The sequence below is a fragment of the Parvibaculum sp. genome (assembly GCF_046297875.1).
Taxonomy (GTDB): Bacteria; Pseudomonadota; Alphaproteobacteria; order Parvibaculales; family Parvibaculaceae; genus Parvibaculum.
In genome coordinates, this window is the sequence record NZ_JBKBHD010000001.1 from 1962156 (window position 1) to 2017621 (window position 55466).

At 63.3% G+C, this 55466-nt stretch carries 52 protein-coding genes and 1 tRNA gene (2 of these 53 cut by a window edge); 26 read left to right on the forward strand and 27 right to left on the reverse strand.

The annotated features are described in order from the left end of the window. The 10 genes from ACK4FH_RS09585 to ACK4FH_RS09630 form a co-directional block, all read left to right on the forward strand. A protein-coding gene (locus ACK4FH_RS09585) for a cation diffusion facilitator family transporter (RefSeq protein WP_409813012.1) crosses the window boundary here: on the forward strand, positions 1 to 858 show its 3' portion. 105 nt of this gene lie to the left of the window's left edge; only the last 858 of its 963 coding nucleotides appear in the window; its start codon lies beyond the left edge, outside the window; its stop codon occupies positions 856 to 858. Continuing rightward, positions 810 to 1502: a hypothetical protein gene (locus ACK4FH_RS09590; RefSeq protein ID WP_409813014.1), complete on the forward strand. Its 693-nt coding sequence runs from the start codon at positions 810 to 812 to the stop codon at positions 1500 to 1502. The genes ACK4FH_RS09585 and ACK4FH_RS09590 overlap by 49 nt, the downstream gene beginning before the upstream one ends. Before the next feature lie 145 nt (positions 1503 to 1647). After that, complete coding sequence (locus tag ACK4FH_RS09595; protein ID WP_409813016.1) at positions 1648 to 2598, forward strand: calcium/sodium antiporter; 951 nt, start codon at positions 1648 to 1650, stop codon at positions 2596 to 2598. A 110-nt stretch (positions 2599 to 2708) separates the two neighbouring features. Beyond that, complete coding sequence (locus tag ACK4FH_RS09600; protein ID WP_409813018.1) at positions 2709 to 3668, forward strand: LysR family transcriptional regulator; 960 nt, start codon at positions 2709 to 2711, stop codon at positions 3666 to 3668. A gap of 547 nt (positions 3669 to 4215) precedes the next feature. Beyond that, the gene (locus ACK4FH_RS09605; RefSeq protein WP_407948184.1) at positions 4216 to 5256 is read left to right on the forward strand and encodes a rod shape-determining protein; all 1041 of its coding nucleotides are present in this window, start codon (positions 4216 to 4218) and stop codon (positions 5254 to 5256) included. 82 nt (positions 5257 to 5338) lie between these two features. Next, the gene (mreC, locus tag ACK4FH_RS09610) at positions 5339 to 6265 is read left to right on the forward strand and encodes a rod shape-determining protein MreC (protein ID WP_409813020.1); all 927 of its coding nucleotides are present in this window, start codon (positions 5339 to 5341) and stop codon (positions 6263 to 6265) included. A 3-nt stretch (positions 6266 to 6268) separates the two neighbouring features. Next, the gene (mreD, locus tag ACK4FH_RS09615; protein ID WP_409813022.1) at positions 6269 to 6802 is read left to right on the forward strand and encodes a rod shape-determining protein MreD; all 534 of its coding nucleotides are present in this window, start codon (positions 6269 to 6271) and stop codon (positions 6800 to 6802) included. Positions 6803 to 6814: 12 nt separating this feature from the next. Further along, positions 6815 to 8704 carry a penicillin-binding protein 2 gene (gene mrdA, locus ACK4FH_RS09620; RefSeq protein WP_409813024.1) on the forward strand — a complete coding sequence of 630 codons (1890 nt, stop codon included), beginning with the start codon at positions 6815 to 6817 and terminating at the stop codon, positions 8702 to 8704. Beyond that, a complete protein-coding gene (rodA, locus tag ACK4FH_RS09625; RefSeq protein WP_409813026.1) occupies positions 8704 to 9852 on the forward strand; it encodes a rod shape-determining protein RodA in 1149 nt (382 codons plus the stop codon). The genes mrdA and rodA overlap by 1 nt, the downstream gene beginning before the upstream one ends. 133 nt (positions 9853 to 9985) lie before the next feature. After that, positions 9986 to 10061 (forward strand) — tRNA-Lys (locus ACK4FH_RS09630). A gap of 459 nt (positions 10062 to 10520) precedes the next feature. Here ACK4FH_RS09630 and ACK4FH_RS09635 read toward each other — a convergent pair. From ACK4FH_RS09635 to ACK4FH_RS09685, 11 genes are all read right to left on the reverse strand, one after another. After that, positions 10521 to 12461, reverse strand: a complete 1941-nt coding sequence (locus ACK4FH_RS09635) for a phage tail length tape measure family protein (RefSeq protein ID WP_409813028.1) — start codon at positions 12459 to 12461, stop codon at positions 10521 to 10523. 40 nt (positions 12462 to 12501) lie between these two features. Continuing rightward, the gene (locus ACK4FH_RS09640; RefSeq protein WP_409813030.1) at positions 12502 to 12816 is read right to left on the reverse strand and encodes a hypothetical protein; all 315 of its coding nucleotides are present in this window, start codon (positions 12814 to 12816) and stop codon (positions 12502 to 12504) included. 144 nt (positions 12817 to 12960) lie between these two features. Further along, positions 12961 to 14331, reverse strand: a complete 1371-nt coding sequence (locus ACK4FH_RS09645; protein WP_409813032.1) for a phage major capsid protein — start codon at positions 14329 to 14331, stop codon at positions 12961 to 12963. Between the two features lie 235 nt (positions 14332 to 14566). After that, positions 14567 to 14914 (reverse strand): hypothetical protein, encoded by a 348-nt coding sequence (locus tag ACK4FH_RS09650; RefSeq protein ID WP_409813034.1) that lies wholly within the window; start codon positions 14912 to 14914, stop codon positions 14567 to 14569. Positions 14915 to 15408: 494 nt separating this feature from the next. After that, positions 15409 to 15978: a hypothetical protein gene (locus ACK4FH_RS09655; RefSeq protein WP_409813036.1), complete on the reverse strand. Its 570-nt coding sequence runs from the start codon at positions 15976 to 15978 to the stop codon at positions 15409 to 15411. Positions 15979 to 15981: 3 nt separating this feature from the next. Next, positions 15982 to 16218: a hypothetical protein gene (locus ACK4FH_RS09660; RefSeq protein WP_409813038.1), complete on the reverse strand. Its 237-nt coding sequence runs from the start codon at positions 16216 to 16218 to the stop codon at positions 15982 to 15984. A gap of 172 nt (positions 16219 to 16390) precedes the next feature. Continuing rightward, positions 16391 to 17161 carry a hypothetical protein gene (locus tag ACK4FH_RS09665; RefSeq protein ID WP_409813040.1) on the reverse strand — a complete coding sequence of 257 codons (771 nt, stop codon included), beginning with the start codon at positions 17159 to 17161 and terminating at the stop codon, positions 16391 to 16393. A gap of 73 nt (positions 17162 to 17234) precedes the next feature. Continuing rightward, the gene (locus ACK4FH_RS09670) at positions 17235 to 17729 is read right to left on the reverse strand and encodes a hypothetical protein (protein ID WP_409813042.1); all 495 of its coding nucleotides are present in this window, start codon (positions 17727 to 17729) and stop codon (positions 17235 to 17237) included. Positions 17730 to 17743: 14 nt separating this feature from the next. After that, positions 17744 to 19012 (reverse strand): tyrosine-type recombinase/integrase, encoded by a 1269-nt coding sequence (locus tag ACK4FH_RS09675; protein WP_409813044.1) that lies wholly within the window; start codon positions 19010 to 19012, stop codon positions 17744 to 17746. 234 nt (positions 19013 to 19246) lie between these two features. Next, a complete protein-coding gene (locus ACK4FH_RS09680; RefSeq protein WP_409813046.1) occupies positions 19247 to 20083 on the reverse strand; it encodes an alpha/beta hydrolase family protein in 837 nt (278 codons plus the stop codon). Positions 20084 to 20174: 91 nt separating this feature from the next. Further along, positions 20175 to 21560 (reverse strand): DEAD/DEAH box helicase, encoded by a 1386-nt coding sequence (locus ACK4FH_RS09685; protein ID WP_409813048.1) that lies wholly within the window; start codon positions 21558 to 21560, stop codon positions 20175 to 20177. A gap of 306 nt (positions 21561 to 21866) precedes the next feature. Here ACK4FH_RS09685 and ACK4FH_RS09690 point away from each other — a divergent pair, with 306 nt between their 5' ends. Both ACK4FH_RS09690 and ACK4FH_RS09695 read left to right on the forward strand, forming a co-directional pair. Continuing rightward, positions 21867 to 22835, forward strand: a complete 969-nt coding sequence (locus ACK4FH_RS09690) for a magnesium transporter CorA family protein (RefSeq protein WP_409813050.1) — start codon at positions 21867 to 21869, stop codon at positions 22833 to 22835. After that, on the forward strand, positions 22832 to 23428 hold the full coding sequence (locus ACK4FH_RS09695) for a histidine phosphatase family protein (RefSeq protein WP_409813052.1): 597 nt from the start codon (positions 22832 to 22834) through the stop codon (positions 23426 to 23428). The genes ACK4FH_RS09690 and ACK4FH_RS09695 overlap by 4 nt, the downstream gene beginning before the upstream one ends. Before the next feature lie 134 nt (positions 23429 to 23562). Here ACK4FH_RS09695 and ACK4FH_RS09700 read toward each other — a convergent pair whose 3' ends face one another. Continuing rightward, a complete protein-coding gene (locus ACK4FH_RS09700; protein WP_409813054.1) occupies positions 23563 to 24147 on the reverse strand; it encodes a hypothetical protein in 585 nt (194 codons plus the stop codon). A 131-nt stretch (positions 24148 to 24278) separates the two neighbouring features. On the opposite strand from ACK4FH_RS09700, the gene ACK4FH_RS09705 reads away from it, so the two are divergent. Then, positions 24279 to 24893, forward strand: a complete 615-nt coding sequence (locus ACK4FH_RS09705) for a class I SAM-dependent methyltransferase (protein WP_409813056.1) — start codon at positions 24279 to 24281, stop codon at positions 24891 to 24893. Here ACK4FH_RS09705 and ACK4FH_RS09710 read toward each other — a convergent pair. The 9 genes from ACK4FH_RS09710 to ACK4FH_RS09750 form a co-directional block, all read right to left on the reverse strand. Then, the gene (locus ACK4FH_RS09710; protein WP_409813058.1) at positions 24873 to 25958 is read right to left on the reverse strand and encodes a prenyltransferase; all 1086 of its coding nucleotides are present in this window, start codon (positions 25956 to 25958) and stop codon (positions 24873 to 24875) included. The two genes, ACK4FH_RS09705 and ACK4FH_RS09710, sit on opposite strands and share 21 nt — an antisense overlap. 4 nt (positions 25959 to 25962) lie before the next feature. Next, positions 25963 to 26679, reverse strand: coding sequence for a methyltransferase domain-containing protein (locus ACK4FH_RS09715; protein ID WP_409813060.1), 717 nt, complete (start codon positions 26677 to 26679; stop codon positions 25963 to 25965). Continuing rightward, the gene (locus ACK4FH_RS09720) at positions 26645 to 28009 is read right to left on the reverse strand and encodes a glycosyltransferase family 4 protein (protein ID WP_409813062.1); all 1365 of its coding nucleotides are present in this window, start codon (positions 28007 to 28009) and stop codon (positions 26645 to 26647) included. Before ACK4FH_RS09720 ends, ACK4FH_RS09715 begins: the two co-directional genes overlap by 35 nt. 241 nt (positions 28010 to 28250) lie before the next feature. Next, complete coding sequence (locus tag ACK4FH_RS09725) at positions 28251 to 28700, reverse strand: nuclear transport factor 2 family protein (RefSeq protein ID WP_409813064.1); 450 nt, start codon at positions 28698 to 28700, stop codon at positions 28251 to 28253. Positions 28701 to 28748: 48 nt separating this feature from the next. Beyond that, a complete protein-coding gene (locus tag ACK4FH_RS09730) occupies positions 28749 to 29114 on the reverse strand; it encodes a hypothetical protein (RefSeq protein WP_409813066.1) in 366 nt (121 codons plus the stop codon). Positions 29115 to 29215: 101 nt separating this feature from the next. Then, the gene (locus ACK4FH_RS09735) at positions 29216 to 30187 is read right to left on the reverse strand and encodes an alpha/beta fold hydrolase (protein WP_409813067.1); all 972 of its coding nucleotides are present in this window, start codon (positions 30185 to 30187) and stop codon (positions 29216 to 29218) included. 43 nt (positions 30188 to 30230) lie between these two features. Then, positions 30231 to 31733, reverse strand: coding sequence for an FAD-dependent oxidoreductase (locus ACK4FH_RS09740; RefSeq protein WP_409813069.1), 1503 nt, complete (start codon positions 31731 to 31733; stop codon positions 30231 to 30233). Between the two features lie 105 nt (positions 31734 to 31838). Then, on the reverse strand, positions 31839 to 32213 hold the full coding sequence (locus tag ACK4FH_RS09745) for a DUF423 domain-containing protein (protein ID WP_409813071.1): 375 nt from the start codon (positions 32211 to 32213) through the stop codon (positions 31839 to 31841). A gap of 155 nt (positions 32214 to 32368) precedes the next feature. Further along, positions 32369 to 34534, reverse strand: a complete 2166-nt coding sequence (locus ACK4FH_RS09750) for a methyl-accepting chemotaxis protein (protein ID WP_409813073.1) — start codon at positions 34532 to 34534, stop codon at positions 32369 to 32371. Positions 34535 to 34857: 323 nt separating this feature from the next. Here ACK4FH_RS09750 and ACK4FH_RS09755 point away from each other — a divergent pair, with 323 nt between their 5' ends. From ACK4FH_RS09755 to ACK4FH_RS09790, 8 genes are all read left to right on the forward strand, one after another. Then, positions 34858 to 36129 (forward strand): cytochrome P450, encoded by a 1272-nt coding sequence (locus ACK4FH_RS09755; RefSeq protein ID WP_409813075.1) that lies wholly within the window; start codon positions 34858 to 34860, stop codon positions 36127 to 36129. 18 nt (positions 36130 to 36147) lie between these two features. Then, positions 36148 to 36321, forward strand: a complete 174-nt coding sequence (locus tag ACK4FH_RS09760) for a rubredoxin (RefSeq protein WP_409813077.1) — start codon at positions 36148 to 36150, stop codon at positions 36319 to 36321. Positions 36322 to 36459: 138 nt separating this feature from the next. Beyond that, positions 36460 to 37569, forward strand: coding sequence for a hypothetical protein (locus ACK4FH_RS09765; protein WP_409813079.1), 1110 nt, complete (start codon positions 36460 to 36462; stop codon positions 37567 to 37569). A 9-nt stretch (positions 37570 to 37578) separates the two neighbouring features. Further along, on the forward strand, positions 37579 to 38619 hold the full coding sequence (locus ACK4FH_RS09770; protein ID WP_409813081.1) for a phosphotransferase family protein: 1041 nt from the start codon (positions 37579 to 37581) through the stop codon (positions 38617 to 38619). Then, positions 38616 to 39065 carry a hypothetical protein gene (locus tag ACK4FH_RS09775; RefSeq protein ID WP_409813083.1) on the forward strand — a complete coding sequence of 150 codons (450 nt, stop codon included), beginning with the start codon at positions 38616 to 38618 and terminating at the stop codon, positions 39063 to 39065. Before ACK4FH_RS09770 ends, ACK4FH_RS09775 begins: the two co-directional genes overlap by 4 nt. Before the next feature lie 78 nt (positions 39066 to 39143). Then, positions 39144 to 40394 carry an MFS transporter gene (locus tag ACK4FH_RS09780; RefSeq protein ID WP_409813085.1) on the forward strand — a complete coding sequence of 417 codons (1251 nt, stop codon included), beginning with the start codon at positions 39144 to 39146 and terminating at the stop codon, positions 40392 to 40394. Then, positions 40351 to 41208 carry a TauD/TfdA dioxygenase family protein gene (locus ACK4FH_RS09785; protein ID WP_409813087.1) on the forward strand — a complete coding sequence of 286 codons (858 nt, stop codon included), beginning with the start codon at positions 40351 to 40353 and terminating at the stop codon, positions 41206 to 41208. The genes ACK4FH_RS09780 and ACK4FH_RS09785 overlap by 44 nt, the downstream gene beginning before the upstream one ends. 97 nt (positions 41209 to 41305) lie before the next feature. Continuing rightward, the gene (locus tag ACK4FH_RS09790; protein WP_409813089.1) at positions 41306 to 42316 is read left to right on the forward strand and encodes a zinc-dependent alcohol dehydrogenase family protein; all 1011 of its coding nucleotides are present in this window, start codon (positions 41306 to 41308) and stop codon (positions 42314 to 42316) included. A 29-nt stretch (positions 42317 to 42345) separates the two neighbouring features. Here ACK4FH_RS09790 and dgcA read toward each other — a convergent pair whose 3' ends face one another. From dgcA to ACK4FH_RS09805, 3 genes are all read right to left on the reverse strand, one after another. Further along, the gene (gene dgcA, locus ACK4FH_RS09795; protein ID WP_409815233.1) at positions 42346 to 43332 is read right to left on the reverse strand and encodes an N-acetyl-D-Glu racemase DgcA; all 987 of its coding nucleotides are present in this window, start codon (positions 43330 to 43332) and stop codon (positions 42346 to 42348) included. Positions 43333 to 43437: 105 nt separating this feature from the next. Further along, a complete protein-coding gene (locus tag ACK4FH_RS09800) occupies positions 43438 to 45699 on the reverse strand; it encodes a CHASE2 domain-containing protein (protein ID WP_409813091.1) in 2262 nt (753 codons plus the stop codon). A gap of 225 nt (positions 45700 to 45924) precedes the next feature. Then, positions 45925 to 46326 carry a c-type cytochrome gene (locus ACK4FH_RS09805; protein ID WP_409813093.1) on the reverse strand — a complete coding sequence of 134 codons (402 nt, stop codon included), beginning with the start codon at positions 46324 to 46326 and terminating at the stop codon, positions 45925 to 45927. 270 nt (positions 46327 to 46596) lie between these two features. Here ACK4FH_RS09805 and ACK4FH_RS09810 point away from each other — a divergent pair, with 270 nt between their 5' ends. Genes ACK4FH_RS09810 through ACK4FH_RS09825 form a run of 4 tightly spaced genes read left to right on the forward strand, consistent with a single transcriptional unit; the run spans position 46597 to position 50052 of the window. Beyond that, positions 46597 to 47691: an ABC transporter permease gene (locus ACK4FH_RS09810; RefSeq protein WP_409813095.1), complete on the forward strand. Its 1095-nt coding sequence runs from the start codon at positions 46597 to 46599 to the stop codon at positions 47689 to 47691. An 11-nt stretch (positions 47692 to 47702) separates the two neighbouring features. After that, positions 47703 to 48467: an ABC transporter ATP-binding protein gene (locus ACK4FH_RS09815; protein ID WP_409813097.1), complete on the forward strand. Its 765-nt coding sequence runs from the start codon at positions 47703 to 47705 to the stop codon at positions 48465 to 48467. Between the two features lie 5 nt (positions 48468 to 48472). Further along, positions 48473 to 49381 (forward strand): MlaD family protein, encoded by a 909-nt coding sequence (locus ACK4FH_RS09820; protein ID WP_409813099.1) that lies wholly within the window; start codon positions 48473 to 48475, stop codon positions 49379 to 49381. Between the two features lie 14 nt (positions 49382 to 49395). Beyond that, complete coding sequence (locus ACK4FH_RS09825) at positions 49396 to 50052, forward strand: ABC-type transport auxiliary lipoprotein family protein (protein WP_409813101.1); 657 nt, start codon at positions 49396 to 49398, stop codon at positions 50050 to 50052. Between the two features lie 135 nt (positions 50053 to 50187). On the opposite strand, the gene ACK4FH_RS09830 is transcribed toward ACK4FH_RS09825, so the two are convergent. Next, a complete protein-coding gene (locus ACK4FH_RS09830) occupies positions 50188 to 52383 on the reverse strand; it encodes a hypothetical protein (RefSeq protein ID WP_409813102.1) in 2196 nt (731 codons plus the stop codon). Positions 52384 to 52567: 184 nt separating this feature from the next. Between ACK4FH_RS09830 and ACK4FH_RS09835 the strand changes: the two genes are divergently transcribed. After that, the gene (locus ACK4FH_RS09835; protein ID WP_409813104.1) at positions 52568 to 52954 is read left to right on the forward strand and encodes an Hpt domain-containing protein; all 387 of its coding nucleotides are present in this window, start codon (positions 52568 to 52570) and stop codon (positions 52952 to 52954) included. A 179-nt stretch (positions 52955 to 53133) separates the two neighbouring features. Here ACK4FH_RS09835 and ACK4FH_RS09840 read toward each other — a convergent pair whose 3' ends face one another. Both ACK4FH_RS09840 and ACK4FH_RS09845 read right to left on the reverse strand, forming a co-directional pair. After that, positions 53134 to 54267: an NAD(P)/FAD-dependent oxidoreductase gene (locus tag ACK4FH_RS09840; protein WP_409813105.1), complete on the reverse strand. Its 1134-nt coding sequence runs from the start codon at positions 54265 to 54267 to the stop codon at positions 53134 to 53136. An 8-nt stretch (positions 54268 to 54275) separates the two neighbouring features. After that, a protein-coding gene (locus tag ACK4FH_RS09845; RefSeq protein ID WP_409813107.1) for an alkaline phosphatase family protein crosses the window boundary here: on the reverse strand, positions 54276 to 55466 show its 3' portion. It continues 333 nt past the right edge of the window; only the last 1191 of its 1524 coding nucleotides appear in the window; its start codon lies beyond the right edge, outside the window — the gene reads right to left on this strand; the stop codon is at positions 54276 to 54278.

Sequence of the window (55466 nt, forward strand, 5' to 3'; positions counted from 1 at the left end):
AGCGCGGCGCTCACGGCGGTCAAATTCTTCATCGGCATTCTGTCGGGCTCGCTCGCGCTCATCGCCGACGCGCTGCAGGGATTTGTCGATGTCGTCATCGGCATCGTCACCTATCACGCCGTCACCTCTTCGGAGAAATCGGCAGACGCACAGAACACCTATGGGCGCGAGAAAGTGGAGGCCATGGCCGCCTTCTTCGAATGCCTGCTGCTGAGCGCAATCTCCCTGTTCATCTGGATTACCGCTTTCAAGAAGATGCTGGTCGGCGGACCGCAGGTTCAGGTCGAGTTCTGGTTCATTGCCGTGATTGCCAGCGCGATCTGCGCGGATTTCGGGCGGAGTGTCTATCTGCGTCATACGGCGAGGGAGACGGGCAGCCTCGCGCTTTCCGCGAGTTCCTATCACTTCCTTGCGGATTCACTGTCGTCTGCCGTGGTTCTCGCCGGCCTTATGTTCGTGTGGCTCGGCTTCGAGACGGCAGACCTTGTCGCCACGATCTCGGTTGCAGCCTTCCTTACCTATTCGGCCTACAAGGTTGGCTCGCCTGCCGTGGACGCACTGCTCGACCGGTCGCATCCCGCGCTTTCATGGGCGGTCTATGGCCTCATTGCCGATGAATCAAGCGTCGCCGAGGTGCGCCAGCTCCGCCTCCGCAAGGCATCGCACAAATATTTCGTGGAGGCGGTCGTAGCGCTAGACGCAAATCTCACTTTCGCCGAAGCGGCGAAAGAGAAAGAACGGCTCGCACGGCTTGTCGAGGACAGGCTTGGCCATGCCGAGGTGATCGTCAGCGCCGTCCCGGACAGCCGGTGTGGCGAGGCGGCCTCGAATCCGAATTTCTCCACAACCGTGCAATAGCCGATCGGCCGGTTGCCGTATTTGCCGCTGGCGGACCCTACGCGGTAGACGATGCAGCCGTGCTCGATGCCGGTACATGTCAGGCCGATGCGTTCGCCTCGTTCGGCAGTGAGTCGCGTGAGACCTATGTGGTGGCGCCAGCTTGCGTATTCGGCTTCGCGCCATGGTTCGAGGTAGGCGTGGCGGTCGAGCGTTCGCTCGACGGCGGTGCCTGGGGCACGGCGATTGAACCGGGCTTAAAGGCCGTGCTTGGCGGGATCGAGGAAGCGGGTTTGAGCTTCGGTATTGCCTCGGGACTTACCTATGATCGTACTGCCCGCAGTGTCGCAGGCTATTCGCTGGTCGGTCTTGTCTCGCTGGAACTGTCCGAACCCATCACCGTAAATCTCAACGCCGGTTATGAGCGCGATCGTGCGGCCGCCAGCGATCATTTCGTCTGGGGGGCCGGGGTAGCGTTTCAGGCGAGCGAAAACCTCGCCTTCATCGCCGAAGCCTTCGGGCAGGACGAGGGCAGGACCGGCTTCCAGGCAGGGTTCCGCCCGACCATCTTCAACGGCCATGTCGATCTCGATTTCGTCTATGGCCGCAACGTCACGGGCGAGAGCGGCAACTGGTTCTCGGCCGGAACGTCGGTGCGCTTCTGATCGCCGAGGCGGTCACGGATGGCAGCATGGCAAGCCCCGGCGCAAATAAATCTTGCGCCGGGGCTTCTTCCCTCTCGCAAACCATCTTGCCATCCGCCATGTTTCTGACAGGCGCCGCTTCGCGCGCGCTTGTCTGGAGTCGCAATTGACCCTCATCTATCTCGTGCTTGGCCTTGCGCTGCTGCTCGGCGGCGCCGAGTTTCTGGTCAAGGGTGCGGCGGGCCTTGCCACCCGGCTCGGCGTTTCGCCCTTTCTCATCGGTTTGACGCTGGTCGGCTTCGGCACATCCTCGCCGGAACTGGTGGCGAGCCTCGAAGGCGCCTTTCAGGGCTATCCGGGCATCGCCATCGGCAATGTCGTCGGCTCGAACATTGCCAATATCCTGCTGATCCTCGGCATTTCCGGCCTTGTCTTCCCGCTCGTTTGCGACCGCGATGCGCTCAAGCGCGACGGCACCATGATGCTGATCGCGGCGGCGGCAATGGCTGCGGTCTGTGTCTACGGCTTTCTGTCGCGCGAAGCCGGTCTCGCCTTTCTCGCCGCGCTTGCCGTCTATCTCGTCTACACCTATCGCGCGGACAAGAAGGGCAATGACGGGGCAGGGGCGCTCCACGCCGCCGAGGCCGAATTCGTGACGTCGGGGCGTGCGCCCGGCATCGTGCTGGAGCTTGGCATGGCTGCGGGCGGCCTCATTGCCCTTGTCGTCGGCGCATCGCTTCTCGTCGACGCGGCTGTCGAGATTGCGACGAAGTTCGGCGTCTCCGAGTCGGTGATCGGGCTGACGCTTGTTGCCGTCGGCACCTCGCTGCCGGAGCTGGCGACCTCCGTTCTTGCCGCCTTCCGCCGCAAGGCCGACATTGCCATCGGCAATGTGATCGGCTCCAACATTTTCAACGTGCTCGGCATTGCCGGCGTCGTTGCGGTGGTGAAGCCGATTTCCATTCCGGGCGATATCGCTTCATTCGACATCTGGGTCATGGCAGTGGCGTCATTGCTCTTCATGGTCTTTGCCTGGACCGGCGCGCGGATCAGGAGGGTGGAGGCGGCGCTCCTGCTTGTCGGATACGGCGCCTACACAACCTTCCTGCTCAGGTAAGGTTCGGCGGGCGGGCGTTTTCGCAAAAGAACTTTTGCATTTTCGCATTTACGGGCGAAATCCCGCCGCTATCCTGCTCTCGTGATGCCATTTCGCGGAGCCGGACTTCAATGAACTGGGACGATCTGCGCTTTTTCCTCGCTGTCGCGGGTGCAGGCAGCCTTTCAGGCGCGGGGCAGCAGCTTGGCGTCAATACGACGACAGTCCTGCGGCGGGTCGCATCGCTGGAAGATGATCTGGGTGCCCGGCTCTTCGAGCGCGAGCGTACAGGCTACCGGCTGACGGCGGCGGGTGAGAAGCTGGTCGAGGCGCTGGAGCCGGTGGACCGGCGTCTATCCGCTCTGCCGCGAGATTTCGCGGCGGCAGGCGAGGGGGCGGAGGGAGGTGTCCGGCTGGCGGCGAGTGAAGTCATTGCGGCGAACCTCCTCGCGCTCGAATTTCCGTCCTTCCGGCGCGAACATCCGGGGCTCGAACTCGAAATCGTCACCGATCCGCGCCTTGCATCGGCCGGCCAGGCACCGAAAATCGGCAATCCTCTCAAGGATGTAGATGTTGCGCTCCGGCTTGCCCGGCCGACGCAGGGCGACATGCTGATGCGCAAGGTCGGCGATATGGCTTATGCGCTTTATGCCTCGCCCGCCTATATCGAGGCGCGCGGCCAGCCGTCCCAGATGCCGGATATTGCCGGGCACGATCTCATCGGCTTTCCACGCTCTGAAACGCCGCTTGGCCCGGTATGGTGGTTCTCGCGGGCGGAGAAGTCGGCCCGGATCGCGCTGCGCTCGTCCAGCGTGTCGGCCCGTGCTGCCGCGGCGCGCGAAGGGCTCGGCCTGGCTGCGTTGCCCTGCATTATGGGCGATATCGAATCAGATCTTGTTCGCGTCTTCGGTCCTGGCGTGCTCGGCAGCCTCGAACTGTGGCTTATGGCGCGTAACGATCTGGCGCAGCTCGCGCATGTTCGCGCCGTAATGGAATTCGTTGTGGACGCGGTCAAGCGCCACAGGGCGCGGCTTGAAGGGCGCGATCATGAGGTGCGCGAGCTGCCGCCCCGGCAAGGTCCAAACCATTGAAAAGCCGTCGAAATTCAGACCAGCCCATTGCTATTGCGCGAGGTTTCAGCGTAAAAATCTTGTGCTGATGCGGGTTTGGACAGCCTTAACGCGCCTTTAGTTTCCCGGCCGATATGGTTAGCGCCGCGTTAGCTCCGGAAGTGCCTCGACGGGCTTTCGGAGCGGCGATCAGCGATATTCGGATGCGAGACCGGCAGACGGGACACAAGATGGCGGGTGCGGCCGAGGCGGTGACTTTTATTTGCGGAAAAGCGGGCGCCGATGCGCCGCTTTCTTACGCACCAGCCGGTTTCGCCTCAGTTTCGTCGCAGATCATTCGTAGGCTGAGAATCAATGGGGTTCCACCGGTTGCCGGTGCAGGGGAATGACTGCTTGATGCGTGTCGGGGGGAGCCAGAAGGCCATCGCATCTTCCAGCCTTTTTCGTTTTGCGGCGGTCTGCTTGCCGATGCGCCTAAACAAATTAGCCACCATGAGTGGCCCAATCTCAACTGTTGCCGCGGCGCATTGCGTGTCTGGCGACTATTTGTCAGAGGAATAAGACAAACATGCTTTCCGGACTGCTCGGCATGTTCTCCGCCGATATGGCGATCGATCTCGGTACGGCCAACACCCTGGTCTATGTGAAGGGGCGGGGGATCGTTCTCAACGAGCCGTCCGTCGTGGCCATCATCGAAAAAGGCGGCAAGAAACAGGTTCTTGCGGTCGGCGAGGAAGCCAAGATGATGCTCGGCCGCACGCCCGGCAACATTCAGGCAATCCGCCCGATGCGCGATGGTGTCATCGCCGATTTCGAGATCGCGGAAGAGATGATCAAGCATTTCATCCGCAAGGTTCACAATCGCCGTTCCTTCGCCAATCCGCAGATCATCGTCTGCGTCCCGTCGGGTTCGACGGCGGTGGAGCGCCGCGCCATTCAGGAATCGGCGCTGTCGGCAGGTGCCCGCCGCGTCTATCTCATCGAAGAGCCGATGGCTGCCGCGATCGGCGCAGGCCTGCCGGTGACGGAGCCGACGGGTTCCATGGTCGTCGATATCGGCGGCGGCACGACGGAAGTCGCGGTGCTGTCGCTTGGCGGCATTGTCTATGCCCGCTCGGTGCGCGTGGGCGGCGACAAGATGGACGAGGCGATCATCGCCTATATCCGCCGTCACCATAATCTTCTTGTCGGCGAAGCAAGCGCAGAGCGCATCAAGAAGGAAGTCGGCTCCGCGGCCATTCCGGCCGATGGCGATGGCATGACCATCGAGATCAAGGGCCGCGACCTCATGAACGGCGTGCCGAAGGAAATCGCGATCGGCCAGCGCCAGATCGCCGAAAGCCTTGCCGAGCCGGTTGGCGCCATTGTCGAGGCCGTCAAGGTTGCACTTGAAGCGACACCGCCGGAGCTTGCCGCCGACATCGTCGACAAGGGCATCGTGCTTACCGGTGGCGGCGCGCTGCTGACCAATCTCGATCAGGTGCTGCGCGACGAAACCGGCCTTCCCGTTTCGATCGCCGACGACGCGCTGTCCTGCGTGGCGCTCGGCACGGGCAAGGCGCTCGAACACATCAGGACGATGAAGCACGTGCTTTCATCGGTATATTAGGCAGGGTGTAACGGCGGCCCCGCGAGGGACGGCCGGGCGGGCAGGGACGGCCGCCATAGCAGAAGAGCAGTAGTCAGCCGACATGGAGCCGAACCGCACAGCTCTGCCGTTTCGCGAATTCTCGCACCGGGTTTCGCTGATTTTCATGCTCACGCTGGCAGCGGCGCTGCTGCTGCTGGGCCGTGCGGAAACCTATGTGTTCGATCAGGCGCGGCAGGTCGTCACCGACCTTGCCGCACCGCTTCTCGAAATTGCTTCCCGCCCTGTCGCCGCGACGCGCCGCATCATCGAACGCACCGACGAATATGCCTATGTGTTCGATGAGAACGAGCGTCTGCGCGCCGAGAATGCGCGGCTCCTCGAGTGGAAGGAAGAGGCGCTGAGGCTTCAGGCCAAGGTTGCGCGTTACGAGGCGCTGCTCAATGTGCAGGTCGACCAGTCGATCGAATATGTGAGCGGGCGGGTGGTGAGCGACTCCGGCGGGCCGTTCATCGACACGGTTCTCGTCAATGTCGGCAGCGACAAGGGCGCGCGGAGCGGGCTGGCCGTCATCGATTCCGATGGGTTCATCGGCCGCATTGTTTCCACGGGACCGAGGGCGAGCCGCGTGCTTCTGCTCACTGACCTGAACAGCCGCATTCCGGTTGTCGTCGAGCCGGCGCAATACAAGGCCATTCTCGCTGGCGACAATACAAGCTGGCCGAGGCTTGAATATCTCGCCGCGCAAAGTGCCGTCAGCGCGGGCGACCGCGTGGTGACATCCGGCGATGGCGGGCTCATTCCGGCCGGTCTTCCCGTCGGCCTTGTCATCCAGACAAACAGCGGTGAGCTTCGCGTCCAGACATTCAGCGATCGCGGCAGGCTCGATTTCGTTCGTGTGCTGCAATACGAGTTTCCTTCCGACGTGAAACTTCAAGACCCGCCATCGATGCTGCGGGACTCGGCTCCCGAAGGCGGGGCAGGAGCGGCCGCGCCGGAGAGCGGCGGCCAGAGCGCGGCGGTGGAGTAGGTCATGGCGAAACTTGAACCCTATTCGCCGACACCGGCCGCCCGTGCGGGGCGTATCGCCATGACGGTGACACCCTTCGTCATTGGAATCGTCTGTGTGCTGCTGACCTTCGTACCGTTCGGCCGAATCGTCGGCTCGCCCCTTACGCCGGCCTTTCCGCTCATGGCGATCTACTACTGGGCGATCGTGCGGCCTGAAATGTTCCCGCCGCTCGCCGTGTTCGCGGTCGGCGTTCTGTTCGATCTTCTGTCGGGCGGCGAAATCGGCCTCTGGGCCTTTGTCTATGTCGTTACCTATTCGCTGGTCGTCACGCAGCGGTTGCTGCTTGTGAATGCGCCATTTTCGGCTTTCTGGTTCGGTTTTGCCTTTTCGGCGGCATTTGCGGGCGCGCTCGCCTGGTGCATCGTTTCGGTGATCCACGGCATGTTCGTGCCGCCCGGGCCGGTGTTCTGGCACATGACGGTCACAGTGGCGGTTTTCCCCCTGTTTGCTATGGTTTTCGGACGCTTCGAAACGCGCGTCCTGCTGGGCGGGTAGCGGGGGCGGGACATGCAGATCAGCGGACGGGACAGCAACCGGTATCAGACCTTCACTCGGCGCGCGGCGCTGCTTGCGGGTATTCAGGGCATCGCGTTCGTCGCGCTGGCCGGGCGCATGTATTACCTGCAGGTGCTCAAGACCGATCAGTACAGGATGCTGGCCGAAGAGAACCGCGTCAGCATGCGTTTGCTCGCGCCGCTGCGCGGCAACATCGTCGACCGCTTCGGGCGGCCGCTTGCATCGAACAAGCAGAACTACCGCGCCATGCTCATCTCGGAGCAGACGCCGGATGTCGAGGAGACGCTCAATCGTCTGTCGCGCATTGTCGAGATCGACGAGTTTCGCAGGCGCAGGGTTCTCCGTGATATCGCCCGTTCGCCACGCTTCATGCCGGTGACGGTGGTGGAAGGCCTCACTTGGGAACAGTTTGCCAAGGTCAATATCAACGAACCCGATCTTGCCGGCATTCTTCCCGATGTCGGTGAGACGCGCGACTATCCATATGGCGAGGAGTTCGCTCACATTCTCGGCTATGTCGCTGCCGTGTCCGATCGTGATCTTGCGAATGAGCCGAGAGAAGCGCATCGCCTGTTGAAGGTTCCCGGATTCCGAGTCGGCAAGGAAGGCATCGAACGTACCTATGACCGCCAGTTGCGCGGTACGCCGGGCTCCTCCCATGTCGAGGTCAATGCCTATGGCCGTGTCGTTCGCGAGCTTGCGAAAGATCCGGGCAAACCGGGCCAGGAGCTCGTGCTCACACTCGATCTCGATGTGCAGCGATTTGCATGGGAACGCGTCAAGGGCGAGTCCGCGAGTGCGGTTGTGATGGACGTTCACAACGGCGACATCATCTCGATCGTCTCCGCGCCTGCCTATAATCCGAACCTCTTCAACATGGGCTATCCGACGGCCGAATATAAGAAGCTGCTCGAAAGCCCTTATCTGCCGCTTCTCAACAAGCCGCTCGCTGGCATGTATCCGCCCGGATCGACCTTCAAGATGGTCGTGGCGATGGCGGCGATAGAGGCGGGGGTCGAGCCGTCGCAGCGCGTTCATTGTCCCGGCCACTTCTCGCTCGGAAGTCACGACTTCCACTGCTGGAAGCGTGGCGGGCATGGTGCAATGAACATGCACGAAGCGATCAAATATTCCTGCGACGTCTATTTCTACGATGTCGCACGACGTATCGGCATGAACGCAATCGCCGATATGGCGCGAAAATGTGGTCTCGGTCAGACCTATGATTTCGAGATACCGGGCGAGAAGGGCGGGCTTGTGCCGACGCCGGAATGGAAGCGCGCCGCGCGTGGAGAAGTCTGGCATCAGGGCGAAACGGTCATTGCCGGTATCGGGCAGGGTTATCTGCTGACGACGCCGCTTCAACTGGCGGTCATGACGGCGCGTATCGCCAATGGCGGATATGCCGTCGTGCCGCACATCACGCGCGCCATCGGTGGCGAGCTGCTGACTTTGCCTGCCGCCAAACCCATCGGGGTCAGCGAAAGAGCGCTGCGAGTTGCGCAGGGCGGCATGAACGGGGTGACGAACGAGCCGGGAGGCACCGCCTATCGCCATCGTATTCCCGAGCCGGGCATGGAGCTCGCCGGCAAGACGGGCACGGCGCAAGTGCGCCGCATCTCGCGCGCCGAACGTGCGACAGGCGTAATTCGCAACGAGGATCTCGAATGGCGTCAGCGCGATCACGCGCTTTACGTGGCTTATGCGCCTGTCCATGAGCCGCGCTATGCAATTTCCGTCGTTGTGGAACATGGCGGCTCCGGCTCTGCCGCTGCAGCCCCGGTTGCGCGAGACATCATGCGCGAAGTGCTTGTACGAAATCCGGGTGGGCCACAGGCGAGAAATCCTGCAGCGCCTTCGGGCAGCGAAGGGGCCGGCTGATGCTCGATCTTCGCCGGTTCACCGGCCATGAAATGCGGCTCACGGAAAAGCTTGGGGAATTCAACTGGGGCTTCCTGCTGCTGCTCACGCTGATCGCCTCGTTCGGATTTGCCATGCTCTATTCGGTCGCGGAAGGCAGCTTCTCTCCCTGGGCGATGCGTCAGGTGGCACGCTTTGGCGTGGGCGCCTGTATCCTGATCGTCGTGGCGATGATCGATCTCAGGCTCTGGATGCGTGTTGCCTATCCGCTCTATGCGGTGGCGCTCGCCATGCTGGTTGCGGTCGAGATAACCGGATTTGTCGGCATGGGCGCGCAACGCTGGCTCAGTCTCGGTTTTGTTTCCATCCAGCCATCCGAAGTCATGAAGGTGACGCTGATCATTGCTCTTGCGCGCTATTTCCACGGCCTGACGCTGGAAGAGGTGTCGCGCATCCGGAACCTGCTGGTTCCGCTGGCGATGGTGGGCGCGCCGGTTGGTCTCGTTGTGCTGCAACCGGATCTGGGTACGGCGGTCCTTCTCATCGCGAGTGGCGCCATTCTCTTTTTCGCCGCCGGTCTTCGCTGGCGCTACTTCATCATTGCGGGTGCGGGCGTGCTGGCGGTCATACCTGTCATCTGGAGCCGGCTGCACGACTATCAGCGCAATCGTGTGCTTACCTTCCTCGAACCGGAGCGCGACCCGCTCGGCACGGGCTATCACATTCTCCAATCGAAGATCGCACTTGGCTCAGGCGGTATGCTGGGCAAGGGCTTCATGGAAGGCACTCAGGCCCAGCTCAACTTCCTGCCCGAGAAGCACACCGACTTTATTTTCACCATGCTGGGCGAGGAGCTGGGCCTCGTTGGCGGCATTGTGCTGCTCGCGCTCTATTTCATCGTGCTCATGGTCTCGCTCAATATTGCGCTCCAGTGCCGCAACCAGTTCGGGCGGCTGCTCGCGATGGGCGTTTCGATGACCTTCTTCTTCTATGTGTTCATCAATACGGCGATGGTGATGGGCCTCCTGCCGGTGGTGGGTGTGCCACTGCCGCTCGTCTCCTATGGTGGCACTTCCATGCTCTCGCTTATGTTTGCCTTCGGGCTGCTGATGAGCGTCCATATCCACCGGAATCTCGAGATTTCGCGGGGGCCGAGCGCCTTCTGGTAGCCCGATTTCCGGCATTGTTCGAGCGCGGGGCAAGTCTGCTGGACAGGCCATCATTCCTTTGCTATAGGCACCGCTCCCCCACAGGATCGGTGGCCGGGATGGTGGTTTCCACCGGTCGCTCATGCGGCACGGCGGGCGCATAGCTCAGTTGGTAGAGCAGCTGACTCTTAATCAGCGGGTCCCAGGTTCGAGTCCTGGTGCGCCCACCAAAAAATACCAATAAAATCAAATACTTATTTATTGATGATTGACTGACGAAGGCGCCGAGCCGCCGCCAAGGTTACAGCCTAGGTAACATAGGGGCGCGGCATCGGGTCTTTTTCAAGGGCGCGGCCCTCAAGCGCCATCTCGGGCGGAAAAGCCTCGCTTCCGATTTTAAGGCTTACCCAGCTCGGCATTTGAATCGTGGCGCCCTTCGCCCCGCAGCGCGTGCAACGCAGCGCGCGCCGCAGCCGATTGCCGGATGCGCGCGCGCCGTACCGGATAACGAAAGGGGCGAGTGGAACGGCGCGCTTGTGTCGACAGCCGATCTTTTCGCAGTAGACCCAGACCCAGCCCGGCGCCTTGTGAATCTCGCCGAGGGTTGCAACCTGGTCATCTGATCGCCGCTGCCACATCGGAAAAATGTAGCGCGCCAGGCGTCGATTGCCAGCCTGACTAGCGGGGACCTATGCCAGGGCCCGGCCGGTACGCCCGCCGCGCTGCCGCGCCCGGCTGACCGCGCCGACAGCGCGGATCTCGACGCTGCGGTCAAGTGCGCGTAGCGCCTGCTCGATCCGCCCCACCGCGCCGGCATCGGCGCCGCGGGCGTCGATATAGACCGTGTTGCCGCCGCCCGACCCCCGGCCGCCATCGGAATCGAGCGGGATCACCTGCACGTCGCCGCGTCCCGCATAGGTCAGCTCCGGCCCGTTCTCGCCGGTCAGGCCGAACGATCCCTTGGGTATGGTTCCGCCCCTTGCGAAGCCGCCGGCAAAGATACTTTTCATTGCGCTGCCGAGCGCGCCTCCGATCATGCCGCCGATGCTGCCGCCGCCCGAAAAGCCGGTCAGGCTTTCGAGCATCGCCCGCACCGCGTCGCTAACGATGTTCTTTAGCGTTTCCATCGACACCCGGCCGTGCTCGATCAGCTCGTCGAAAATCGAGCCGACATTGTCGCCCATCTTGCTGAACCCGCTTTCGACCGCGCCGGCCGCATCGGCCGCGGGCTTGACCATCAGGCCGCCGAGCCGCGCGAATTCCTCGCCGATGCGGTCGACCATGTCGGGCACCCAGCTGTTGCCGACCACGGCCTTGTACATATCGGCAAAGAAGCCGGTGACAGCCGCCACCTTCTTGCCGACCCAATCCAGCACCGCGCCGAGCTTGTCCTTCAGCCAGGTTTTGACGCCCTCGTAAAGCGCCTTGACCTTGCCGACGACGCCGGGGATCAGCGCTTCGGCGACGGCGGCAACCGTGTCGAAGAAGTTGCGCCACAACGCCTTGAAGGTGTCGAAGGCGGCGGCGAAATCGCCGGTAAAAAGATGGATTGCCAGGGCCACCAGGCCTTTCATCCACTGATACCAGCCATGGGCGATCGCCTTCATGGCCTCGATCGGCCCGGCAAAGGCGGTAGCGACGGCGGCGATCTCATCGCTGAAATAGTACCAGGCGGCGATCAACCCACCCACCGCCGCAATCGCTATCAGCACCGGCGCCGACAAGGCCGCGAGGCCGACCATCAGGAAACCGAGCGCCGCGATCACCGGCCCGGCCACGGCCGCCAGCGCGGCCAGTCCCACCGCCCAGCGCTTGGTCTCGGGCGAAAGCTCCTTTAGCCATTTGACCGCGCTGCGCAATGCGTCGACCAGCGGCGGCAAGAATTCGGCGATGATCTCGCCGATGTCTTCCAGCAGGTCACTCCAGCTGTTGGCGAGCTGCTTTCGCATACCCTCAGACGTGTTCGCCATCGCCGCTGCCTGGCCGCCGAATTGTTTTTCGAGCTCCGACAGCATCAGCGCCTGGGCACCGGCAACGTCGCCGACCTCGACCATCGCCTTGATCTGTTCGCGCTGTTGATCGGTGAACGTGACCCCGGCGCGGGTCAGCGCCGTTATGCCGCGAACCGGATCGTTGAGCGCCTTGCCGATCATTATGGCCGAACTCTGCAAGTCCTGATCCAGGCGGGCCGACAAGTCCAGCGCGGCTTGTTGCGCGCGCTTGAAGGCATCGCCGCTCACATTGCCGAAGGTGAGAAGATTGGCGGTCACTTTCGACAGAATGTCTTCGTCGCCGAAGGTCGAAACGGCTTGCAGGTCGCCCGCCATTTTGTGCAATTCGTTGCGCGAGAATCCGGCCGTGCCGCCCATGCTTTTCAACGCGGCGTCGACGGCGGCAACCGCCTTTTCCTGTTTCTCGAAATTGGCCAGCGCCAACGCGCCGGCGCCTAAAATCGGAGCGGTGATGGCCGCCGTCATCACGCCGCCGACCTTCTGCATTTGCCGCCCGGCCGCCGCAAAACGGGCGGAAAATCCGCCCACGGATTTTGCGGCTTTGTCCATGTCGCGCTGCCATGCGGCTATTCCGGCCGTTAATTCCGCGCGCAACGCGCCGATTACTGCACCGCTCATGTCATCGTCTCCGTTTCAGCTTGTCGAAACTGTCAAATCCTTAGCTTCGGTTTTCGTTATCGGCCGGTGGGATCGCGCGCCGCCGCGCCAATGATGCTCCGACGCCGCCAATGCCGAGCGCCTCGAAAAATTCGCAAGCATCCTGCCACGTGATCTCAGGATGATGCTCTTGAAGGCTGGCCCACAAAAAATCTGCGTACCCGCGCACGGGCCCGCTTTTTAGATTGTTGATCCGTGATCTGACGGCCTCGTCGTCTTCAAGGCCCCATTTCTCCTTGAGAAGGATGATGGCGCGCTGGCCGATATGGAGCCTCAACCGCTTGCCGTCTAAATCGATTTCCCAATCGAATTTCACAGGGTCAACCTCGCTAGACGCATCTGGTTTCCAAGTCGATACCGGCCGCCAGGTTGGAGATGGGACCCCGGCGGCCGGCCTCTAGCGTCGCATGGTGGCGAGAAGCAAGAACACCGTGCGACACATTCCGATTTTGCTTCCGTCCTATTCGGTCGGCGACGTGATGCCGTCAACAACGCTGAAATGATCCGGTCGCACCGCGAACGCATCCGCCCGGAGATAGCCGCGAATCCAGACCTGCATCTTGCCGAACGAGTCGCCGCCGACGCGCGTGGCTTCGAGTGTCATTGCCGTGCGCATCGCCAGATAGTAGCTCTCCCACTGGCCGGTAAAGATTGCGCTCCCGACCTCCGCAGGCGGCGAGCCGGCCGTCAGGTTGACAGGGACCTGGTTCGTCTGGAGAAACCGCCGCTCCGCAACCGAGCGCGGCATTTGCAGCGGGTTTTCGTTGTCGTCAACCAGGCGGTCCAGCTCGCCGGCAGTGCGCGCGGCCATAATGAAATCGCCCGCTTCCGCATTTGCAGTTGCCACTTGCTCCACCGCCGACGAAAGCGGCGCGTAGCTCGTAAGCGGACCGTTCCAGTTGATCCGGCCAATGCCCGTAGTGTTGTAGATGCCGAGCACTTTGCCGATACCGTCGCCGACAAGGCACATCTTGTCCAGCTTGAGGCCGAGAGCTTCGGCGATCGACGCCATAATCAGCGCATCCGCGTTCGGCGCATCCTCGATCAACTCGATCGACGATTTGACGATAACCGCGAGCGTGTGAGGCTGAAAGAGGCGAGAGCCGAGCAACACTTGCCCCTCGGCAACGTCGGCATTTTCCGCCCTGAACTGCGGTTCCGGATCGCCGTCCACAGTGGCAAAGGAGGTCGGGCCGGTAATCGGAACCGTGAGCGCGCCCGCTTCGACAACGCGCGTTTTTGCGCGCGACAGGTCGATGATACGTGCGCCCAGGTAGCTCGGCGTAATGAAGCCGCCGGCGGCGCCTTCGGTTGTGCTCTGCTGGCTGCGAAAGTCACCCAGCTCGCCCCAGTCGCCGTTGATCGACGCTTTGAGCAAGTCCGTCAGCTTGGGTTCGCTCCCGTGCCGCGAACCGCCGACAAAATCGGCGACGCGTTCGTCGCGGCGAAGGCCGAAGACTTCCGCATCGTCGCCGCCCGCCCCGCGCCGTGAGCCGCCGCGCGCACCGCCCTTGTCGCCGATGATGTTGATGCGGTTGCGCGGTTCCCGACTGCCGGAAGCCTCGCGGTTGTCGATTTCATCCGACACGAGCCGGATACTGTTCGACAGCTTCGAACACGCGGCGACTTCGTTTTCGTTAAGGTCACGATTTTCGCCCCGCGCCCCTTCGATGATAGCGCCGTGCGCTCGTCGGGCCGCCTTCCGGTGCTCGTGCAAGTCAGACCACGATGCCCCCGTAAGCGAGAAGTGGAATTGTGTTGCGTCGAAGCCTACGGCCCCGAGCACCGCGCGGAGCTGATGCTCTTCGGCTATTTGATCCTGTTTCAGCATTTGCTTTTTCTCCATCCGGGCCGGCTGCGCGCATAGAAAAAACGCGCGGGCGCGGCCAACTATGTTGGCATTGCGTCCCTGCGCGCATTCGACGTGGTCGAGGCCGGAGGAGGGTTGCCGTCATGCGGGGGCCGTGGGCTTTCCCGATGCACTTGCAACGCGCCAAGAATACGCTTCCGGTCGCGAACGTCAAGGCGCATTCGTACCGTGTGCGGATAATCCGCCCAGCGGTGCATCAGTGCAGCCTCGGGAATGGCAGCACGTTGTCGTGACCGTCCGGGTCGTCATCGTCTTCGGGCATAACCACGGCCGCCGCGATCCCGCCGTCGCAAAAACCGAAGATCGGGGAGATGATCGCCGGCGCATCCTCGAGGCGCTTGACGATGTGCATAGCGCCCTCAAGCGCCGCGCCGGCGCGCATCTTGACGACAACAACATATTCCGTCTCGCCTGGCGCTGCCGCTGCAGCGGCGGCCATCTTCTGCCGATCGACGTCCAGGCTATCGCGACCATGATCCATCAGCTTTTGCAGAACGCCGGCCAGGTCTTCAAGCACTACGCCGATTTCAGTTTCCTTGGTCATCTCGATCCGATCCCTTCCTGTTGCCTCTACCGCCCCCCCCGCGCCCCCAAGGTAGCCGAAAAAGAACGCACGCCGCGCGAGGGTCTCTTTCCGATTTGGCTTCCGGTGCAATTAATCCGGGTGGGCTTTCCACTTCATTTTCGCTTTCACATAAACGTCGATAGGACGCCGGTTTGGGGGGCGGGAGTCCTGGACTTTTGACCCACCCCCCCATTGGGTGCCGAGTATGATCCGTACCCGGACGAAAGAGGCAGTGTGCGCGATCGGCGCAGCCCTCAGCTCGATCGTGGAAGCCGTGGAACCGCATCGTGGAAAAACCCGCTGTCTTTTTTCTATTTCTTTCCAAAGGTTTAGAGAGAAAGAGAGGGGGGTGTTCCACGCTTTCCACGCTTTCACGATGGGTTGTCTCGCGTGTGCGCGGGTGCGCGCGCATACGTGAGAGAAATTTCAAAACAGCGTGGAAAGCGTGGAAAAATCAAATTTCTCCTTTGGCGTCATCTACTTACGGTTTCACGTGAAACGGCACGTGAACGGCCACGGCGTGAAAAGAACCCGATCAAGCGTGGAAACAACGACTGTTTTGAATCCAGTTCCGGCTGCCTGGGGGGCGCGGGGGTTGCAGGTGATACAAGGTCGTCGTCCCAGCTTCGCGCGGCGAGTCCGGCGGCAAGGATCGCCAGCGGGATCAGTGTTGCGCGCGTCCGAAAGCCGTTGATTGAAATTGGGCAGTGGCGATCCGGAACGGCGCGCGCTCCCGCGATCTGTCTCAGCATGCTTGGCCAATTGATCGACGCCCAGGCGCTGCCCTGCATAAGCGCGCGTAAGCCCGGATGGTGGCGGTTCGCGACGGCCAGGTATTGCGCGCCGGTGTCCGGCGCCGCCCATATTCTGAGGCCCGCATGCGCCAGCACCCTGGACGCTTCCATTGAGAGCCGGCCGCCTTCGATCGCGCAGGCCAGATGTTGTGCGACGGTCTTTTCCTCTGGCGCCGCCATGCCGCCTGGCAGGACGCGCGAGAGGATGAATTCGAGGCACTGGCGGCCGGTTTTGTCGTAGGACTGCATGGCTCAGCCCACCTCAGCGCCGGCCGGCGCGGCGTCGACGGATTGCGGCGCCTGTTCTCTTTTCTGGCGCGCGGCCGACGCATGGAGGTCGGCAATCATTTTCTGGCGCACGTCGAACGCCTGGAGGTCGGCAAGCATCCAGTATCGGCGCCGACGGATTCGTACCGCCTCGGGAAATCCCAGCTCGGGATCGTTTTCCCAGCGCCAAAGCGTCATCTTCGTGATCTTGTAGCGGGCCATCACGTCCGCCGATAGCAGGCGTTCGTGGCTTACCGTTTCACTTTGCATTTGCTCGCCTCGCCAAGCATCAAGAGGTAACGAGACGAAAATTGCACGTGTTCGGCCGATGCGGTCACCAACCAATCTGCAATTGGGTAGTGAAAAACTTTCAGGCGAGGGGAAGGCTGGCCCTTTAAAGGTCGTCCGGCAGCTTTGCCCGAACGCGGGCGGGCACGTGCCATGTGTCGTCGGCAGACAGGATGGTCAGCGCCCCCTTGTGCTCCGAAAACTCGATCGACAGGCCGGCATCCCGAAACGCTTCGGCGCGGGCCAGGAAACGCGGCAATTCGGCAAGGTCGCAAACGAGCCAGTTCCGGCCAGTGCGAAAGCCCTGATTCTGCGTCCGAAGGTCGATCAACGCGGCCCACATATGGCAAACCGGCCGCCAGCCGTCGAACGCATTGTTGAGCGTTTTCGCGCTCCATCCGCGAGGGCTGGCGCCGCGCCCGCGCCCGGAAACTTCGGCGATTGCCGTTTTGCGATTGACCGGCTCATGGTTGGACCATTGCCGAAGAAGTTCCAGAAAAACGCTGCCGGCCCTCAGGCCCTCTCGCCAACTGGCGACGATTGCCGCCTCGACAGGCTCCGATGTTTCGTCACGCGCGCGAGCAAGCAACTCATCGAAAGCAAATTTCGTTTGTAGACTGATGATTTCCAATTTTTCGGGGGACACAGATGCAGCGTCGGGCGCCTTCAAGATGTCCTCTTCCGCTGCGCGTCGGTATCTATCGTAGCGTTCATCAGTCGATATGCGAGCTAGGCGCTCAGCCTGCTCGCGCACGTAGAACAGCAGCAACTCGCTTCTGAATTTTTCATCCTTCGGCGCCAGCATGGCGCGTGTCACTTGCTCCAAGGCAAGCGGACTCACGCCGGCGCGTCCTTCAAAAAATTCTATTTCCGGCATGCGGTCTCGCTCCGCTGTTTCAGCCGCCAGGCGCCCGGCCGCGCTGGCGGCCGGGGCTCGATCGGCATATGTCTTATGCCGCTTCGGCTGCGCGTTTTGTGCCAACCGGCGTAGTTGTCGCGCCGGTCATCTTCTCGCTTGCCTGGGCGAGGATGTAGCGCACAAGGTCGCAAGGTCCGACCTCTTCGCCGCATGTGCCTTCGAGTTCGTTCTCGAGCATAAAAATCGTGTGCAGCAGCGCCCCGGCTGTCCCCTCCAGGTTGCCCCGGAAAGGCGCCTCGAGGCGGTGGATCTTCTCCCAAAACTCGTCCGTATCGCCATGCGAGACGGCAAACGGAAGAGGCGACGGCAGGGGAACCGAATGCAGCACCATGAGCTGCGCCCGCTCGGTCAACATGCGAGCTGCCGGCGTGTCCGGATAGATCGTGGCGAACGCCGCCGCAAGAAGTGGATAATGACCATTTGCCATGACAAGAGCATGGAAATCCGGCTCGTATTTGTAAGCGGCGGCGAAATCGGCATGTGCGGATTTTCCGCCCGCTTCGACGTTTTTCGAAATCGCGTTCATTGGCTTTCTCTCCCTCATTTGCGCCGGCGAAGTGAAATCACTTTAGCCGGTCGCTGGTTGACGATACGGGCAACATGCGCGGCCCAGGCCTCCAGCGCCGCCCGCTTTTCATCGGCATAGGTGTGTCGCTGATAGACGCCGACAATGCCGCCCCTTGAGCCCGACACATGGCCCAGGACGGCTTCCGTAACCTCAAGGCGGATGCCGAGCCGCTGCATTCCCGTGGCGACGGTGCGGCGAATGTCGTGCAGCCGCCAATCGGGCAGCGGCTCAATCTTCGCGCGCGCGCTCCGCTTCGCCGCGTCGGCCTGCCGCAATTCCTCGATCTTGGCATCGAGCGCCTGGCGCGCCTTGGTCCAGCCGGAAATCGGCGTCTTGCCCGTTGTCGTGAACACATAGGCGCTCGGCTTCGTCCCGTTCATCACCTTCGGCACGGCGGCCAGGATCGCGGCGGCCTCATCCACAAGCGGGATGATATGCGCCGCGTCGGCCTTCATGCGGTCGGGCGTGATTTCGAGCTGGCGGCGTTCTGCGGCGATCTCCGCGCGCAAGAGGCCGGCGATTTCCTGTCGCCGCGCGCCCGTCAGGATCAGCAGCCGGATGGCAGGGCCGAAGGGCCAGCCGATCGCTTCGGCCGCGCGCCAGACCAGGCGCAATTCGTCATCGGTCAAAACGCGGTCGCGCCGGCGCTCGCGGCCGGGCTTCGGGAGGTCGGTCATGGGCGAGGCCTCGAGTATCCCGCGCGCCACGCACCAGCGGAACATGCGATGCAGATAGGCATGGACGCGGCGGGCGAGAACGGGCGCCCCTCGATCGGCGATCTTGTCGAGAAGGTCGAGCGCGTCGCGCCGCGTGATCGAGCGGATGTTGCGATGCTTCCAGCGCGGCAGCACGTCGCGCTCCATGACGCGCTTCACTTCGGCATAGGTCCGGTTGCCGGCCTGGTCGCGTTTCAGCCATTCCGCCGCGACGGCGCTCACACTGTCCGCTGCGGCGTCTCTGGCGGCGCGGCGCAGCCCTACAGGGTCAATCCCCCGCTCCGCTGCCTCAACCGCCTGTCCGGCCTTCTCACGCGCCCTGGCGAGCGTCAGGGCGGGCCAGCGGCCAAGCGTCACCCGGCGAAGGCGCCCGCCCACACGGCAGAAGACGACAAACGACTTGATGCCGGTTGCCGACACCCGCAAGGCGAAGCCCGGCAGCGCGGCATCGAAATAATCGACCTGTCCGGAAGCCGGCGGCTTCAGGCGGTCGATCGCGGCGGCGGTCAGCTTCCGTTTCGGCATGTCCTGCGGCCCGGTGAGAACAAGTAGGTAACAGTGAGGTAACACAAATGTGCGGTATGTGTCGTTACCTTACGATACACTTGTTTCATGTGAAACGGCAAGAGTGTTGATGTTTATTGGCCTTTTGCGAAGCCGGATGTTCTGATTTGTTACCCTCTGATCCGCTTGCATTTCCGACTCTTAATCAGCGGGTCCCAGGTTCGAGTCCTGGTGCGCCCACCAAATTTCTCCGAATCATTGGCAGACAGGCGTTTCGGCAGCGCGCGTTGCCCAGACTTTTTCCCAGCCCTCGTCGTGGCTCACGCCGAGCAATTCCTCGAGTGTGATGCAGCGCTCCTCGCCCATGCGGACAAGGAATGAGCGGTTGACCGCGGGGGGCACGAGCTTGTCTCTAGCGCCGGCATAATGGATTTGCGGCAAGGTGGCGAGGTTCTTCGCCCGGTCTGCGGGGTTCAGTGATCCGGTCATGGGCGTCAGCTTGTGCTGGGCGGTGAAGGCAGTGGTATCGAGCGGCGCGGCCACTGTCTTCAGCCAGATCACATCGAAGCGCCGCATGGCGGCAAGCGCGGCGACGACGCCGCCGCCCGAATAGCCCACAAGTGCGATGCGCTCTGCGCCCGCCTTCCGCTTCAACAGGTCGATCGCGTCATTCGATGCGGCGATCACTGCCTCGCTGTAACGCGCGCCGGTCCACAAGTCGCTGTTGCAGCCGCGCGCCGTCTCGCCGCCAGTGAACTGGCAGGGCCGGGCGAGCCATGCGACGGAGGGCGCGTCGTCCAGGGCGGCGAGGCGCAAGGCCAGGGGATTGAGCGGCGTCGGGTCAGCCGACCGCTCGTTTATCCTTTTCCAGGCAAAGCCGTCGCCCTCGATATAGATGACGAGCGTGTCGCTCGCTCCGCCCGTTTTCAGCCGGGCATGGAGGTCGAACTTCGCCGTCTGGATGGTGAGGGGGCTCAAGGCGCCGGCAGCCGCGATCTGGTCGGCATTGATCTTGCGCTCGGCCGGAGTCGCGACGGTGCAGGCGGCAAGCAGCAGGGCGGCGATGACAGCGAGGGCGGGGCGGAGCGTCATGGTCCCATCGGCAATAAAAAAGCACGGCTCCGGAGTGAACCAGAGCCGCGCGATTTTGGATAGCCGAATTGGCCCCGTTTGGACCCGGCGTTCAGGCGCCGGCGGAGAAGCGGCGGCTCTGCTTGGCGCTGTCCTGCTTGCGCTGGCCCTGCTTCTGGCCGTCCGGCTTGCGGCCGGCATTCGGGTTGCCACCCCGTGCTTCCTCGCCGCCTTTCGGCTTGCCGAATCGGCGGGGCTTGCCGGGCTGGTTGCGATTGCCGCCGCCAGCCTTGCGCGGGCCGCCATGGCCCGGACCGCGCGGCGCGCGGGGCTCGCCCGCCGGCACGACGATCTGTTCGCCGAGCCATTCGGTCGTGTCGACCACGGTGAGCGGGCGCTTGGTCAGCCGCTCGATGCTGCGCAGATGGCTGCGTTCCGCATTGTCGCAGAAGGACAGCGCGATGCCGCTGCGACCGGCGCGCGCGGTGCGTCCGATACGGTGGACATAGCTTTCCGGTTCGTTCGGCAGTTCGTAGTTGATGACATGGGTGATGTCGGCCACGTCGATGCCGCGCGCGGCAATGTCGGTCGCCACGAGAACGCGCGCCTTGCCATTGCGGAAATTGTCGAGCGCACGCTGGCGGGCGCCCTGCGATTTGTTGCCGTGGATCGCTTCAGCGACAACGCCCGACTTGTCGAGCTGCTCGCTGACGCGGTTCGCACAATGCTTGGTGCGCGTGAAGACGATGACGCGCGACAGGTCCGCATCGTCAAGGAGCTTTGCCAGAAGCTCGCGCTTCTTCTTGCCATCCACATGCATCACGCGCTGGTCGATCTTGTCGACGGTCACGACCTCGGGCGTCACTTCCACGCGAACGGGGTCATTCAGGATTTCGGCCGCGAGATGCTCGATCGTCTTCGGCATGGTGGCCGAGAAGAGGAGCGACTGGCGTTGCTTCGGCAGCGTTGCAACGATCTTCTGCACGTCGCGTACGAAGCCCATGTCGAGCATGCGGTCGGCCTCGTCGAGTACCAGCACCGAGGTGCGGCGAAGATCGACATGCTTCTGGTTCATCAGGTCGAGCAGTCGGCCCGGCGTTGCCACCAGCACATCGACGCCGCCCGACATGGCGCGCACCTGACGGAACTGGTTGACGCCACCGAAGATTGCGGTGTGGCGCAGCTTCAGGTTGCGGCCATAGGTTTCGACGCTCTTGGCGATCTGCACCACGAGTTCGCGCGTCGGCGCGAGAATGAGCGCGCGGGCCTGCTTCGGCTGGCGCTTTTCAAAATTTTCCGACAGGTGCTGCAGGATCGGCAGGGTGAAGGCGGCCGTCTTGCCGGTGCCCGTCTGGGCAAGGCCAAGCAGGTCGCGGCCTTCGAGAAGGGCGGGAATGGCCTGGGCCTGAATGGGGGTCGGGTGAGTGTAATTCTGGTCCGAGAGAGCGCGGGTCAGCGGTTCGGCAACGCCGAGATCCGCAAAGGTCTTGTTCGTCATCTACTCAAGTTCTTTCAAGTCAACGTCGTGCGCCCGGCCACTGTGGCCGGTGCTTTAACGCGGGTTCTTGCCGCGTTCCAACGCGCTTGGAATCGGGAAGGGTTAAATTGTTTCGGGATCAGGCGGTGCCGGAGGCAGCGCAAAGCGCGCACACGAAAACAACTGGCTGTGACATGGGGCTTTTTCGGGGAAATGTCAAGCAGGAACAGGTTGTTGAAAGATTAGTGAAGGGGGGCGAGGCGGATTGTCGCGGGCGATTCCAGTGGGCATGATCGTCGCCGCACGAAACCTGATACGGAAAATTCGATGATAACTGCCTATGTGCCGGTCAATGGCACCCTGACCCCCGTTGAGGTCGAAGTGGGATCCGCCATTCCGGCCGATGCGGTCTGGATCGATCTTCTTCAGCCGACTGAGGAAGAAATGGCCTTTGTCGATGTGAAGTTCAGCCTTGATGTGCCGACAGAGGAGGATATGCAGGAGATCGAGGTATCGAGCCGCCTTTATGTCGAAGACGAAGCCGTCTACATGACGGCGACCATGGTAACGCAGGCCGATACGCCGATGCCGCAGGTCGTGCCTGTCACATTCGTTCTTGCCGGGCACCGGTTGTTGACCCTTCGCTATGCCGAGCCCACGCCGTTCCGCCATTTTGCGGCCGAAGCGCGGCGGCACAGCCTGGCTTGCGCCAGCGGCGAGGAGGTTCTGGCCGGCCTTCTCGATGCCATAACCGACCGAATTGCCGACATTCTCGAGAGAATTCAGTCCGACATCGACGGCTTGTCGCATGAAATATTCGGGCAGCGAGGAGGCAAGCAGAAGCGCAATTACGACGACATCTTGCGGCGCATCGGCCGCAGCCATTCGCTTACATCCCAGCTTCGCGAGAGCCTTGTCAGCTTTGTCAGGATGGTCAGTTTCATTGCGCGTCCGTCGACGGAAAAACGGCCGAAATCGACCGAGCGCGCCTTCAAGACGATTTCGCGCGACCTGACGTCGCTCAGCGATCATGCGAGCTTCATCGCCAACAATACGAGCTTCATCCTCAATGCGACGCTCGGCCTGATCAGCAACGAGCAAAGCGGCATCATCAAGATTTTTTCGGTTGCCGCTGTCGTCTTCCTGCCGCCCACGCTGATTGCGAGTATCTACGGCATGAATTTCGAGTTCATGCCGGAACTGGCCTGGCCGCTCGGCTATCCAATGGCGCTTGTCGCGATGGTGTTCTCGGCGGTCGGTCCCTATCTCTTCTTCAAGTATCGCGGCTGGCTATGAGCGGTGTGCGGACCGAGTGGATCTGGATCCGCCATGCGCCGGTGCAGGGGCAGGAGAGCCGCTATTTCGGCCAGCTCGATGTCGCGCCGGAGCCGGTCGATCCGGCGCTCGCAGCAGCCATTGCGCGGCGCCTGCCGGGCGTTGCCGTCTGGCTTTCCTCGCCGCTCACGCGGGCGCGCGTGACGGCGATGGCGCTCAAGCCGGGGGCCGACCCGATCCCCGTGTCGGATTTCAACGAACAGAATTACGGGCTCTGGCAGGGCCGTTCCTACAACGATGTCTATACGGCGAACCGCACGCTCGACTGGGCGTGGCCCGCGGAAATCGTACCGCCCGAGGGGGAAAGCTTTGTCGATGTCGCAACGCGCGTCTATGCCGGTGTCCGCCGCCTGACGGAGCATTATGCGGGGCACACGCTCGTCTCCATCGGGCATGCGAACACGATCCGCGCCGCCATCGCGCTTGCGCTTGAAATCGATCTTGCGACGGCGCTTCGCATCGATATCGCACCGCTATCGGTCACGAAACTCGGGTGTAGGATGGTGGATGGCGAGGTGCAGTGGAGCGTCGGCTGCATCAATCACGAAGTGTGATCCGAGCGAGTGGAATTCAATAATTAGCGTCATGGCCCGGCTTGTCCGGGCCATCCCCGTCTTTCTTCTGTGGTTGTATCAAAGACGTGGATGACCCGCATAAAGCGGGTCATGGCGGTGTGGTTTTTGAGGCCCTACGCCTTCCGCGCTTCCTCTTCCCAGAGCGAAATGCAGTTGGCCACGTGGTGTTCCGCTTTTTCCAGCGCCTCGACGACGAGGGCGATGCGCTTGCCCGTCATCTCCTGATAGGCCGACGCCATGAAGATGCCGCTCGCGTGGGTCTCAATCTCATCGCAGAGGTCCACATCGGCGCCAGCCTTGCGCAGCGCGTCCGCGATCTCCTGCAGGCGTTCCACCGCTTCCACGATGTCGCGCGAGGCGCGGTCGGCCGCTTCCGCCACGGCGGCGAGATCGTCGTTCGATGCGGGGATATTGTGGCGCTCGCCGGGCTTCACGGCAGCGATCGCCGCGCGCGTTTCGCTCATGGCGCGGCGCATCTCCTGCATCTCGTGGTAGAGAAAGCCGTAGCGCGCTTCCGCCGCCGTTTCGCGGGCGAGGTCATAGAGCCGTTCGATGGCGCCGATCACCTCATCCGTGCCGCTCATGCGGTTGCGGCGGGCAAATTCCTGCAGGAACCAGCGCCCGCGCGGTGTTTCCAGCACCGCCCGTTCGATGGCGTCAAATTCGTCCGGTTCGATCCTGATGGTGGCGTTGCTCATTTTCCGGGGCTCCGGGGCATGTCGGGTTCCCGGCATTATCCGGGCCACTGATTGAGCCCCTGTTAACCCGCTTGCCGCCGCCGCCCGGACATGCGAGGGAAGGGCGGAAATCCGATGAAAAGGGCCGGGTCGTGCAGCTTCCCATCGACATAGAGAGCATCAAGGGCTTCATGGATGCCGAAGAGGGCCGCGCGCTCCACGAGGCGGCGCTTGAGGCGTCCCGCCTCGGCCCCGTGCTTGAGATCGGCTCCTATTGCGGCAAGTCCACCGTCTATATCGGCATCGCCTGCCAGCAGAATGGCGCCGTGCTTTATGCGCTCGACCATCATTATGGGTCTGAAGAAAACCAGAAGGGCTGGGAGCATCACGACGAGGCGCTTTACGACGCCGAAACGGACCGGCTCAACACCTTCCCGCTCTTCCGCCGCACCATGCGCATGGCGAAGCTCGAGGATACGGTGGTGCCGCTCGTCGCGCCGTCCGAGGTCGTATCGAAAGGCTGGGGGACGCCACTGGCGATGGTTTTCATCGATGGCGGACATGGCATGGAGCCGGCGCTGACGGACTACCGCCACTGGGCGCCGCGCGTCATGCCGGGCGGCATCCTGGCCATCCACGACGTCTTCCCGGACCCGAAGGATGGCGGCCGACCGCCCTACGAGATCTACAAGATGGCGCTCGCGTCGAACCTGTTTGCGGAAGAGAAGGCCGTGAAGAGCCTTCGGCTACTCCGCCGCCTCGGCTAGCGTCCGCTCGGCGAAGAGGTGTGCGGCGGGTGTGAGGCCTGTAATCGCATCTGTCGCGAGGATGACGGCGGCGGCCGTCCATGCCGGCTTTTCGGCGGGCCATGCCACGTCGTCCGCGAACTGATAGCCCATCCAGTAGGCGCCGCAATCGGCTTTCCACTGATGCTGCCAGGAGAGCATGGCTTCCGCCTCGCGGCGCTGCCCGGCAACGAGGAGTGCCATGGTCAGCTCGGCGCTTTCGGCGACCGTCACCCAGGGCTGGTCCAGCACGCAGCGGCAACCTTTTCCTTCGGCAACGAAGATGTCCCACTTGGAAGCAAGCCGCTTGCGCGCCGCATCGCCGGTGATGACGCCTGCGAGAACCGGGTAATACCAGTCCATCGAATAGCGGTCCTTCGGCTCCCATGTGCGGTCGAAGCGGTGCGGCTTGTCGCGCAGCGCCTCGCCGAGCTTCGCGCGCGCTTCCATGAAATGACGGGAAGGGTGGCCCAGTTCGCGCGCAATCTGCGCCGCGCATTCGAGACTCTTGTAGATCGAGGAGCAGCCGGTGATGAGCGCATCGTCTTCCGGCGTGTGCGGGTCGGCTGCCGCCCAACGAATGTCGCCATGCTCGCTCTGATGCGCGAGCACGAAGCCGATCGCGGCTTCCACATGCGGCCAGATGCCCGCCAGCCATTTCCGGTCGCGGGTGATGAGATAATGGTGCCACGTGCCGGTTGCGATATAGGCGGCGAAATTCGTATCGCGGATCGGGTGGCCCGCGTCCTTTTCCTCGCCGGTGAAGCGCTGCTCTTCCTCGTCGAAGGGCACGGCGGAGCCGAGCTGGCCCCACCACGAGCCGTCTTTCAACTGCGTTTCGGCAAGATAGCGGAAGGCGCGGCGCGCATAATCGATCTCGCCAAGCACGGTGAGGCCCATTGCCGCTTCCGTGTGGTTCCACGGGTCGACAACGCCGCCGTCATACCAGGGGATCGCGCCATTATCGCGCTGCAGTTCGAGAATGCGCGCGCGCGAGCCTTCAAAGAAATTTTCCGGCGGGCGGTCGCCCCAGGTGAGATAGGCCATGCGTTCAAGCCGCTCCCTTCTGGAAGTAGAGAACGACGCTCTTGCCCATCAGCGGCCCCGCGATCTTTTCAAGCGTGCGAGTGAGCCAAGGGCCCTGCAGGATGTCCCATTCGAGGAAGCGTTTGTAGAGATTGACGATCTTCACATCCTCCCGCTTCACGCCGACGGCGCATTTCAGCCACCAGTATGGCGAATGAAGCCCATGCGCGAAATGGCGATGGAAGAACGACAGGCCCCGGCTCTCCACGGCGCCCTTGAGCTGGCCTTCGCGAAAGATGCGGACATGACCGCCCGGCTCGTTGTGATAGTCGTCGGAGAGCGCCCAGCAGACCCATTCGGGCCAGAAGCGGGGCACACTGACGGCCAGCGTGCCGCCCGGCTTCAGGATGCGGTTGATCTCGTTCAGTGCCTGTCCGTAGTCGGGAATATGCTCCAGCACTTCCGAGCAGAGCACCTTGTCGAAGCTCTGATCGGGGAAGGGGAGCGAAAGCGCATTGCCGACGGTGAGCGAGAAGGAACGCTTCGTCTCCGGGTCCATGTCCGGGCAGGAGCCGAAGCCCTCGCGTGTGCGGCGCACATCCTCGAAGCCGAGGTCGAGCCCGACCACGTGGCATTCGGAGTGATAATACATGGCGTGAACATGCCGTCCCGCGCCACAACCGAGGTCGAGCGCGCGTTGGCCGTCCTTAAGCCCGAGCACGTTCAAGTCGATTGTCTGCATCTGCTATTGTCTGCCTGTAAACGTCCACACATTCGCGCGCCGCGCGTTCCCATTTGAATTTCGCGAGAATGCGCTCGCGCCCAGCCTGGCCGTAGCGGGCGCGCATCTCGGGGTCGTCGAGCATCGCGGCAATGGCTTCCGCCAGCGCTGGCGGATTGGAGTGCTGCACTACGATGCCGGCATCGCCCACGACTTCGGGCAGCGAGCCGCCATTGGTGGCGATGACGGGCGTCCCGCAGGACATGGCCTCGCCGCAGGGAAAGCCGAAGCCTTCATAGACCGACGGCGAGACGGCGATGGTCGCCTCGTTATAGATGCGGGTGATGTCGTCGTCGGTAATGCCGCCAACGAATTCCACCTTGTCCATGATGCCGAGCGCCTTCAACTCGTCCGAGGTGTTGCCCTCGCGCAGGCGGCCGATCACCTTGAGTTTCAGGTTCGGGCGCGTCTTGAGCAGCATCGCATAGGCGCGAATGAGATAGATGAGCCCCTTAAGCGGCACGTCGGCGCTGGCGCAGGCGACGATCAGGTCGTCGCGGCGCTTCACCTCCGGCATGGGGCGGAACTGCAGATGGTCGATGCCATGCAGCACGAGCCGCGTCTTCGAGGCGTCGACGCCGAATTCGCGCACCACGTCGCGCCGCGTGCTTTCGGAGACCACGATCAGCGGATCGAGCTGGCGCGCCACCTTGATCTGCATGTTGAGGAAGGAATACCAGCGGCGCTTGAGCAGCTTCAGCTTCAGCGTCTTTGCGTGTTCGATGTCGATGCGCCGGTCCATCGTGATCGGGTGATGGATGGTGCCGACCACGGGCATTCCCATGTCGCGCATCTTGAGCAGGCCCCAGCACAGCGTCTGGTTGTCGTGGCAGACGTCGTAATCGTCGAGCGTGCCGCGGACATAACGCGCCATGCGCTCGCCGAATGTATAGGGCTCGGAGAAGCCGCCGGTCGCATGGCTCCACCATTCGAAGAGGTCGATGGGCGAGGCGAACATCCAGGGGCGGATCGACTTGATCGGATGCGGGTTCGCATAGAGATCGAGCGAGGGCAGCTTGATGAGGCGGACGCGCGGATCGATTTCGGGATAGGGCGGGCCGGAAATCACATCGACCTGATGGCCGAGTTCGGCCAGCGCCTTGGCGATGTGGCGCATATAGACGCCCTGGCCGCCGGTCGTCGGATTGGAGCGGTAGCTCGGCAGCAGGATGCGCAGCGGCCGGTCGCCCTTGATCGCCGCAAGGCGAGGTCCGTCCGGCGCGCGGCGCGCGGCAACGGGCTCTTCCGGCTTGGTTTCAGCGGCCGTATTCCGCTCCAGCACTTGCGACATGCCTCAAGTCCTCTCAAACCTCGTTTGTCCGTGCGGCTCTCCGCAACAAGGCGGTGCCATCCGGGGCTCCCCTGGACGGGCGCGAACCCGGACCCATTCGGTTCCTGCCCTTTTCGGGCGGCGATGTGATGGGCCAGACAGTGAAGGCCCGTGCGCTGCGATGCGCGCCGAGCCGCGCGGATCATACCGGGTTCGTCGCGGTGCAACAACCCGCTAACAAGAATGTAAGCAACGCCCCTGTTCAGTTGATGCTGCGCCTTGGCGGCGGGGAATTTTCGGCCGGTTCCGGTGCCGGTCCCGATTGATGGTGAACCATGAGCCAGCCATTGCCGCTGCGGATGAATACATTGGTTGCGAGCAGGAAATCCTGCCCGATCCGCTCATAGCAGATCACGATCCCCGTGTCCTTGTGGATACCCGCTTTTGCGTGCAGGCACTGAATATCGGGGCTGGCCGGGCCAGTCAGGATTGCATGCCAGCTTTGCAGCACGGCATCGCGCCCCTCGACCGGCGGCCAGCCGGGATGGAGGCAGGTCACGGGCTCCCGGTCGGCCCAGACCGCGCTCATGAGCGTGGTGTCGCGGTCCGCAAAGGCCCGGTAGAAGGTCTCGTTGGCGAAGAGCAGGGCGGCCTGATCTCGGGCGGTGGTTGAGGGCATGGGCTGGCCGTCGGCACTTGAAGACCGGGGCATTTTATCAGCGCCCGGTACGATTTGCATGAGGCCGATTTGTACCCGCCGTCAGACAGGCAGCAGGCGGAACATCAACAGGGGCGCAAGGATGACTGCGACAAGGTTCGAGGTGAACATGGTGACAAGCCAGATATCGGCTGTCCTTCGGAGGCCGTTCGCCGGGTTGCGGGCGACAAGCCAGAAGAGCAGGGGCGTCCACAGCGCGAGGTAGACGATCCCCAGCCAGCGGCTGAAACCGGAAAACTCGAACAGAATCGCCGTCAGCGCAAGCGTTGCCGACCAGACGGCGAAGATCACTCGCGCCTCGGTCAGCGTGAAGACGAGCGCAAGCGACAGCGAATTGATGAAGATGAGCCAGTAGACAGGCCCGCGCAACAGGTCCGGCGCGGCGGCCAGATGCTCGATCAAAGTCATCGCTGCCCTCCCGCCGGACCAAATGACCGAAACCGTTAATTTGGTCATAATGGCCGCAGGCGCGGGAGCGGGCAAGTCACATTCCGGTGAAAGGCCGGGTCTCAGCCAAAGCGGCGCTTCAGCCAGTCCACCATGATGGCGTTAAGCTCTTCCGGCTTTTCCGACTGGGTCCAGTGGCCGCAATCGGCGATCACATGTTTTTCGAGGTCCGGCACATATTGCTCCATGCCGATGGTGAGTTCGGGGCGGAGCACGATGTCGTCAGCCGCCGAGATCATCAGCGATGGCGCAGTGACCTTTTCGACCTGGCCCTCGCTGATTTCCCAGTTGCGGGTGAAGTTGCGATACCAGTTGATGCCGCCCTCGAAGCCAGACTTCTCGAAAAGTTTTGTGTAGTAGGCGAGTTCTTCCGCGTTCAGAAGCTGCTGGCCCGGCCAGGTGCTTTCGTCGGTGTCGAAGCTCTTGGTGAAGGAGAGGTTCTTCTGGTCGGCGGGAAGCTTGTCGTAGTCGGCGAGCTTCATCGCGCTCTTGCGGTACCAGAAGCGCATGGAGCGGGCGACATCCTTTTCGAAGATCGCTTCGGCCACGCCGAATTTCTGGAAGAAGACGATATACATGTCCTCGCCGAAGGCCATGCGCATGGCGGCAATCGGATCCATCGGCCCGCGCGGCATGAAGGGCGTGTTGACTCCGATCACGCCGGACACGCGATCGGGATGGCGCAGCGCCATCTGCCAGACCACGACACCGCCCCAGTCATGACCGGCGAATATCGCCTTGTCGAGCCCAAGCGCGTCGAGCATGCCCGCGAGATCGTCGGTCAGATGGGCGATGTCATAGAGCGGCACCGCGTCCTTGCCCTTCGGGCCGCCCGTGTTTCCATAGCCGCGCATGTCCGGCGCGATGGCGCGAAAGCCCGCGCCTGCGATGGCCGGAAGCTGATGACGCCAGGAATAGGCGAGTTCCGGGAAGCCGTGGCACATAACCACGGGTACACCGCCTTTCGGGCCCTGCTCAAAGACGGCCATCTTGATGCCGTTCGTGCCGACGTAGTGCGGCTCAGGAAAATTCATGGCCGGTCCTCCCACTGGTTTCGAAAGTCGTCTTCTTTGTTCGTCAGGCCGATTTCGCTCGCGCGCGGTCGGCATCAGGGGAAATGCCGAGCGAGCGGTACATTTCCTCGCGGCCGGGGCCGAGCTTCGGCGGGTAGAGATCGGCATTGCGCTTCTTGCCGCGGACCCATGTGCCGAGAACCTTCGTCACGTTGCGCGGATCGCGCAGCCATGTGTTCGGTGCATCGACCATATGGAAGCTCCGCATGAAACTGCGCATCAGCTCCACATCGCCGCGGATCGCGGGCATGATCGCATCTTCCGCGAAGCTCTTGATGATGCGCGCCTTGACGCCCGGCTTGTAGTCGGGATCGAGCGCATTCTTCGCGCGCCGCGTGGCGGCAAGGTCCTGCTTCACCATGTCGTCATAGTGCTGGCGCAGCTCCCTGGCAAGACGGGCATGATATTGCCTGGCGCGCTCGCGCGGATTGTCAGTCCTTGCCAGCGTTTCGCTGAGAGCTTCGGCCGCCACACCCGCGAAGGAACAGCCGCGCCCGTAAAGCGGGTTGGTGCGGATCACGCTGTCGCCGAGCGGGAAGAAGTTGAGCACGCGCGGTTTACCGTCCCTCACCATGTGGCGCCAGCGGCTGATGAGTTCGCCCATGCCGAAGACGCGGCTGACGGGCTTCGAATTTTCCGTCGAGGTCCAGCTTGCGATGCCGGGCAGCATGGCGCAGATCGCATCGAAGGTTTCCGGACGCACGATGGCGCGGCGCATTTCCATCTCGATTTCCGGCACGGCGAGCGTAATCGAAAAGCAGCCATTGTCGGCGGGGAAGACGCCGTACTTGATGAAGCCAAGATCCCCCGCGCCGGGAATTTTCGTGCGCGCGGGTTCGCTCTTGCCATCATGAAGCCGGTAGTGGCGGGTAAAATAGAGAATGCCTGCGCGCTCCGCTTCCTCGGTGATACCGGCACCGCGCTCGTTCAGCCATTCGATCATCTGACTGTTCTTGCCGGCGGCATCGATCACGATGTCGGCCAGCCAGTCTTTCGTCTCGCCATCGGTCTCGACCTTCACGCCGGTGACGCGCAGTGTGCCGCCGGCATCGTGCTCGGTCAGGATGTCGCGCACCAGCGCGCCGGTGACAAAGCGGATTCCCTGCTGCCGGGCGGCATAGCGGCGCAGGATGAATTCGAGCGTCGTGCGGCGGCTCGTCAGGATCGTCATGTCCTTGTCGCCGGGCACGGGCTGATATGTTTCCTTCAGCGACAGGGGCAGGCCTTCTGCGAAGGTGAGTTCGCGGCAGCCTGCCGCCAGCAGTTCTTCCATGAGGTCCGGGTAGTGATCGCGGATCAGGATGTGGAGCCGGGCGAGAAAGGCATGGCTGTGGCGCAGATGGCCGACGCCCTTGCGCTCCCATTTCTCGAAGGCTTCGTCGGCGGAGGTTTCCGGCGGGGGCGGGTCTCGGTCGAGAACCGTCAGCTCGCGGCCAGCGCGCGCCAGTGACAGCGCGGTCCACAGACCCGCAATACCGCCGCCAACAACGAGAATCCGCTCGCTCATGAATAGCTCCCTTGTGCCGTGCCTTGCGAAGGGCATAGCCAAAAACTAGACCTTGGTCTAGTAAAATAGGGAAGGCTCTCGCGACTTTCCAGAGCGGCCCGAGACTCAATGGGCCTTGAGCGAGAATCCCGCCGCGGCAAGGGCCACCCAGCCGATCAGGAAGGCGAGGCCACCAATCGGGGTCACCATCACCAGCGCGCGGCTGCCGGTAAATCCAAGGTAGTAGAGTGTGCCGGAAAAAAGAATCGTTCCGATGACAAAGGCCCAGCCTGCCACCGTGGCGAAGGTGCCGCCGCCCTGTGCGGCCACCCAGGCGACAGCGAGCAGCGCCAGCGCGTGATACATCTGATAGCGCGCGCCGGTTTCAAAGACGGCGATCTCCGCCGGGCCGACTCGCGATTGCAGGCCATGCGCCGCAAAGGCGCCGAGCGCTACCGACAGAAAGCCGCTGATTGCGCCTGCCACGAGCCAGATTTTCATGCGTTTCGTCCTTGCTCCAATCCGACATTAGAAGCAAGGCAGTCTAGGGCACCGGGACGCTGGCAGAAAGCCGGCCGGCATGGCCCGACGAAAAAAGGGACCCGCCCCAAGGCGGGTCCCTCGCATTTCGTGTTCCGCAGTCCGCAGGCTGCCGGTCAGGCCGCTTTGATGGCGCTCAGGAAAGATTCGACCCGGGCGTTCAGGTTTTCCGCCTGCCGCGACAGTTCGTTGGATGCACTCAGAACCTGCTCGGTGGCGGCGCCGGTCGATCCGGCCGCTTCCTTGACGCCCGCGATATTGTGCGTCACTTCCTGCGTACCTTCCGCCGCTTGTTGCACATTGCGGGCGATTTCCTGCGTCGCCGCCTGTTGCTCCTCTACGGCCGAGGCGATGGTCGTCGCGATTTCGGCAACGCGGCCTATGATGTCGCCGATACTGCCCATCGCCGTGACCGCGCCACCCGTTGCCTCCTGAATGGCGGCGATCTGTGCTGTGATACCTTCGGTGGCCTTCGCCGTCTGATTGGCGAGCGACTTGACCTCCGAAGCGACGACCGCAAAGCCCTTGCCGGCCTCGCCCGCGCGGGCCGCCTCGATCGTCGCGTTGAGCGCGAGGAGGTTGGTCTGTGCGGCAATGTCGTTGATCAGCTGCACGACGTCGCCGATCCGTCGAGCGGCTTCCGCGAGGCTCTTCACGGTGTCGTTCGTCTGCATGACCTCATTGACCGCCTGAGCCGAAATCTCGGCGGACTGCGTCACCTGCCTGCCGATTTCGGAAACGGTCGAGGAAAGCTCTTCCGTTGCCGAGGCGACCGTCTGGACATTGCTGGAGGCTTGTTCCGACGCTCCCGCCACGGCGACAGACTGACGCGACGTTTCTTCCGCGATGGCCGACATGTTCTGCGACGTCGCCTGAAGTTCCGTTGCAGCGGAGGAAACCGTTTTCAGAACCGTGCTGACATCCTGATCGAAGGAGGCAGTCAGTTCCTCGATGATACGCGCACGGCGCTGACGTTGCTCCTGCGCTTCGGCCTCCTTGGCGGCCAGTTCCTTCGCCTTGATCATGTTCTCCTTGAACACGAGCACAGCACGCGCCATCATTCCCACTTCATCGCCACGTTCCGTTGCAGGAATTTCGACGGAGTGGTCGCCACTCGCGAGCGTGTTCATGGCGTCCGTCATGGCCGTTACAGGCCGCGTTATGGTGCGGGCGACGAAGACGCCGATTGCCGAGAGCACAACGAGTACACCAAGGCCGATCAGCACCCCCAGGTTGCGCATTTCATTGACCGGTATCATCATTTCTTCGAGATCAATCTCGCCGATGAGGGCCCAGCGGACGCCTTCGAAATCGAACGGCCGATAGACGGAGAGAACCGGCTCGCCACGATAGCCAACGGTGTCGATGATACCCTTATCGCCCGAAAGCGCGGCCCTGACCGAATCCTTGTCGATGCGGGTGTTGAGGATCGTGGAGGTTTCGCTGAAGCGGGAGTCGCTGCGCATCGTGTTGTCGGAGCCGACAAGGTAGGTCTGGCCGGTTTCACCCAGACCGGCCGTCGACTGCATGACCGCGTTTATGCGCTCGATCGGCATCTGGAAGGCAAGCACGCCGAGAAAGCGGCCGTTCTGCATCACAGGCGTTGCGATGAAGCTCGCGGCCTCGCCGCCGCTTGGCGCGTAGGGCGCGAAATCGGCGAAGACGATCTTTCCGGCGGATGCGGCATCGCTCACTGCGCCGAATACCTTGGCGAGGTCGCTGGACTTCCATTCGCCCGACTTCAGGTTGGTACCGAAGTCGTCTTCCTTGAAAGTCGAGTAAACAATATCGCCATTCCGCGAGATCAGGAAGACGTCGTGGTAGCCGCGCAACTCGGCGAACTGACGCAGCCAGGGATGGAAGATGCGATGCGCATCGCTGTAGGCCGAGCCGTCGCCTGCCTGATCCAGCTTGTGCTTCTCGCCCGCCGGATGCGGGTTGCCCCGGATGTAAAGATTCTGCAACGATTGTGCGCCGCGGCCTTCCCGGTTGATCTCGGCGAATCCCCGGTCGAATGCAACCAGAGCTTCCGCGACCGTGGCGTTGCTTGCCGTCACGCGCAGGTCTTCCCTGATGCTGCTCAGATAGGTGTAGAGCGCATCCGCGCGCGCCTCGACCATCGCCTCGTAGCGAATTTCGGCCTCGACATGGAGCGCATTGGCGGACTTGAAATAATTCATCACCCCGAGCGTAACCACGGACAGCAATGCGGCTGCCGCGACGAGTGCCGGAATCTTGATGGCGAGCGACATGTTCGTCACTCGATCGAGAGCCTTCTTCATCGGTAGTTTCCCATTTATCTGCCCGCCGGTGAGATATCCGCATCTTCTTCAAGTGCGGCCGGCATACAGATCCGCGTTCACAATTCTTCATGCGAAGGATTAGCGGGAGGATGATAAGTGAGCTTTAAGCATTGCAATTTTTTCTGGTAAGGATTCGGCAACAAGCTCGCGCCGGGCGCCTTCGACTGGCAAGTGCGCTTACGCAACGTCGTTACCGATTCCTCCTTTTGAATAGACAGTTAGCGACAGTTCGCCGCGTTGTGCCTTGCCTGAAAGACCATAATCATTGTATGGGTTTAATGTTTGCAACAGAGAGAACGGCCATGATCCCCCAGGATGTCGCCCAGACCATCATCGACCCCAAGGCCTATGCGGATGGCAAGCGCGTCGATGACGCCTTCGCTTACTTGCGCAAGGAAATGCCATTTGCGCAGGCGCAGCCGGAAGGCTTCGATCCTTTCTGGGTAGTGACGAAACATGCCGACATTCTCGAAGTCGAAAAGCAGAACGAGCTTTTTCACAATGGCGACCGCGCGACGACGCTGACACCGATCGAAGTGGACAGGAAAGTGCGCGAGCTGATGGGAGGTTCTCCGCATCTCGTGCGCTCGCTCGTGCAGATGGACAATCCCGATCACTTCAACTACCGGCGCCTGACGCAATCGTGGTTCATGCCGCAGAACCTGAAAAAGCTCGAGGCGCGCATCCGGGAGATTGCCAAGGGCTTCATTGACCGCATGGCCTATATGGGCGGCACATGCGATTTCGCGCGCGATGTCGCCTTCCTTTATCCGCTGCATGTCATCATGGAAGTGCTCGGCGTGCCCGAGGCGGACGAGCCGCGCATGCTGAAGCTGACGCAGGAGCTGTTCGGCAGCGCGGACCCGGACCTCAATCGCAGCGGGGCGGAAATCAAGGACGCCGATGCGGCGCTCGCGCAGATCGGCGCGACGGTGGGCGAGTTCATAACCTATTTCAACGAAATGACGGAAGACCGCCGTGCCCGCCCGCGCGACGATCTCGCGAGCGTCATTGCGAACGGGCAGATTGAGGGCAAGCCGCTTGGCCATCTCGAAGCCATGTCCTATTACATCATTGCCGCGACGGCCGGCCACGACACCACGTCGAACACGACGGCGGGCGGGCTCTGGGCGCTGGCGGAAAATCCGGATCAGTTCGCAAAGCTCAAGGCCGATCCCTCGCTTATCCCGCTCTATCTCGAAGAGTCGATCCGCTGGGTTACGCCGGTAAAGCATTTCATGCGCACGGCGACGGCGGATGCAGAAGTGCGTGGTCAGAAAATCGCCAAGGGCGACTGGCTGATGCTCTCCTATCCGTCCGGCAATCGGGACGAAGATGTGTTCGACGATCCCTTCGCCTTCAAGGTCGACCGATCGCCGAACAAGCATGTCGCCTTCGGTTATGGTGCGCATGTCTGCCTCGGTCAGCATCTCGGGCGGATGGAAATGCGCATCCTCTGGGAGGAATTGCTGCCGCGCCTCCAAAGCGTTGATCTGGCGGGCGAGCCGAAACGTATGCAGGCGAGTTTCGTATGCGGCCCGAAATCGGTGCCTATTCGCTATCGCATGAATTGACAAAGGACAGGGGGAGCGATGAAGGGGTACAAGATCTGGCAGTGCGTGACCTGCGGTTTCATCTATGAAGAGGCCGAAGGTCTGCCCCTGGAAGGTATCGCTCCCGGTACGCGCTGGGCCGACATCCCCGATGACTGGGTCTGCCCGCTTTGCGGTACGCCCAAGAGCGATTTCGAGATGATCGAATTGTGAAGCGACGGTTCCGCAGCGTCATGCGCTGCGGAACTGCCTTCCGGGCGTTGACCCGGACCTCCTGCGCCGCCATTCTTGCCGCAACGAGAACATAATAAGCCACTGGCCAAAGCCGGGGCGCGCAGGGAGGCTTCCGACATGCTCACCAAGGCAGACGATTATCCCATTCACCAGACGCCGGAACCGATCGCCTTTGCGGGCACGGACCGCAATTTCTACGACCGCTATTTCTTCAACGGCTATACCCGCGCCGGCGATGTCTATTTCGCGGCGGCGCTCGGTGTCTATCCGCATCTCAACATCATGGACGGTGCTTTCAGCGTCATCGTCGGCGGCGTGCAGCACAATATCCATGTCTCGCGCTTCCTCAACATGGAGCGCATGGATACGCGTGTCGGCCCGCTCTCGGTCGAGATCGTCGAGCCGCTTCAGGTGCTGCGTGTGCGCGTCGCCGACAATGCGCATGGCATCAAGGCCGATGTGACCTTCCGCGGCCGCGCGCCGGCGCTCAAGGAGCCGCGTTTCACGCGCCGCAATGGTCCGCGTACGCTGATGGACCTCACCCGCATGACGCAGAACGGCACCTGGGAAGGCTGGATCGAGGTCAAGGGCAAGCGCATCGAAATCAAGCCGCAGGATTATGTCGGCACGCGCGACCGTTCCTGGGGCGTGCGCATGATCGGCGCCGCCGATCCGCAGCCGCTGGTGCCGCCCATGCCGTTCCAGTTCTTCTGGATGTGGGCGCCGCTCAATTTCGATGACCGCATCACGCTCTTTCATGTGAATGACGACGAACATGGCGAGCCGTGGAATCTCTCGGGCGTCATGTGTCCGCTCGGTGCGGATGCCGTGCCGCAGGAGATGGATCGCGTTCACTACGAGGTTTCCTACATCCCCGGTTCCCGCCACGCGAAGGCTTTTTCGATCTTCTTCGAAACCCGCAAGGGCGAGAAGACGCGCATCGACCTCACGCCGAAGTTCCATTTCTACATGCAGGGCATCGGCTATGGGCACCCCGAATGGAGCCACGGCGCGCACAAGGGCGACAATGCGATGGGCTATGACGAGTACAAGCTCTCGGAAATGACGAGCTATGCGCCGCCGAACCTCCACATTCAGGCGTTCTGCAACGCAGTAATGACGCTGCCGGACGGGTCGGCGCGCAATGGCTGCGGCATTCTCGAGCAGCTCGTGATCGGGCCGCACGCGCCGTCGGGCTTCAAGGATATTCTCGATCCGGCGAAATAGGCGTCGATCATGGAAGATCTAGCTCATCGCATCGCCGTCTATCTTGCGCACAGGATGCCCGCCGCCTCGCAAGTCGAGGTGAGCGGCGTCTCGCGCATTCCGGGCGGCGCCAGCCGCGAAACCTATCGCCTCACGGCTACTTGGGAGGAGGGCGGCAAGAAGATGCGCCGCCCGCTCATCCTGCGCCGCGATCCGGTTGCAAGCCTCATCGAGACGGAGCGCGACGTCGAGTTCAATGCCTATCGCGCCTTCCATCCGACGGGGCTTCCCGTGCCGGAACCGCTGTTTCTCGAAACCGATCTCAAATGGCTCGACCGGCCCTTTTTCGTGATGGAGCAGATCGAGAATTGTCAGGCCGGTTCCCCGTTCAACACGGCGCCCTATGGTCCGCATGCGGAAAAGATCGGTGCGCAGTTCTGGACGCATCTTGGACGCATTGCCGCCGCCGATCCGGCAAAGACAGGCTTCTCGGCGAATATGGAAGCCATCGCGCCGCAAGATTGCTGGAGGCGCGAACTCGACAAGTGGGAAAAGGTGATCGACGAGGATGAACTTGTGCCGCAGCCGATCGCGCGTGCCGCGATCCGCTGGCTCCGGCGCAATCCGCCGCCGCCGCCGCCGCGTGTCACCGCCGTTCACGGCGATTACCGCACCGGCAATTTCCTCTTCGACGGCAGGGGCGAAATCCGCGCCATTCTCGACTGGGAGATGTGCCATCTCGGCGATCCGCTGGAAGACGTCGCCTGGGCGGCGGACCCGCTCTGGGCCTTCCAGCAGACCGAGCGGCCGGGCGGCATGATCGCGCGGGCAGAAGCCTTCCGGCTCTGGGAAGAGGCGAGCTGCATGAAGATCGACCCGGTGCGGCTGCGCTGGTGGGAAGTCTTCAATTCGCTCAAGGGTCTCGCGATCTGGATTTCGTCGGGTAAGGAATATCAGTCGGGCGCAAGCAGCGATCCGATCCTCGCCTTTCCGAGCTGGTATTGCACCGATGTTCACAACCGCGTGCTGGCGCATCGGCTTGCCGCGCTGTCGAAGGAATCCCGCTCATGAAACCCGATGTACCCGTCGTCATGCGCGGTCTGTTCGGTACCATGCTGATGGAGATCGCGCCGAACCTCACCGCCGAATATTCCGCCGGCAGCATCGGCATCATGAGCATGATGATCTTCATGACGGCGGATGAATATGACCGCGCGGCGGATATCCGTGCCGCCGAGAACGCCGAAATGCGCGCGCTGTTCGCTGAGGCGGCCGGTCTGGTCGCGGATGCCGCCCTCAAGGCGAAACTTTCCGAGGCCGCGAAGGGCCGGGACGCGTCGCTCCGGGTGAGCGCGCTCGACAGGGACAATTCGGTGCTTGCCGGGCTGCTGATCGAGCTTCAGGCCCATGCGGAGGAAAGCACCGCGCTCTGGTCGGCGGGGCTCGAGGCCCGCATCTGGGACTATCTCGTCGCGGCGGCGGACCGGCGGAAGCTGAATTTCCCCTCGCTCGGCTGAATGTTGGCGGGCGGGGGCCTTCCCCCCGCGGGTGCGGGCGCGCTATGAGTGGGGTGCCGCCACCGGAACCCCGCGCCCATGCCGCTCTCCGTCCGCCTGTCCATCTTCTACGGCTCGCTCTGCATCTTCGGCGGCATCAACATGCCGTTCTTTCCGGTCTGGCTGGAATCGAAGGGGCTTGATGCGCATGACATTGCGCTGGTGCTGGCGGCGACCATGTTCCTGCGCATCGTGGCGGGCCCCGTCTTCGCCTTCGCCGCGGACCGCTGGGAGAACCGGCGCGGTGTCGCCATTCTTCTTTCGTGGCTGTCGCTCGCATCCGTATCGCTTTTCCTGCTGACCGACACGTTCTGGGCGATCTTTCTCGTCTCCGCGCTGCTGATGAGCCTCTGGCCGTCGGTGACACCGCTTGTCGAATCCATTGCCATGCGCGCCACGCGCGAGCAGGGGGTGGATTACGGGCGGGTACGGCTCTGGTGTTCCATCACCTTCGTGCTGGCGGCCACGGGCGGCGGATGGCTTCTGGAATGGAACCCGGCCTCGATCATCATTTTCTGCATGATCGGCGCCATCGCCATCGGCGCGGCGGGGGCGCATCTTCTCGTGAAGGAGCGCCCGGCGGCGAAGCGGTTGCGGCGGCCGGGCGGCCAGTTCCGCATTTCGCTCGCGCTGGCGCGCCATCCGCTGTTTCTCGTCGGGCTTCTGACGGCGAGCCTCGTGCAGGCGACCCATGCCGTTTACTACGCTTTCGGCACGTTGAATTGGCAGCAGCTTGGCTATGGCGAAAATCTGATCGGCATTCTCTGGGCCGTCGGCGTGGTGGCGGAGATCATCCTCTTTGCCTTTTCCGCCCGGGTGCTGCGCCGCTTCAGCGCGCCATCGCTCCTTATCATCGGGGCAGGGGCTGCCATCCTGCGCTGGACGCTGACCGCTTTCGACCCGCCGCTCTGGGGCCTCTTCGGGCTGCAAGTCCTTCATGCGGCTACGTTTTGCGCCGCTCATCTCGGCGCCATGCATTTCGTTGCCTCGGCGGCACCGGGCTCGCTCGCGGCCACCGCCCAGAGCCTTTACGGGGCGCTTTCCTCCGGCGTCGTCATGGGCGCGGCCACGCTCATCGCCGGGCCGCTCTATCAGGCCTATGGCGGGCAGGCCTATCTTCTCTCCGCCGCACTTGGCCTTTTGGGGCTTGTCGGTGCGCTCTGGCTTGCATCGCGCTGGAACGGTGGCGTATTGATCGAGGATACCGGCGACACGGAAGAAGCCGGAGAAACGGAAGCGGGTTCAAATGACTATCGAGATTATCCCGAGCGGACGCGCCTTGGGTGCTGAGGTGCGCGGCGTCGACCTGTCGAAGTCCCTGAGCGCGGACGAGTTCACTGCCATCCAGCAGGCATGGTACGACCACATCGTGCTGCTGTTCCGCGGCCAGAAGCTTTCCGATGACGACCTCATCCGTTTCTCGAAGCATTTCGGCGAGCTCGACATCGCGCCGGCCTCCGCGACCGACATGGCGGGCGCGCAGGAAAAGTCTCGGCCGGAAATCTGGATCATCTCGAACGTGGTCGAGAACGGGAAGCCGATCGGCGCATTGGGCGACAAGGAAGCCGAGTGGCACACCGACATGTCCTATGTCGCGGAGCCGCCGATGGCGAGCGTTCTCTACTCGCTCGAAATCCCGTCAAAGGGCGGCGATACGAGCTTCGCCAACATGTACAAGGCGCTGGAAGACCTGCCTGCCGATCTTCGCGCCGCCATTGAAGGCCGCAACTGCAATCATGATTCGAGCACGACAAGCGCCGGCGAGCTGCGCGCAGGTGCCGACGCCGTTCTCGATGTCCGCGAGGCGCCGGGCGCGATGCATCCTGCCATCCGCACCCATCCCGCTACGGGCGGCAAGGCGCTCTATCTCGGCCGCCGTCTCAATGGCTGGCTCGAAGGCTATTCGGTCGAGGAAAGCGAGAAGCTGCTCGACAAGCTCTGGGCGCATTGCGCAAAGCCGGAATTTTCCTGGACGCATCAATGGGCGGTCGGCGACCTCCTCATCTGGGACAATCGCTGCGCCACGCATCGCCGCGACAGTTTCGACGGCCGCGAGCGGCGTGTCATGCACCGGACCCAGATCAAGGGCGATGCCCCGCGCTGAGCCGCAGGCTCCCTTGCGTCAATTTTCTCCGGTTTGACTTTCCGTGCAGATGCGCCAGTTTCTGCGGCAAAAGAATTGCAACATCGGAGGAAATCACATGCGCGCGCTCGTGCTCGAAGGCAATTTCGGCATTGAAAATCTGAAGCTCAAGGAACGCGACGTCCCGAAGGCGGGGCCGGGACAGGTTGTGCTCAAGATGAAGGCCGGCTCGCTCAACTATCGCGACCTCGCCACCGTTACCTTTGGCGGCAACCCGACGCTCCTTCCGCTCGTGCCGCTGTCGGACGGTTGCGGCGAGGTCGTGGAAGTGGGTGAGGGCGTGAAGCGCCTCGCGAAGGGCGACCGCGTTGCGCCTGGCTTCTTTCAGGGCTGGATTTCCGGCGGCCCGGTTGCCGAACTCCTCGGGCCGACGGCGCTGGGCAGCCCGATCGACGGCTGTGCCCAAGAATATATGGTACTTTCCGCCGAAGGCATGTCGAAGGCGCCGGCCAATCTTTCCGATGAGGAAGTCGCCTGTCTTCCCTGCGCCGCGCTCACCGCATGGCGCGCGCTGGTGGTCGAAGGCAATATCAAGGCGGGCGATACGGTGCTCGTGCAGGGCACAGGCGGCGTCTCGATCTTTGCGCTGCAATTCGCCAAGGCGATGGGCGCGCGGGTGATCGTCACCTCGTCGTCGGATGAAAAGATCGAACGCGCGAAGAAGCTCGGCGCGGACGATGCGATCAATTACAAGGCGACGCCGAACTGGGAAATGGAAGCGCGCAAGCTGACCGGCGGCCGTGGTGTCGATCATGTGGTGGAAGTCGGCGGCGCGGATACCTTCCCGCGCTCCATCACGGCGGCCCGCGTCGGCGGCCATATCGCGGTGATCGGCATTCTTTCCGGTCTCACAAAGGATGTGAATGTGGCGGCGATCTTCGCGCAGAACCTCAAGATCAGCGGCATCACGGTCGGCAGCCGCACGCAGTTCGAGGAAATGTCGCGCGCCATTGAGCAGAACGGCATTCACCCCGTCATCGACAAGCGTTTTGCGCTCGAAGATGCGCAGGATGCCTTCCGCCGGATGCAGGGCGCATCCCACTTCGGCAAGATCGTGCTGAATATCTGACAGGTGACTTTGGGGGCAGGGCGCAAGCCTTACCCCCACAATTCCCGCTCCGGCGGATAGACGAGGCTGCCATCGTAGTGAAGCGCCGGTGCGCGGTCCTGTGCGAGCAGCAGCGGTCCGTCGAGATCGGCATAGTCCGCCTGCTGCGCCACGAGCATCGCGGGTGCCATGGCAAGCGACGTTGAGACCATGCAGCCCACCATGACGCGGAGCTTGCGCAGTTTCGCGCAGCGGATGACGGAGAGCGCTTCGGTCAATCCGCCCGTCTTGTCGAGCTTCACGTTTATGAAGTCGTAGAGCCCCACCAGCCGTTTCATGCCTTCAAGCCCGTGCGCGCTTTCATCCGCGCAAAGCGGCACCGGGCTTTCGATGCCGCGCAGCGCCTCGTCTTCTTTCGCAGGCAGCGGCTGCTCGATCAGCGAGACGCCGAGCCGCGCAAGTTCCTTCGCAAGCGGCACCACGTCCCCTGCCTTCCAGCCTTCATTCGCATCGACAATGAGTGCGGCGCGCGGCGCGCCTTCGCGCACGGCTTCCACGCGGGCGACATCTTCATCGCCGCCATGACCGAGCTTGAGTTTGAGGAGAGGCCGGTGCGCTGCTTTCGCCGCCGCCTCGCGCATGGTGTCGGGCGAGCCGAGGCTCAGCGTATAGGCGGTTGTCAACGCACGGGGCTGGGTAAGGCCCGCCAGTTCCCATGCCGGTCTGCCGGCGAGCTTCGCTTCGAGGTCCCAGAGTGCGCAGTCGAGCGCATTGCGCGCCGCGCCGCGATGCATCGCGCGCTGCAGTTCCTCGCGAGTCATGCCGTCGGCAAGCGCCTGCTGCTGCATCTTGATGGCGGCGACCACGTCCTGTTCCGTCTCGCCATAACGCGCATAGGGCACGCATTCGCCCTGTCCCGTCAGCCCGTTCTGCGTCACGCGCGCCACGACTACGCGCGCTTCCGTTTTCGCGCCGCGCGAAATGGTGAAGGCGCCTGTGATGGGCCATGATTGGGCTTCTACGGAAAGGTCGCGCATCGGGAAGGAGGTCTCGAATTTCTGGGACGGCAGAGACTGGCGGGCGATAATGGCGGTTGTATGGGCATGCTCCAAGTCCCATTTCGGGACCCGGCGCAATGCGGATCAGATTCGCCCTGCGAACCAGGCGCCGTTCCAGTGGCCGCCCGGCGGGTTCGCCTCATATTGGGCGATGCGCGCTTCGTAGAAGTCGTAAAGCGTCGGGATCGCGCCATTGAGCTTGCGGCATTCGGCGATGGCAGCCCGTGCCTCTGCCCAGCGCTGGTTCCGGTAGGCGGAGAAGATCAGCATGTGCGCTTCTTGAAGCGCGCGGAACTTCGGGTTCGCGCGCATGATGGGATCGCCAAGCAGCGCATAGACGCGGCGGCCTTCCGGGTGGCGCGAGGTGGACACGAGGTCGATTTCGAGCAGCGCATAGCGGTCGCCGACGGCGCGCTGCGTGCCTTCGCCGACGATGATTGCCGGGCCGTAGTGGCGCGCATTCTTCTGAAGGTAAGCTGCAAAGCTCACCGGCTCGCCAAGCACGCCATAATCGAAGCGTTGCACGGCGCCCATGTTGCCGGCGATCGCCGTTCCTGTGTCGATACCGATGGACAGGCTCAAGGGCACATGGCTCAGGTGCTGGCGGCGCGCATCTTCCTCGAGAAACTCATTGAGTGCTTCGAGGTTCTCCACCATACGCAAGGCCGCATCGCAGCCCTTCGAGGCGTGGTCGGAGGCATCGAGCGGCGCGTTCCACACGGCATAGAGCGTGTCGCCGACATTGCGGTCCACCATGCCGTTGCGGTCGAGCACGATCTTCGTCATCGGCGAGAAGAAGCGGTTGAGAATGTCGGCAAAGGCCGTCGGATCCTCGAGATAACGGTCGGCAATGATATTGAAGCCGCGAAGCCCCGCAACAACGGACGTCACGTCGCGCAGCGCACCCTCGGCATGGATCATGCGCGGATTGGCTTTTACCCTGGCAAGGCCAGCGGAGGGCAGGCGGCGGCCAAACTGCGTTTCGACGAAGCGGATCTCGTCTTCGGTGTGCAGCCGCGTCATCACCGCGCAGGTCAGCGCGGCCGCGAACAGTGTCACGCTTGCGAGCGCCGGGTCGATCAGCCAGCGATGGGTTTCGAATGCCCACCACGAGCCATAGACTGCGCCCGCCGCGAGAAGCAGCGTCAGCGTGAGGCCCCAGCGCAGGCGGAAGCGGCGCACCATGAGAATGACGATCACGCCGCCGATCAGGATGAAAAGCTGCTCGGCCGCGGAAACCCAGCCCGGCCGGACGAGATATTGCCCGGCAGCAATCTGGTCGATGGCATTGGCAGCGATGGCGCCCGAAGCCAGGGTCGTGCCGATGGGTGTGCGGAAGACGCGGTCGGAACCGTTGGCCGACACGCCGATCACGGCGATGCGGCCTTCCAGCACGTCGAGGTCGGCGGTGCGCTGAAGGATGCTGCCCGCAGAGAGGGTGAGGCGTGTTTCCTTGCCGCCGAAATAGAGACGCAGCTCGCCATTGCGCATCGTCTGCGCCTCGAAGCCCGTGCCTTCGATCGAGATGCGCTCGATACCGGGTTCGATTTCGAAGGAGAAGCCGCTTTCGGCGGTGGCGACATTCGCCCGGTAGCCGGTGCTGCCGCGCGACACGCGCAGCGCCTCGAGCACATTCGAGGGGTAGAGTGTACCGTCGAGATTCACGAGCAGCGGCAGGCCGCGCACCGTGACGCCGTTCGCGTCGGCGGCCAGCGTCGCGCCATTGCCGTTGGCCGAGGTTTCGAAGAGCGACAGCGTGGCGCGCCACACGTCATGGCGTTTCATGTAGTGGCGCGGATCGCCGCCTTCCGGGTCGATGGAGGCGCGCGTACGCGGCACGTGACGGCCGCTGAAATCGGTCTTGCCGGGCACGAAGGAAACGACCGAGCGCGTTTCGGCGAGGAGCGCCGCAAGCTCGCGGTCATGGTCAGGCAATTGCCGCAATGCCTGCGACAGGCCGCCAAAATTGCCGTCGGCGGGCAAGGGCGACCAGAGGCGGATGAGTTCGCCGGCCGACGTCGGATCGGGGTCGGCGAGCGGCATGTCGATCACGATGGCGCTGGCGCCGGCGGCGCCGACGCGGCGCACGAGATCATCGAGGCGTTTGCGCGGCCAGGGCCAGGGGCCATAGGCCTTCGCCGTCTCGGCATCGATATCGATATAGATGGCGCGCGGGCCTTCCGGGGCTGCGGCGCGGGGCAGAAGGCGCTGATAGGCGTCGAAGACGCGGTCCTGAAGGAAGGTTCCGGCGCCTTCGGGGTTGTAGATCGACACGGCGAGGCTCAGCACCAGCACAAGGCCGGGCAGGATCGCGGAGAGTCTGCGGAACGCAGGTGTCGGGTTCATGTCTCGCTACTCGCCGGGCGCGGGGGGTCTGGCGCCGGCATTGCCCCATATTGATCCTAAGGGCCCGTTTCTGTCCTTTTTCTGAACAGAAACCGGGCCGCTACCGCTGTATTTGCAGTTTCCGTTCCAGACAGGGTGGCACGGGAAACGAAGCGGAGGATATGGGGAGACATGAGGGCAGCGATGCGCCTGCCCCGGAAAAACGGCCCGGGGCAGGGTAGGGCATTATTCGGCGCCGGTTTCGACCTTCAGATAGGCGATCAGGTTCGCGAGGTCCTCATCCTTGCGCAATCCCGGAAAGGCCATGGAACCACCGGGGACGAGCCCGGCGGGCTTGCGGAAATATTCGGTCAGCGTTTCATCGTCCCAGACAAGGCCTTCCTCACCCTTGGCGACCATGGCTTTCGAGTAGGAGAAGCCTTCGAGCGTACCAGCCGTGCGGCCAAAGACGCCGTGAAGGTTCGGCCCGATGCGGTTGCCGCCGCCTTCATTCAGCGTGTGGCAGGCCTGGCAGCGGGCAAAGATTTTCTTGCCCTTTTCCGCGTCGCCGGCCTCATCGGCCATGGCCGCGCTCGAAACCGCGAGCGCCAGGGCCATCCCCGCGATACCTGTCAGCAAACCACGCATTCCTTGCACTCCATTGATACTATTCACCGGCAGACTGAATCCGGCCGCCGGAGAGGAACCTATCCTATCGGCGCGCCATGTGAAGGGCATGCGACGATCCGGCGCGGCGCTTGCCGTATCGCGCCGGGACGGGCACATTGACGGCGCCGGTGGCAGGGCCGGTCTTCTTCGGCGGAAATCGAGGGAATTTTGGCCGGCTCGGTACCACCCACAGCTAAATCAGACGCACCGCAAGACGCCGCCGCTTGCCAGGTTGTCGCCGAAAACCGGGTGCTGCGTCTCGTGGCGTCCGGCGACTGGACGATTGCACATCTGAACGAGGTTGACGGGGAACTTCGGGCGCTCGGGCGCGGCGCCATCAAGGCCGAGCGCGCCATCATCGATTTTTCCGGTATCACCCGTTTCGACACATCCTCCGCGGCCGTGCTTGACCGTATGGCGCGCGTGTTCGAGGAGAAGGGGCTTCGCGTCGAATTCGAGGGCGTCACCGAAGCGCAGCGCCGCCTGCTCGACAAGATCGAAACCTATGGCAAGCCCGAGCCATCCAAACCCGTCCCCGTGCCTCTTCACATCCAGATACTGGACCGGATCGGTACGACGACGCGGGCGATGGGCGAGGAAGCTCGCGGCATGCTCGGCTTCATAGGCGCCGTTGTTTCGGCCTTCGGGCGGACATTGGCCAGTCCACGCCGCTTTCGCTTCGTGCCTTTCGTGCACCACATGGAAAAGTCGGGCTTCGATGCGCTGCCGCTTGTCTGCCTGCTCACCTTCCTGATCGGCGCAGTCGTCGCGCAGCAAGGCGCGGTGCAGCTTCGCCAGTTCGGCGCCGAGGTCTTCACGGTCAATCTGATCGCGATCATCTTCCTGCGCGAAGTCGGACTGCTGCTGACCGCGATCATCGTGGCAGGCCGATCGGGCAGCGCCTTCACCGCCGAAATCGGCTCCATGAAGATGCGCGAGGAAATCGACGCAATGCGCGCCCTAGGCCTCGATCCGATGGACATGCTGGTCATTCCGCGCGTGGCGGCACTTTGCGTCACCCTGCCGCTGCTCACCTTCGTCGCCGACCTGATGGGCCTCATCGGCGGCGGTGTCGTGGTCTATTTCATGCTCGACATGTCGCCTGGCACTTACATGACACGGGTACAGGAAGCGGTCGATTTCTGGACCATAGCGGTCGGGCTCATCAAGGCGCCGTTCATGGCGTCCGTCATTGCGCTTGTCGGCTGCCGCGCCGGGCTTTCTGTCACCGGTAGCGCCGAGTCCGTCGGCGCCATGACGACGCGCTCCGTCGTGCGCTCGATCTTTCTCGTCATCATCCTCGACGCACTGTTTGCCATGTTCTTCACAGCGGTGGGGATCTGAGCGTGGCGAAAATGGGCGAACCCATCATCGAAGTGCGCGGGCTCGACACGAGGTTCGGCGATCACGTCATTCACGAGAATCTCGATCTCACCGTCAATCGCGGAGAGGTGATCGGCATTGTCGGCGGCTCGGGCACGGGCAAATCTGTGCTCCTGCGAACGATCCTCGGATTGAAGAAGCCCGATTCAGGCCGCATCCGCGTCTTCGGCATTGATTTTTCCGAATTGCCGGAAGAGGAGCGCCGTCTCAACGAGCGGCGCTGGGGTGTTCTCTTTCAGGATGGCGCGCTTTTCTCGGCGCTTACCGTTGCGGAGAATATCCAGGTTCCCTATCGCGAACATCTCCATCTGTCGCAGGAACTGATGGACGAACTGGCCGCGATCAAGATCGCGATGGTCGGCCTCCGGCCAACCGCCGGTGCGCTCTATCCCTCGGAACTTTCCGGCGGCATGAGGAAGAGGGCGGGGCTCGCCCGTGCGCTGGCGCTCGACCCGGAAATCCTCTTTCTCGACGAGCCCACGGCAGGCCTCGACCCGATCGGCGCCGCCGCCTTCGACGATCTCATCAACGAGCTCAAGGAAACGCTCGGTCTGACGGTCTTTCTTGTGACCCACGACCTCGACACGCTTCACGCGACCTGCGACCGTATCGCGGTAATTGCCGAGAAACATGTTATCCTTGTCGGCACGATCGACGACATGTTGCGTAGCAGCCACCCTTGGATCCACGAGTATTTTCACGGGCCGCGTGCGCGCGCGGCTCTTGCGGGCAAGTAGCGGCCATGGAAATCAAATCCAACAATGTCCTGATCGGCGCCTTCACGATTGCGACCATTATCGGCGCTTTCCTCGTGATCCTCTGGGTGAGCGGCGTTCAGCTCAACCGGCAGTTCGCCTATTACAAGATCATCTTCGATGGATCGGTGTCGGGCCTCTCGGAGTCGGGTGCCGTCCAATATAACGGCTTGCCGGTCGGCAAGGTGCGGTCGCTTCAGCTGATGGAGCGAAACCCGAACAGGGTCGTTGCTATCATCGAGGTCGATGCGCGTACGCCGGTGAAGGAAGACTCGATAGCACAGCTTGAGCTCTCCGGGCTCACTGGCGTCGCCTTCATCCAGTTGACCGGCGGCAGCCCGGAATCGGCGGACCTGGTAGCGCGTGAAGGTCAGGACTATCCGGTCATTCGCGCGGCACCGTCCACGCTGCAGGATCTGCTGCGGAGCGGCCCGGAAACGCTGCAAAGCGCCAATGAACTCCTGAAAGAACTCAACAAGCTCGTTGTCGAGAACCAGAAGGCGGTCAACGACTCGCTCGCCAATGTCGCGATCATGTCGCAGGCGCTCGCTGACAGCTCCGATGATGTGACCAAGGCGATCGAGCAATTGGCCCAGGCTTCCGTGCATCTCAACAGTATCAGCCGCAATGCCGACCAGCTGATGAAGGACGATGTGAAGGCCTTTATCGGCGACGCGCGCGAGGCGGCACGGGCTTATCGCGAGGTGGCGGAAGAACTCGATGCCATCCTCAAGCAGAGTGGGCCAGGCGTCGGTGCGGGCCTTGCCCAATTGCCGCAACTCGTATCCGAAACGCGATCGCTCGTCTCCTCGCTGGAGCGGATCACGACGAGAGCGGGCGACGACCCGGCGCGGTTCCTTATCGGCAACAACGTACCGGAAGTGGAGGCGCGATAATGGACGGGGCAGCGATGAGCCGGTTCGGAAAATGGTTGCGCGCGGCATTTGTCGTTGCAGCAGTCGGGCCGCTCGGCGGCTGCGCGCTTGCCGGTGTCGCCAGCGGGCCGCCGCCTTCGCTTTATGTTCTGAAGGCGCCCGCGCCAGACGAGATGCGGACGGCTGGACCTGTCGCGGCGCAGATCGTGGTGGAGGATTTCGTTGCGCCTGCCGCCATCGACACGACGCGCATCGTCTTTCAGCCGAATGAAAACGAGATCGCCTATTATGCCGGCGCACGCTGGAGCGATCGCGCCCCGCGCATGATTTCCTCGCTATTGGTCGAAACGCTGGCAGGCACGGGAAATTTCCCCGCCATCATCGGACCGGGCAGCAATGTGCGCATGGACTATGCGCTGGTCGGCGACATTCGCTCGTTCGCTGCGACGCGCGATGAAACGGCCGGGCTCGGGCAGGGCACGACGAAGGTCAAGGTCGCCTTCTATGTCCGCCTGTTGCGCGCGCGCGACCGGAGCATCGTTGCCTCGCGGGAGTTCTCGTCGGAAGCGGCTGCGCCCGGCGCAGGCATGGCAAATGTTGTTGCCGCCTATGATGCCGCTCTCGGCGCCGTGCTCGCCGAGATTGCGGGATGGACGCTGGAACGGTCGCTCGCCGCAGGCGCGGGGAGCTGAGAGTTTCACTTTCCGCTCGCAGACTGTCATGCCCGGACTTGATCCGGGCACCCAGGGGCGGCAAGCGCGGTGCAAATGGCTCTGGATTGCCGGGTCAAGCCCGGCAATGACATGTCACAAGAAGACTTTACGCCCCTAGCTCAGCTTCCCGATTGCCTGACCGAGCATGAGGTAGACCTTGCCGGTGTCCGAGGTGAGGTAGGTCTCGACAAGGATGTTGTCGCGGTCGCGGGTGCTGGCGGCGCCGAGCAATTCCTCGAAACTCGCCACGAAGCGGTCCACATGGGCGCGGAACTCGCCGTCCTTGCGGTATTTCTGCGAAATGCGGTCATAAAGCTCGCGCCCCGCCATGTTGTAGAGGCGGCGCGTAAAGACATTGCGCTCGCCCGCCTGATAGCGTTGCCAGAGTTCCGGCGGCGGGCTTTCCTCCAGCGCGCGGTCGAGGTCGATCGCGAGCGCCTGCAGCGTTTCGATGACATGGAGCGAGGCGCGCTGGAAGTCGCGCTCATCGCCGTGAAGCCCCTCGCTGCCGCTTGCGCCGCCGCGACGTTCGGCGGCGGCGAGCAGGTCGGACATGCCCCAGCGGCGTTCGCCCTTCGGGGCCACGCGCGGCGCCTCGCGGTAGGTGGCGGCCGGGCGCGGAAAGTCGCTTTCGCGGCGGAGCGGCGTTGCCCGGTCGAGCGTGCGCGCATGGCGCACCACGATTTCTGCGATGGTGGCAAGCGCGGAAACCTGTTCCTCCAGCACTTCGCGCAGCGCCTTTGCGCCAGATGCCGCCTCGTCCGGCAATTCGCCGATGCGGGTTGCCAGATCGTCTGTCGCCTCGTGCAGCGCGCGGCCGGCTTCGCGCGCCGTGCCGCCAAGGCGGATCATGGCGGCGTTGAAGCGCTCGGCCGCGGTGCTGGCATCGTTGGTCGCTGTTTCGGCGAGCTTGCGCAGTTCTTCCGTCTTGCCGCCGACATCGGTCGCCAGTTTTTCGGTCGCCAGCGTGAGGTCGCGGCTGAGCGCGGCGGTTGCGGCGGTCAGGCGTTCCGTTGTTGAGGAAATGGCCTCACTCGCCGCGCGGCTCACATCATTGGCGAGCGCGCCTGATGCGGCCTTGAGTTCGTCCACCGTCGCGCCGATGGCGCGGGTCGCCGCACCCGCCGAACGGCTAACGGCGGTCGAGGCATCTGCTGCTTCCTCCGCGCCGCGGCGGATTTCGCCGGCAATGCTTTCGCGCAAAGCCGCCGCGCGCGCCGCTGCCGCCTCGAATGTCGTGTCGAGCCCGGCGCTGAGCCCCGCCACAGCGCGGCCGATTTCCGCGGTGTGGTGTGCGAGCGACTTGTTGGCCTCGTTCATGCCGTCGCGATGCGCCTCGAACACGGCGTTGAGGCGCTCATGTTCCTGTTCGAGCCGCGTTGCGGCTTCGGCGATGATGTCGCGCTGGCGCTCATAGTTCTGGCCGATTTCCTCGGCCTTGGAGAGTGCGCCTGCCGCCACGACTTCGAGCCGTGAGGATTGCCGGTCGAGCATGGCGGCCGTCTGGTCGGCGCCTGCGCGCGCGGCCTCGCTGGTGCGGGCAAGCGTTTCGGCCTGCTCGGCCATGCGCTTTCCCGCCGCCTCGATGTCGGCCTCCGCCTTCCCGCTGAGGCCATGCACGGCTTCCACCTGTTCGCGGATTGCGCGGGAAATCGTGTCGCTCTCGCTGCCGAAGGTCTTTGCGATTTCCTCGAGGCTCTGCTTGTGGCGGGCGAGGAGGTCTTCCATCGTCCGTGTGCGGAATTCGGCGCGGCCCGTGCCCCGGTCCAGTTCTTCCACTTCGCGCGAGATGAGGCTGTTGAGTTCGGCTGCCTGGCTCAGCGCCGCGTCGAGCCCTTCGCGCATCGCGCCGAGTTCGCGGCGTACGGCGGCCGAAATGGTGGCGATCTGGTCTGTCGCGAAATCTTCCGGGTCGGACAGGCGGATCGCGGTGCGCGCCAGCGCCTCCGACATGAGCCGCATTTCCGCCGCGCGCCAAGCCGTCCAGGCCAGCATCCAGATGAAGGTGAGCGGCAGCAGCGCCGCCGCGGCAATGATGCCGGTTTCGAGCTGCGTCAGGGCCGTGAGCCCTTCGAGCCCGTATAGGCCCCAGAGATAGGCCGCGCCTGCGCCAAGCCAGAAGATGCTTGCGACCGCCGCCGCGCCGATGATTCCGGGGCTCGGCCGCCTGGCGATCATGCGGTAAAGCGCGCCGCCTGTCGGGCTGTCCTCGTTTGCCGCACGTACCGGCAGGTTCCCGTCTGCGGGCGCAGACTTCCCGGCGTCCGTCCCGGAGGCGGTCTCGTCCTGCGGCAATTCCTTGTTTTTCATGATCTTTCCCGGCCTCGCGCTGACATGCGGCAGGGGCCAGCGTGTCGGAAGGCGGGTGGGGCGTCAACCTTCCTGCGGGGCGCGGCGCCCTGCCTCGGGTGCGCTCCCGACGTCCGGCGTTAACGAATCGGTATCGGGCCCGCTTCTAGACTTCACCCAGGCAGCGAAACGGCGGAGCAGTGGCATGAAATCCTCGACAATGATGCGTCAGACGGAAAGCGAAATGCGCCCCTCCGACAGCCCGTGCGGCGCCGCAAGGCCCATCGATCTCGTTCACCTCTCGAAATACACGCTCGGCAACCGCTCGCTCGAAAACGAGCTGCTCGGTCTCTTCCGCTCTCAGGCGGATGTCTATCTCGCCCGGCTCGATGCGGCAGGCGACGAGAAGGAATGGCAGAACGCTGCCCACAGCCTCAAGGGGTCCGCCCGCGGCCTCGGCGCCTGGGCGCTGGCGACGCTCGCAGAGGAAGCCGAAAAGACCGCGCTCGCCGCCCGCAGCGGCATCATGGCCGAGATCCGCGACGCCATCGCCGCGGTGAATGCCTTCATCGACAGCGTGGCGGAAGCCTGAGGTCTGAGGCCTGAGGCCTGTTGTCTCTCCGCCTTTTCCCAAAACCGTCATGGCCCGGCTTGTCCGGGCCATCCACGTCTTCCTTTTCTGCCGTTGTCGTAAAGACGTGGATGACCCGCATAAAGCGGGTCATGACGCATAGGTGAAGCAGGGGTTGGACGACACAGCAAGCCCCGAACCTACCCCTCCACCATCGCCACGACCTCTTCCGCAATCGCAAGCGACGAGGTCAGCCCCGGACTCTCGATCCCGAAGAGATTGACGAGACCCGCGATCCTGTGTGCGTCCTGCCCAGAGAGAATGAAATCCGCCGCCGCCTCGCCCGGCCCGCTCACCTTGGGCCGCACGCCGGAATAAGCAGGCGCGAGCGCGCCCTCCTTCAGCCCCGGCCAGTAGCGGCGGATCGCGTCGTAAAAGCCCGCGCCGCGCTCCGGTTTCACCGCATAATCGGGCTCCGCGCCTTCCGCCGCGTCGATCCATTCCACATCCGGGCCGAAGCGCGCCCCACCGCCCATGTCGAGCGTCAGATGTACGCCGAGGCCTGCCGTCTCCGGCACGGGATAGATGAGGCGCGAAAAGGGCGCGCGACCCGTCAGCGAGAAATAGTTGCCTTTGGCGAAATGCGCTCGCGGCACATGCGCCGCGTCGAGCCCTTCGATCCGCGCTGCAAGCGCCGGCGCCCATAGCCCGCCTGCATTGACGACGATCCGTGTACGGAGCCGCGTTTCCTCCGCGCCCGAAACATGGACGATGAAGCCGCCGCCGTCCCGTGTCACGCGCGTGGCTCCCGCGTGAAAGGCGATCACGCCGCTTGCATCCTCGAACTCACCCCGAAGGCTCAGCATGAAAGCATGGGCGTCCATAATGCCGGTCGAGGGCGAGAACAGCGCCGCCTCCGCCTTCAGCGCCGGTTCGAGCGCGCGCGCCTCCGCGCCGGTCAGCTCGCGCAGATCGCTCACGCCATTCGCCCGCGCCCGCGCGGCAATGCCGCCAAGCTCGGCAAGCTGCGCCTCATCCGCCGCGACGATCAGCTTGCCGCATTTCCGGTGGGGGAGGTTGCGCTTCTCCAGATACGCATAAAGCCGCGCGCGCCCCTCCACACAGAGCCGCGCCTTCAGGCTCCCTTGCGGATAATAGATGCCCGCATGGATCACCTCGCTGTTCCGCGCGGACACCTCCGTCCCGATAGCGCCGTGCCGTTCGAGAATAACCGTCTCATGCCCGGCCAGCGCCAGCGCCCGCGCTGAGGCAAGGCCGACCACGCCCGCGCCGATCACGACGGCGTCAATGCTGTTGTCTGAGGTCGACGACATGTGCTGGATCAATACCTCGCCGCCCGCCGCTCCACAGGCCCGTCATCCGTCAGCGCGATATGGGTCAGCGTCTGTTCGTCGTGGTTCATGCGCCATGAGAGGAGGCGCTGGGCGTAGTCGAGCATCACGGGCAGATAGGCGGGGTCGGTCGCGACATTCACGAATTCGTCCGGGTCCTTTTCGAGGTCGAACAGGAGCGGCGGCAATTTCGTGAAGTGGACATATTTGTATTTCTCGTCGCGGATGATGTTCATCGTGCATTGATGGAGCGTGAGGCCGAGACGCTTCTCCGCGCTGTCGTCGGCGGGGTCGCGGAAGTCGAATTCCCAATGCGCTTCCTTCCGCCATGTCTCGGGCTCCCGTCCTTCAAGGAAGGGGCGGAGCGAGGCGCCGTCGCATTGCACGGGGATCTCCGCGCCGATGAGGTCGAGCATGGTCGGCATGATGTCGACATTCTCGGTGAAGCGCGTCACCACGCTGCCGCGGGCGCCATCCGCCGCGCGGCGCGGATCGCGGATGATGAGCGGGATGTGGTAGGAGGCGTCGAAATATCCGCATTTGCCGAGCAGCCAGTGGTCGCCCATCTGCTCGCCGTGATCGGAGGTGAAAATGATGAGCGTGTTGTCCCAGCGCCCGCTTTCTTTCAGGAAGGCGAAGAGCCGGCCCAGCGCCTCGTCCACCTCCGACATCAGCCCGTAATAGACGGCCTTCAGCCTGCGGAGCTTTTTCTCGTCCGCCGGCGCGCGGAAGAGCTTGCGGCCGAGCTGGTGTTCGAGCCAGGGGTGCTGCGCGGCTTCCGCCTCATGGCTCTCCTTCCGCGCAAAGCCCGGCACCGCCGCCGGGTCGTACATGGCGTTGAAGGGCTCGGGCGCGACGAAAGGCGGGTGCGGCCGGAGCAGCGAGAGATGGGCGATGAAGGGCTTCTCGCTCGCGCCGATATAGCCGATGACCTGATTTGTCAGGAAATTCGTGTCGTCCACCTCCTTCGGATAGATGAGCGGGCGGGGCACTGCCGCACCGTCCTCATATTCCGGCCCCGGCGCGCGCTCGCCATAGGCGTAGCGGATGTCCGCCGGCACGTCATAGCCGTTGGCGGCGAGCCAGTCGGTCCAGGGCGTCGGCCAGGTGCCCATCATGGCAACGGGGCGGATGCCGGGCAGCGGGCCTTCATATGTGAGGAGCCAGGGGCTTTCCGGGTC

What these genes read in the sequence shown, in the direction of transcription:
- ACK4FH_RS09600 (WP_409813018.1), top strand. Translation starts at nt 2,709, where the DNA reads ATGAACTGGGACGATCTGCGCTTTTTCCTCGCTGTCGCGGGTGCAGGC.
- ACK4FH_RS09605 (WP_407948184.1), top strand. Translation starts at nt 4,216, where the DNA reads ATGCTTTCCGGACTGCTCGGCATGTTCTCCGCCGATATGGCGATCGAT.
- mreC (WP_409813020.1), top strand. Translation starts at nt 5,339, where the DNA reads ATGGAGCCGAACCGCACAGCTCTGCCGTTTCGCGAATTCTCGCACCGG.
- mreD (WP_409813022.1), top strand. Translation starts at nt 6,269, where the DNA reads ATGGCGAAACTTGAACCCTATTCGCCGACACCGGCCGCCCGTGCGGGG.
- mrdA (WP_409813024.1), top strand. Translation starts at nt 6,815, where the DNA reads ATGCAGATCAGCGGACGGGACAGCAACCGGTATCAGACCTTCACTCGG.
- rodA (WP_409813026.1), top strand. Translation starts at nt 8,704, where the DNA reads ATGCTCGATCTTCGCCGGTTCACCGGCCATGAAATGCGGCTCACGGAA.
- ACK4FH_RS09635 (WP_409813028.1), bottom strand. Translation starts at nt 12,461, where the DNA reads ATGAGCGGTGCAGTAATCGGCGCGTTGCGCGCGGAATTAACGGCCGGA.
- ACK4FH_RS09645 (WP_409813032.1), bottom strand. Translation starts at nt 14,331, where the DNA reads ATGCTGAAACAGGATCAAATAGCCGAAGAGCATCAGCTCCGCGCGGTG.
- ACK4FH_RS09650 (WP_409813034.1), bottom strand. Translation starts at nt 14,914, where the DNA reads ATGACCAAGGAAACTGAAATCGGCGTAGTGCTTGAAGACCTGGCCGGC.
- ACK4FH_RS09655 (WP_409813036.1), bottom strand. Translation starts at nt 15,978, where the DNA reads ATGCAGTCCTACGACAAAACCGGCCGCCAGTGCCTCGAATTCATCCTC.
- ACK4FH_RS09660 (WP_409813038.1), bottom strand. Translation starts at nt 16,218, where the DNA reads ATGGCCCGCTACAAGATCACGAAGATGACGCTTTGGCGCTGGGAAAAC.
- ACK4FH_RS09665 (WP_409813040.1), bottom strand. Translation starts at nt 17,161, where the DNA reads ATGCCGGAAATAGAATTTTTTGAAGGACGCGCCGGCGTGAGTCCGCTT.
- ACK4FH_RS09670 (WP_409813042.1), bottom strand. Translation starts at nt 17,729, where the DNA reads ATGAACGCGATTTCGAAAAACGTCGAAGCGGGCGGAAAATCCGCACAT.
- ACK4FH_RS09675 (WP_409813044.1), bottom strand. Translation starts at nt 19,012, where the DNA reads ATGCCGAAACGGAAGCTGACCGCCGCCGCGATCGACCGCCTGAAGCCG.
- ACK4FH_RS09680 (WP_409813046.1), bottom strand. Translation starts at nt 20,083, where the DNA reads ATGACGCTCCGCCCCGCCCTCGCTGTCATCGCCGCCCTGCTGCTTGCC.
- ACK4FH_RS09685 (WP_409813048.1), bottom strand. Translation starts at nt 21,560, where the DNA reads ATGACGAACAAGACCTTTGCGGATCTCGGCGTTGCCGAACCGCTGACC.
- ACK4FH_RS09690 (WP_409813050.1), top strand. Translation starts at nt 21,867, where the DNA reads ATGATAACTGCCTATGTGCCGGTCAATGGCACCCTGACCCCCGTTGAG.
- ACK4FH_RS09695 (WP_409813052.1), top strand. Translation starts at nt 22,832, where the DNA reads ATGAGCGGTGTGCGGACCGAGTGGATCTGGATCCGCCATGCGCCGGTG.
- ACK4FH_RS09700 (WP_409813054.1), bottom strand. Translation starts at nt 24,147, where the DNA reads ATGAGCAACGCCACCATCAGGATCGAACCGGACGAATTTGACGCCATC.
- ACK4FH_RS09710 (WP_409813058.1), bottom strand. Translation starts at nt 25,958, where the DNA reads ATGGCCTATCTCACCTGGGGCGACCGCCCGCCGGAAAATTTCTTTGAA.
- ACK4FH_RS09715 (WP_409813060.1), bottom strand. Translation starts at nt 26,679, where the DNA reads ATGCAGACAATCGACTTGAACGTGCTCGGGCTTAAGGACGGCCAACGC.
- ACK4FH_RS09720 (WP_409813062.1), bottom strand. Translation starts at nt 28,009, where the DNA reads ATGTCGCAAGTGCTGGAGCGGAATACGGCCGCTGAAACCAAGCCGGAA.
- ACK4FH_RS09725 (WP_409813064.1), bottom strand. Translation starts at nt 28,700, where the DNA reads ATGCCCCGGTCTTCAAGTGCCGACGGCCAGCCCATGCCCTCAACCACC.
- ACK4FH_RS09730 (WP_409813066.1), bottom strand. Translation starts at nt 29,114, where the DNA reads ATGACTTTGATCGAGCATCTGGCCGCCGCGCCGGACCTGTTGCGCGGG.
- ACK4FH_RS09735 (WP_409813067.1), bottom strand. Translation starts at nt 30,187, where the DNA reads ATGAATTTTCCTGAGCCGCACTACGTCGGCACGAACGGCATCAAGATG.
- ACK4FH_RS09740 (WP_409813069.1), bottom strand. Translation starts at nt 31,733, where the DNA reads ATGAGCGAGCGGATTCTCGTTGTTGGCGGCGGTATTGCGGGTCTGTGG.
- ACK4FH_RS09745 (WP_409813071.1), bottom strand. Translation starts at nt 32,213, where the DNA reads ATGAAAATCTGGCTCGTGGCAGGCGCAATCAGCGGCTTTCTGTCGGTA.
- ACK4FH_RS09750 (WP_409813073.1), bottom strand. Translation starts at nt 34,534, where the DNA reads ATGAAGAAGGCTCTCGATCGAGTGACGAACATGTCGCTCGCCATCAAG.
- ACK4FH_RS09755 (WP_409813075.1), top strand. Translation starts at nt 34,858, where the DNA reads ATGATCCCCCAGGATGTCGCCCAGACCATCATCGACCCCAAGGCCTAT.
- ACK4FH_RS09760 (WP_409813077.1), top strand. Translation starts at nt 36,148, where the DNA reads ATGAAGGGGTACAAGATCTGGCAGTGCGTGACCTGCGGTTTCATCTAT.
- ACK4FH_RS09765 (WP_409813079.1), top strand. Translation starts at nt 36,460, where the DNA reads ATGCTCACCAAGGCAGACGATTATCCCATTCACCAGACGCCGGAACCG.
- ACK4FH_RS09770 (WP_409813081.1), top strand. Translation starts at nt 37,579, where the DNA reads ATGGAAGATCTAGCTCATCGCATCGCCGTCTATCTTGCGCACAGGATG.
- ACK4FH_RS09775 (WP_409813083.1), top strand. Translation starts at nt 38,616, where the DNA reads ATGAAACCCGATGTACCCGTCGTCATGCGCGGTCTGTTCGGTACCATG.
- ACK4FH_RS09780 (WP_409813085.1), top strand. Translation starts at nt 39,144, where the DNA reads ATGCCGCTCTCCGTCCGCCTGTCCATCTTCTACGGCTCGCTCTGCATC.
- ACK4FH_RS09785 (WP_409813087.1), top strand. Translation starts at nt 40,351, where the DNA reads ATGACTATCGAGATTATCCCGAGCGGACGCGCCTTGGGTGCTGAGGTG.
- ACK4FH_RS09790 (WP_409813089.1), top strand. Translation starts at nt 41,306, where the DNA reads ATGCGCGCGCTCGTGCTCGAAGGCAATTTCGGCATTGAAAATCTGAAG.
- dgcA (WP_409815233.1), bottom strand. Translation starts at nt 43,332, where the DNA reads ATGCGCGACCTTTCCGTAGAAGCCCAATCATGGCCCATCACAGGCGCC.
- ACK4FH_RS09800 (WP_409813091.1), bottom strand. Translation starts at nt 45,699, where the DNA reads ATGAACCCGACACCTGCGTTCCGCAGACTCTCCGCGATCCTGCCCGGC.
- ACK4FH_RS09805 (WP_409813093.1), bottom strand. Translation starts at nt 46,326, where the DNA reads ATGCGTGGTTTGCTGACAGGTATCGCGGGGATGGCCCTGGCGCTCGCG.
- ACK4FH_RS09815 (WP_409813097.1), top strand. Translation starts at nt 47,703, where the DNA reads ATGGGCGAACCCATCATCGAAGTGCGCGGGCTCGACACGAGGTTCGGC.
- ACK4FH_RS09820 (WP_409813099.1), top strand. Translation starts at nt 48,473, where the DNA reads ATGGAAATCAAATCCAACAATGTCCTGATCGGCGCCTTCACGATTGCG.
- ACK4FH_RS09825 (WP_409813101.1), top strand. Translation starts at nt 49,396, where the DNA reads ATGAGCCGGTTCGGAAAATGGTTGCGCGCGGCATTTGTCGTTGCAGCA.
- ACK4FH_RS09830 (WP_409813102.1), bottom strand. Translation starts at nt 52,383, where the DNA reads ATGAAAAACAAGGAATTGCCGCAGGACGAGACCGCCTCCGGGACGGAC.
- ACK4FH_RS09835 (WP_409813104.1), top strand. Translation starts at nt 52,568, where the DNA reads ATGAAATCCTCGACAATGATGCGTCAGACGGAAAGCGAAATGCGCCCC.
- ACK4FH_RS09840 (WP_409813105.1), bottom strand. Translation starts at nt 54,267, where the DNA reads ATGTCGTCGACCTCAGACAACAGCATTGACGCCGTCGTGATCGGCGCG.